Origin of the sequence: Mammaliicoccus lentus (assembly GCF_002902755.1) — a bacterium.
Taxonomy (GTDB): domain Bacteria; phylum Bacillota; class Bacilli; order Staphylococcales; family Staphylococcaceae; genus Mammaliicoccus; species Mammaliicoccus lentus.
The window spans coordinates 115344-161473 of record NZ_PPRS01000007.1; the positions used below are offsets into that span (position 1 = coordinate 115344).

Annotated in this window: 39 protein-coding genes, 1 riboswitch and 2 other annotated features (1 of these 42 only partly in view); all 39 genes read right to left on the reverse strand. The window is 32.2% G+C overall.

The window, feature by feature from the left end:
* On the reverse strand, positions 1-1933 hold the 5' portion of the coding sequence (locus CD135_RS04145; protein ID WP_103268875.1) for a cadmium-translocating P-type ATPase CadA. Its footprint begins 482 nt before the window's first position; the window shows 1933 of its 2415 coding nt (coding positions 1-1933); its start codon is at positions 1931-1933; its stop codon lies off the left edge, out of view.
* Positions 1926-2291 carry an ArsR/SmtB family transcription factor gene (locus tag CD135_RS04150; protein WP_000159127.1) on the reverse strand — a complete coding sequence of 122 codons (366 nt, stop codon included), beginning with the start codon at positions 2289-2291 and terminating at the stop codon, positions 1926-1928. The genes CD135_RS04145 and CD135_RS04150 overlap by 8 nt, the downstream gene beginning before the upstream one ends.
* A gap of 237 nt (positions 2292-2528) precedes the next feature.
* On the reverse strand, positions 2529-2906 hold the full coding sequence (locus CD135_RS04155) for a DUF6262 family protein (RefSeq protein WP_001041908.1): 378 nt from the start codon (positions 2904-2906) through the stop codon (positions 2529-2531).
* A gap of 6 nt (positions 2907-2912) precedes the next feature.
* Positions 2913-4805, reverse strand: coding sequence for a site-specific integrase (locus CD135_RS04160; protein ID WP_103268876.1), 1893 nt, complete (start codon positions 4803-4805; stop codon positions 2913-2915).
* On the reverse strand, positions 4802-5887 hold the full coding sequence (locus CD135_RS04165) for a tyrosine-type recombinase/integrase (protein WP_103268877.1): 1086 nt from the start codon (positions 5885-5887) through the stop codon (positions 4802-4804). The genes CD135_RS04160 and CD135_RS04165 overlap by 4 nt, the downstream gene beginning before the upstream one ends.
* 118 nt (positions 5888-6005) lie before the next feature.
* Positions 6006-6566 carry a RadC family protein gene (gene radC, locus CD135_RS04170; protein ID WP_103268878.1) on the reverse strand — a complete coding sequence of 187 codons (561 nt, stop codon included), beginning with the start codon at positions 6564-6566 and terminating at the stop codon, positions 6006-6008.
* 1 nt (position 6567) lies between these two features.
* Positions 6568-7281 (reverse strand): prepilin peptidase, encoded by a 714-nt coding sequence (locus tag CD135_RS04175; protein WP_064211072.1) that lies wholly within the window; start codon positions 7279-7281, stop codon positions 6568-6570.
* Positions 7282-7451: 170 nt separating this feature from the next.
* Entirely contained in the window at positions 7452-8849 is a 1398-nt protein-coding gene (locus CD135_RS04180; protein WP_064211073.1) for a YfcC family protein, read from the reverse strand.
* A 103-nt stretch (positions 8850-8952) separates the two neighbouring features.
* On the reverse strand, positions 8953-10212 hold the full coding sequence (locus tag CD135_RS04185) for a bifunctional folylpolyglutamate synthase/dihydrofolate synthase (protein WP_064204333.1): 1260 nt from the start codon (positions 10210-10212) through the stop codon (positions 8953-8955).
* An 8-nt stretch (positions 10213-10220) separates the two neighbouring features.
* A complete protein-coding gene (locus tag CD135_RS04190) occupies positions 10221-12851 on the reverse strand; it encodes a valine--tRNA ligase (protein WP_103268879.1) in 2631 nt (876 codons plus the stop codon).
* A 39-nt stretch (positions 12852-12890) separates the two neighbouring features.
* Positions 12891-13105, reverse strand: a binding site (T-box leader).
* A 48-nt stretch (positions 13106-13153) separates the two neighbouring features.
* On the reverse strand, positions 13154-14224 hold the full coding sequence (locus CD135_RS04195; protein ID WP_103268880.1) for an AbrB family transcriptional regulator: 1071 nt from the start codon (positions 14222-14224) through the stop codon (positions 13154-13156).
* A gap of 90 nt (positions 14225-14314) precedes the next feature.
* Positions 14315-15601 (reverse strand): glutamate-1-semialdehyde 2,1-aminomutase, encoded by a 1287-nt coding sequence (gene hemL, locus CD135_RS04200; protein ID WP_064204336.1) that lies wholly within the window; start codon positions 15599-15601, stop codon positions 14315-14317.
* A gap of 1 nt (position 15602) precedes the next feature.
* On the reverse strand, positions 15603-16586 hold the full coding sequence (gene hemB, locus CD135_RS04205; RefSeq protein WP_064211076.1) for a porphobilinogen synthase: 984 nt from the start codon (positions 16584-16586) through the stop codon (positions 15603-15605).
* Positions 16586-17263 (reverse strand): uroporphyrinogen-III synthase, encoded by a 678-nt coding sequence (locus CD135_RS04210; protein ID WP_103268881.1) that lies wholly within the window; start codon positions 17261-17263, stop codon positions 16586-16588. Before CD135_RS04210 ends, hemB begins: the two co-directional genes overlap by 1 nt.
* 15 nt (positions 17264-17278) lie before the next feature.
* Complete coding sequence (hemC, locus tag CD135_RS04215) at positions 17279-18205, reverse strand: hydroxymethylbilane synthase (protein WP_103268882.1); 927 nt, start codon at positions 18203-18205, stop codon at positions 17279-17281.
* Positions 18206-18223: 18 nt separating this feature from the next.
* The gene (locus CD135_RS04220) at positions 18224-19057 is read right to left on the reverse strand and encodes a cytochrome C assembly family protein (protein ID WP_016999292.1); all 834 of its coding nucleotides are present in this window, start codon (positions 19055-19057) and stop codon (positions 18224-18226) included.
* A 20-nt stretch (positions 19058-19077) separates the two neighbouring features.
* A complete protein-coding gene (gene hemA / locus CD135_RS04225) occupies positions 19078-20427 on the reverse strand; it encodes a glutamyl-tRNA reductase (protein ID WP_103268883.1) in 1350 nt (449 codons plus the stop codon).
* A 74-nt stretch (positions 20428-20501) separates the two neighbouring features.
* Positions 20502-21089 (reverse strand): ribosome biogenesis GTP-binding protein YihA/YsxC, encoded by a 588-nt coding sequence (gene yihA, locus CD135_RS04230; RefSeq protein ID WP_016999294.1) that lies wholly within the window; start codon positions 21087-21089, stop codon positions 20502-20504.
* Positions 21090-21262: 173 nt separating this feature from the next.
* On the reverse strand, positions 21263-22525 hold the full coding sequence (gene clpX / locus CD135_RS04235) for an ATP-dependent Clp protease ATP-binding subunit ClpX (RefSeq protein WP_016999295.1): 1263 nt from the start codon (positions 22523-22525) through the stop codon (positions 21263-21265).
* A gap of 126 nt (positions 22526-22651) precedes the next feature.
* Entirely contained in the window at positions 22652-23932 is a 1281-nt protein-coding gene (gene tig, locus CD135_RS04240; protein WP_016999296.1) for a trigger factor, read from the reverse strand.
* Positions 23933-24024: 92 nt separating this feature from the next.
* Entirely contained in the window at positions 24025-24954 is a 930-nt protein-coding gene (locus CD135_RS04245) for a hypothetical protein (protein ID WP_103268884.1), read from the reverse strand.
* Between the two features lie 2 nt (positions 24955-24956).
* The gene (locus CD135_RS04250) at positions 24957-25580 is read right to left on the reverse strand and encodes an NUDIX domain-containing protein (RefSeq protein ID WP_016999298.1); all 624 of its coding nucleotides are present in this window, start codon (positions 25578-25580) and stop codon (positions 24957-24959) included.
* Between the two features lie 144 nt (positions 25581-25724).
* Positions 25725-26084, reverse strand: a complete 360-nt coding sequence (rplT, locus tag CD135_RS04255) for a 50S ribosomal protein L20 (protein WP_016999299.1) — start codon at positions 26082-26084, stop codon at positions 25725-25727.
* A 42-nt stretch (positions 26085-26126) separates the two neighbouring features.
* Positions 26127-26327, reverse strand: a complete 201-nt coding sequence (gene rpmI, locus CD135_RS04260) for a 50S ribosomal protein L35 (protein WP_016999300.1) — start codon at positions 26325-26327, stop codon at positions 26127-26129.
* A 25-nt stretch (positions 26328-26352) separates the two neighbouring features.
* Complete coding sequence (gene infC, locus CD135_RS04265) at positions 26353-26883, reverse strand: translation initiation factor IF-3 (protein WP_064204340.1); 531 nt, start codon at positions 26881-26883, stop codon at positions 26353-26355.
* 23 nt (positions 26884-26906) lie between these two features.
* Positions 26907-27034: a sequence feature (ribosomal protein L20 leader region), on the reverse strand.
* Positions 27035-27086: 52 nt separating this feature from the next.
* Positions 27087-28580, reverse strand: a complete 1494-nt coding sequence (locus tag CD135_RS04270; protein ID WP_064204341.1) for an amino acid permease — start codon at positions 28578-28580, stop codon at positions 27087-27089.
* An 89-nt stretch (positions 28581-28669) separates the two neighbouring features.
* A riboswitch (Lysine riboswitch) is annotated at positions 28670-28842 on the reverse strand.
* 68 nt (positions 28843-28910) lie between these two features.
* Entirely contained in the window at positions 28911-30839 is a 1929-nt protein-coding gene (gene thrS / locus CD135_RS04275) for a threonine--tRNA ligase (protein WP_016999302.1), read from the reverse strand.
* Between the two features lie 316 nt (positions 30840-31155).
* A complete protein-coding gene (gene dnaI / locus CD135_RS04280) occupies positions 31156-32076 on the reverse strand; it encodes a primosomal protein DnaI (RefSeq protein WP_016999303.1) in 921 nt (306 codons plus the stop codon).
* The gene (locus tag CD135_RS04285; protein WP_016999304.1) at positions 32076-33473 is read right to left on the reverse strand and encodes a replication initiation and membrane attachment family protein; all 1398 of its coding nucleotides are present in this window, start codon (positions 33471-33473) and stop codon (positions 32076-32078) included. The genes dnaI and CD135_RS04285 overlap by 1 nt, the downstream gene beginning before the upstream one ends.
* Before the next feature lie 11 nt (positions 33474-33484).
* Complete coding sequence (gene nrdR, locus CD135_RS04290; protein ID WP_016999305.1) at positions 33485-33943, reverse strand: transcriptional regulator NrdR; 459 nt, start codon at positions 33941-33943, stop codon at positions 33485-33487.
* Between the two features lie 151 nt (positions 33944-34094).
* Positions 34095-35153: a glyceraldehyde-3-phosphate dehydrogenase gene (locus CD135_RS04295; protein WP_258027584.1), complete on the reverse strand. Its 1059-nt coding sequence runs from the start codon at positions 35151-35153 to the stop codon at positions 34095-34097.
* 249 nt (positions 35154-35402) lie between these two features.
* A complete protein-coding gene (coaE, locus tag CD135_RS04300; RefSeq protein ID WP_016999307.1) occupies positions 35403-36002 on the reverse strand; it encodes a dephospho-CoA kinase in 600 nt (199 codons plus the stop codon).
* 10 nt (positions 36003-36012) lie between these two features.
* The gene (mutM, locus tag CD135_RS04305; protein ID WP_016999308.1) at positions 36013-36885 is read right to left on the reverse strand and encodes a DNA-formamidopyrimidine glycosylase; all 873 of its coding nucleotides are present in this window, start codon (positions 36883-36885) and stop codon (positions 36013-36015) included.
* 21 nt (positions 36886-36906) lie between these two features.
* On the reverse strand, positions 36907-39531 hold the full coding sequence (gene polA / locus CD135_RS04310; RefSeq protein ID WP_103268886.1) for a DNA polymerase I: 2625 nt from the start codon (positions 39529-39531) through the stop codon (positions 36907-36909).
* A gap of 190 nt (positions 39532-39721) precedes the next feature.
* On the reverse strand, positions 39722-41428 hold the full coding sequence (gene pnpS, locus CD135_RS04315; RefSeq protein WP_064211082.1) for a two-component system histidine kinase PnpS: 1707 nt from the start codon (positions 41426-41428) through the stop codon (positions 39722-39724).
* Positions 41421-42131, reverse strand: coding sequence for a response regulator transcription factor (locus tag CD135_RS04320; protein ID WP_016999311.1), 711 nt, complete (start codon positions 42129-42131; stop codon positions 41421-41423). Before CD135_RS04320 ends, pnpS begins: the two co-directional genes overlap by 8 nt.
* Positions 42132-42426: 295 nt before the next feature.
* The gene (gene mdh / locus CD135_RS04325; protein WP_103268887.1) at positions 42427-43359 is read right to left on the reverse strand and encodes a malate dehydrogenase; all 933 of its coding nucleotides are present in this window, start codon (positions 43357-43359) and stop codon (positions 42427-42429) included.
* Positions 43360-43418: 59 nt separating this feature from the next.
* Positions 43419-44687 (reverse strand): NADP-dependent isocitrate dehydrogenase, encoded by a 1269-nt coding sequence (gene icd, locus CD135_RS04330; protein ID WP_016999313.1) that lies wholly within the window; start codon positions 44685-44687, stop codon positions 43419-43421.
* 49 nt (positions 44688-44736) lie between these two features.
* Positions 44737-45855, reverse strand: coding sequence for a citrate synthase (locus tag CD135_RS04335; RefSeq protein ID WP_016999314.1), 1119 nt, complete (start codon positions 45853-45855; stop codon positions 44737-44739).
* Positions 45856-46130 lie beyond the last annotated feature (275 nt).

Genomic DNA, 46130 nt, shown 5'->3' on the forward strand with positions numbered 1-46130 from the left:
GCTTGATTCCTAACTGATGAAGTTTTTGAATCACATTTTTACTTGTTTCGCGGACCTCATCTGCTACAGCAATCACGCCGAGGATTGTTTGGTCCGTTCCAATAATCATGGCCGTTTTCCCTTGGTTTTGTAAAACTTTCACTTTATTTTCAAACTCAAGGCTAAAATCGGAAACATTTAATTCTTTAAAAAGCCTTGGACTGCCAATGTAATAGGTTGTTCCATCTATATTCCCTTGAATGCCCCGACCTGTAATAGAAGTGAAGTCCTTCACTCTAACATCGGAATAAGTAATATTATCTTGCTCTGCTTTCTTCATTATTGCTGAAGCAAGTGGATGTTGTGATCGATATTCTAAAGCTGTAATAATGGAAAACAGCTCTTTTTCTTCCACTTGATCATTTAACACTTTAAAATCTGTTACCACTGGTACACCTTTTGTCAGTGTTCCTGTTTTATCAAATGCGATTGCCTTAATGGCTCCTAATTCCTCTAGATAGACACCGCCTTTAATCAACACACCTTTTTTAGCTGCATTTCCAATTGCCGAGACAATCGAGATTGGAGTAGAAATAACTAATGCACACGGACATCCAACTACAAGTACCGCTAATCCTTGATAAACCCAAGTATCCCAACTTCCACCAAAGAATAAAGGTGGAACGACTGCAACGAGCGCCGCAATAACCATAATGATCGGCGTATAATATTTCGCAAATTTATCTACGAATGCTTGCGCTGGAGCGTGCTCCCCTTGTGCTTCCTCAACCAGATGAATAATCTTGGAGATAGTTGTATCCTCTACGTATTTGGTGATTTTTACTTCAAGTAGTCCCTCTTCGTTAAGCGTGCCTGCAAATACTTCATCATCTACCGTTTTGGCAACAGGGACAGATTCTCCTGTTATAGCAGCCTGGTTGACAGCCGACACACCATTTATAATGATCCCATCCATGGCAATTTTCTCCCCTGGTTTGACGATCATAATATCACCCACGGCAATATCGTCCACATGGATCATTATTTCCTGACCATTCCGCCTAACAAGTGCTTCTTTTGGGGCAATATCCATCAATGAACGAATGGACTGTCTTGCTCTATCCATAGAAAAACGTTCAAGTGCTTCACTGATTGCAAAGAGAATGACAACAATGGATGCCTCTGCCCATTCACCAATGATGGCAGCTCCAATAACTGCAACGGTCATCAGGGTTTTCATGTCGAAATCAAAGCGTATCAAATTTTGAAAACCAACTTTAAATAGTGAATATCCGCCAATTACAATCGAACTTACAAATAACATGGACGTTACAAGGTTATCTTCTCCATTTACAAAGTGAGAAAGGTAACCAAAAGCAATCAGTAATGTGGCAAACAGTAATGTGCTGTGTTTTTTATAAAACGGTATTTTCTCTTCTTTAGGAGCCTTAGTGTCTTCTTTGACCGATTGTATCGATGGATTCGACAGTTTTTCAGGAATTACCTTAAGATTCTCGAAAGCACCTGCTTTTTCAAGCTCTTCAACCGATGCGTTTCCATATACATCAATTTTAGAAGCGCCAAAGTTCACTTTTGCATCCTGAACTCCAGCTAGTTGTTTTACATTTTTTTCAAACTTCCCAGCACAGTTTGCGCAAGAAAATCCCTCCACACGGTAAACATTTTTATCTTCTGTTACCACTGGTTCGACCCTTCTTCTAGCCTTCTCTGGTGCCACTTTAAGATTCTCGAAAGCACCAGCCTTTTCCAGATCTTCAACGGTTGCACTGCCAAAGACATCAATTTTGGAAGCTCCGAAATTGACTTTAGCATCATGCACCCCTGATAGTTCTTTTACATTTTTTTCAAACTTCCCAGCACAATTCGCACACGAGAAACCCTCCACACGGTAAACCTGTTTATCTTCTGTTAATGTTTTTGTTGAACTATCCAATACTAGCAACCTCCCTTTGATGCAAGAAAGCTTTTTCTACAAGCTGTTTAACATGCTCATCATCTAGTGAATAATAGACTAATTTTCCTTCTTTACGGTATTTTGCTATACCTAAATTTTTCAATAATCTTAAATGATGGGATGCCGTAGCCGTTGAAGATTCAATGATATTAGCTACATCACAAACACATAACTCTCCCTCTAAAGACAAAACATAAGCAATTTTAACTCTTGTATCATCTGATAGAGCCTTAAAAACTTTCGCTACATCCATAGGATTCTGTTTAGCAAGGTCTTTTTTAGCCCTGTTTACCTTATCTTCATGAATATAGGTAACTTCACACATATCTTTTGTCATAATTACCCTCCTTATTCAAATGACTGTTTGTTTGATGATTATAATATATCCCACTATAAACATATAGTCAAATGATTGTTTGAATGATATATAATTAATATTAAAAAGGATTGGTTTCTAATGTTAGAAACCAATCCTTTCGGAGATTTTAACCAAATTTTAAAGTATCTTAAACATAACTGCCCCGTTAGTTTAAGTGCATCCTTTCACAATCTGTCTACAGATTAATAATAAAAACTACTCTTTATTATACAGATCTCCATATAATTTTTGAATTTGGTTCTGTAATTTTTTATTTTCTTTTTCTAATTCCATAACTCTTCTTTTTAAGGTTTTTATAAGGATTTCCTCCGAACGAGAACTTTTCTTGGGTTTTGAGACTACATTTGATGTTATTTGACGCTCACGAAGGGATTCGATTCTTTGCCTAATATCGTGTTCCTTATAAAGCCATGATTTAGAAACATTAGCTTCCTTTGCTATTGAATTAAAATTAATAGCTTTACCTTCAATCGAAAATTTAGAAATCGCTTTGTCTACTTTTTCTCTTGTCTTTTGTGATTTCTGCTTCGCCAAACGTACAATTTCTGTTGTATTTCTAACTTGTTTATTCATTGATAATTACCCCGTTAAACTTCCAATGATTTGTTCTAAACGCTCTTTAACACGGCTATTAGTCTCTATTTGTCTTTGCCATTGTTTATCCTTTGCTATGGTTAATAACTCTTCTGTACGCTCTAACTGTTCTTCGTGCTGTGGTAAGAATTGCTTACTGGTACAGAAGTGAGTGCAATCTAAGCATGCATTCGCATGTGGACAACCACCTGCTATTACTGGCAATCTACAATAACCATTTGGAAGCACTTGTGCATTTATATTTTTCTTGAACCATTGAAGCTCTACATCATCGACTTCACTATCATCATCTAGATTGAGCACATCTCCATTATTGGTAACCAGTTTTTCTTGAAATTTAGTAAATTCATTTTTTAGAGTTTCATCAAAGATATGAGCGTATCTGCTTGTCATTTCTGGGCTTTCATGTCCCAAAAATTTCTGCACAATATGCTGGGGCACCCCGTTGTTAATCATTCTTGTTCCTACTGAATGGCGAAAGGCATGGGCATGGAATCTATAAATCTCGCCTAATTTATCCACTATATTTTGCTCATAAGCTAATTTATTTAATTCGCCTCTAAATGTTTCTTGTTTTAATGGCGATCCATCTTTTCTTGGAAAGAGGTATTCACTATCTGGAAATTCCTCTGAAACTTTATCTTCCCGAACTTTAATAAGTAAAACTACCTCTTTAGATATTGGAACTATATGCTCCTTTTTCATTTTCCATTGATAATACTTTAAAAAGTAATCTCCATCTTTGTCCTCTAATAAACAGCCTTTTTTCAAGGTGCACAATTCACTTATCCTCATTCCACATTCTTGAACAATCATAGTCATCGTAGCTATATATTCGGGTAATTTATCAAGATGACTGTTCAATTGCTCTAGAACGAATTCGTCTATAAAGCGAGGTTTTGCTCTTGGTATTTTCGGATAGTCCTCGGGATAAATTAATAATTTGGAAGGAACATCATCCCATTCTAGCCTATGAAGGGTACTAAATAGTCCTTCCAATATAGAGATCCTCCCAGTTATTGTACTAGGTTTTATCCCCATCATGTTTAGTTCACTTAAATATGCTTCAATTTCCACTCTCGTTAATTGGTGTACTCTCTGAACGTGTTTAAACTTTATGTCCAGAAAATTAAAGAACTCTTTAAGTTTTTGGGCAATATCACTTACATAGGAAAAGCTATCCATGTTCAATCTTAACTTACAATATCTTTTTACAAGCTGTTTAAAATATGTATTCCGAAACCCTTTAAAGTTAATTGTATATTCATATTGTGTTGGGTTAACCTTATCATCTGGCAAAGGTAAGTTTCGTCTATCCCAAACGTCTTTATCCCACTCCTCTCCATCAAAATAAAAATCCTCATAAAACTCAATAAATTGTTTAAGATTAGTAACATAGTAAGAATTAGCTTTTACAGGTGTTTTTTCTTGATTAGCAGTAATCTTATAATTAGTGGTGGTAATTCTAACACCCTGTTTTGTCAAATATGTTCTATACTCCGTCGTTGCTTTATCAATAGGAACTTCAGTAATTGAAGTAGTGCTGGGATACTTTAAATCTAAAAAATCCAACATTTTATTAATTACTGTTCCTTTTCTAATCCAGACAGTTTTTGCATTCCATATTCCATTGTTTAAATGGTAAAAATAAAAATATTTCAATTCTGTTCTTAACCACAGATTTTTAACACGTTCAAAACGAACCCAACGATTTCTTAAAGCAGGATTCTTACTTAATTCTATGGCAGAAGGATGTGGACATTTTCTCATATCCCAACTATTATTAGCCCAAAACCCTTGCATTTCTTCATTCATTACAGCTATTTTTTTGCTGATCTCACTCTGACTGATAATTTTCCTTTTACTAGAAGCATTCATTTCTTATGCTCCTTTCTCTCAAGGTATTTATTAAACTCATTTTTCATATCCTGATCTGAAAGATGAACGTAGGTATTTAACGTTGTCTGAACATGTGCGTGACCTAATCTCTTTTGAACGAACGCAACATCCCATCCTTCCCTAATTAGCTGCGTTGCGTGAGTGTGGCGAAGCATATGCGATGTAAATTCTATTCCAGTCCTTTTAACTATTCTTCTAACTAGATCAAGAACACTTTGGTACTTTAGTGGTTTCCCAAAATAGCCTTCTTTTAAGGAAATAAAAACATAGTCATGCTCCAATTCCTCACTATACTCATATACCAAGTAATCTGTATAAAGTGACATCAGTTCTTTACTCACATGTATTGTTCTTTCCTTCCTTAATTTAATATAAGCTTCATTAACATTAACATCTCTAGGTGTTAAATGGATTTGATTGTCCCAAGTGGCAATATCTTCAAGCCTAAGCGATAACACTTCACCGATTCTTAAACCACCTTCATACATAAGCATTAAAATTAACTTATCTCTTTTCGTATGACAAGCGTCAATAATTTGCTTAACTTCCTCTGCTGTCAATGTTCTTATCTGTTTCTTTTTAACCCTTAACTTTAAGACATTCTTTTGGTATCTACCCTTATTAACATGATGTAAAAATCCTTTGAAGTTTCTTCCCTTTGCTTGTTTAAATACATCAATTGATTTAAATTCTCCTAATCTACTTAAATAATCAAGAAAACTCATAACGGCATTTAAAATTGTATTCACTGTCGTTTCTTCTCTTATGGCTTCTTTTGGCTGAAGATCAATTACATTATTTGCTGTTGGATATCTCAACCAACCTACGAAGTCTGCTAACAACTCAAAGTTAATATCATTAAGAATAACGCCTCTCTGTTCCATGAACTCATACAGCAACTTTAAATGATAGCAGTATGCTTTAATGGTATTTGGAGACTTACCAGTGTTATCTAAGTATTTAATAAATTTCATTACTGGTTCAATTAGCTGGTATTCTTTATCTAGTAATAAATACAATGGATACGGCTTATTCTCCACTTCTATCCTTTGAACCCTCACACGCGCCCCCCTCTTTAAACACTTTAAGTACTACAAATTATAAACCTTGTTAATTTTTATTTAAAGTAAAACCTCCCTTTAACATCTCCTCCTGAACTACTTTAACTACTATTATTTATTATACTATGGTTAAAGGATCTCCACTAGGATGATTATGTGCTATTACAATAGACGCAGCTGAATGTTTAACCGCTTCTCTTAATAAATCACGTGGATGTACAATCGACATATTTAAAGAACCTATGAATATAGATTGCTCATGAATAATTTGATTTTTTGTATTTAATAAGAGTGCAACAAAATGCTCTTGCTTTAAATATCTTAATTTTTCCATAAGATAATCTGCAACATCTTGAGGTTCATTTATTTCTATTTTGTCCAATACAGTATTGCTATGCATTCTCTTTGCTAATTCTATCACTGCCAATATTGTCAAAGCTTTCTTCTCACCAATTCCATTTACACTTAATAACTCTGGTAATGTTAGGTGCCTTAAATCACGTAATTGATTTACAAGTTTTAACACTTGATTTGCACAATCTATACTAGAAAATTGTTTACTACCTGAATTGATTATAATTGCTAATAATTCTCTATTTGTTAATCTATCAGCACCATATGATTTTAATCTCTCTCTTGGCTTGTCTTCTTGTTGTAAGTCTTTGATTTTCAATGACATATTAACCTCCTAAAAAATAAAATAGTAATTGATTATTAAATATACATACACTTATTGATGAAATAGCTATATAAGGTACTAATGGAACTTTTGTTATAATAGATTTTTTAAATAAAATATAACTGATAGCAGAAATACCTGAAATGATAAAAGTAAACATAAATATAAGTAAAAATTGCTTCCAAGTTAAAATGAGACTTAATATACAAAACAATTTCACATCCCCATAACCTATTCCACCTTTAGATAAAAAGTATAAAGTATGGATGATAAAAACGATTTCTAATGAAATTAATATATTTTCTAAATCGGGTTTGAATATCAAAATACCAGTTATAAACATGAGAATTAAAATATGATTAGGAACAATGTAGTATTTCATATCATATATAGCTAAAGGAATTAAAAATATAATTAAAAAATAATACAAATGAGGATTATGTATTTGAGGTGAAATTAGTGGCATAATAAATAAAATACTTAATAATATTTCAACAGTGATTAAATCTTTAGGTATGGACGTATTACAATATCTACATTTACCTTTGAGATAAATATAACTAAAAATTGGAATTAAATCTTTATATTCTAGTTTATGATTGCAATATGTACACTTTGAACGACATGTTAATGTTTTAAAATTGACGATTGTTGTACTTGTTAATTGATACATATAACTTGCTAAAATAGATCCTAAAATAAAGTATAAAAGCATTATTTATATCTCCTTAGTTGATATAAAATAATATATCAATTAAGGCCATAATATTCCTAATTTCATAAATTCAAAATTTTTAACTAACAAAATGAATAAGTTTTAAAACAGACAAAAAAACTTGAAAAAACCGCTATTATTAAGCAATTTCTTTCAAGTTTTTCATATTATTAATTAACGAGTATTAAAGCGACAAATATTCCGACCATACAAACGATTACCCATAGTAATAATAACTTCCATATAAATTTAACCCACTGTGTATACGGGATACCTGCTACAGCTAGTCCACCCATAAGTGAAGCAGAAGTAGGAAAAATACTATTACTAATTGCATCACCATATTGGAAAGCTAGTACAGCCATTTGTCTATTAATATTTAGGATATCAGAAATTGGTACCATTAATGGCATCGTTGTCATGGCTTGTCCTGAACCTGATGGTATAAAGAAATTAAGAAATAATTGAATAATAAACATCGTTCCAACAGTTATACTAGCAGGTAAATCTTGAATTGAATTAGTTAAATAGAAGACTATAGTATCAATTATTTTACCATCTTCCAATACAACTACAATTGCTTTAGCAAATCCTACTATTAACGCTCCAAACAAAATGGATTTCATACCATCGATTAGCGCATCAAATGTTCCATTGAAACCTAAACCACCAATAAATCCTGCCAGCAAACCTGCTACTAAGAAGTTTGCACTCATTTCATTGAATGACCAACCGAACTTGAATATCCCAAAGACATTAAAACAAATTGTACTTACAAGCAAAATTAAACATATAATTTGTCTTTTTGTAAATCGTTCGACTTTTTGGTTATCTTCACTTTCCTCAACTTCCTTTACTTCTATATCATATACTAAACTTTTAGAAGGGTCTTTTTTCACTTTTCTAGCATAGAACATTACGTAAAGTATGCCTACAATCAGAATAGCAATATAAATCGGTGTTCTTATTTCCCATCCTGAAAATAATGGCAATTCTGCGATCTTCTGTGCAACACCGACTGTAAAAGGATTGAGCATACCTCCTAGAAATCCAGCAGCTGCTCCCATTATAATCATAGCGGCTCCAGTCATTGCATCATAACCTGCTGCTCTTGCTATAGCTATTCCAATTGGTACAAATATAATCGTTTCTTCTGCTAAACCTATTGAAAATCCTAATAACGAGAAGATAAGCATCGTTAAAGGTATCATAAACTTACTATTTTTACCTAGCTTATTCATCGCTGCGTTTACACCGTTTGTGATAGTGCCAGTCTTATGTATTACGCCAAACGCGCCACCAACTAAAAAGATATAAAATATAATATCAGCACCACTTATTAAACCTTCAGGAATAGATCTGAAAATATCTAAAAAGCCAGAAGGTTCACTTTTTACAAAATGGAACGTCCCAGAAATTACTTCTTCTCTATCATTAACAGTTTTTCTATCAAACTTTCCAGCCGGTATAATATAAGTCAAAATAACACTTATCACGATAATGAATAACAAAATAGCATAAGTATGTGGATTTTTAAATGTGATATTTCTTTTCTTTTTTAACCCCATTAAATTCTCTCCTTCTTCGTTTGATTTTCTTTTACCCTATTATTCAGAAAATAATGAAAATATAAAAAAAGTATTGGATTAAAAACCCAATACTTTTTATCCATTATACAAGTAATTTACGAACTTCACTGATGAAATATAAACTACCAGTTATTATAAGCAAATCACCTTGATATGATTCAATGAACTCTCGATAATTTTTAACTTTCTCTATATGCGAATGCTCAACACTTTCATAAATTGTATCAATTGGTAATGCTTTTGGAAAATCAAATGTTGTAACGAAAAATCGATTCGCTATGTCTTCAAGACTATTTAACATTTTCCCAATAGGCTTTCCATCAATAGCAGCAAATAACACGTCAATCTTCTTATCTGAGTAATAATGCTGTAATGTTTTTACTAAAGCATCAATACTTTCTTTATTATGAGCACCGTCTAAAAAGATTAAAGGATTATCATTTACCTTTTCAATTCTTCCATACCACGTTACATTTTCAATTGCGTCAATCATCTTATTGAAGTCTAACTGGATTAATCCTCTTTGATACATTTCAATCAACGTTGTAATTGCTAGCGCAGCGTTTTCATGTTGATGATTACCTATCATTTTTAGTTTGATATTTTCTAATTCATAGTTGTCATAACGATACGTGAATTCTTCGCCTTCTGACACAACATATATATCCCTATCTAATTCCAAACCTTTATTATGATGATGTTCTACAACTTCTCTAATAAAATTCAAAGCATCTTTAGGTTTGATTGAATATACAAGAGGCACACTAGGCTTGATTACACCTGCTTTTTCACGTGCAATATCCATGTAAGTCTCGCCTAATATATTAGTATGGTCTAATCCGATGCTTGTTAATACAGTCATAATAGGTTGGAATACATTTGTTGAGTCGTTTAAAGCACCTAATCCCGCTTCTACTACAACAAAGTTAACTGGTCGAATTGTACCAAAATAAACAAACATAATTAATGTAATAACCTCAAATTCAGTTGCAGGACCTAGGTCTGTTTCTGCTTCAAGTCTTTCAGTTATAGGTTTGACTATTTGAACTAATTCAACTAGTTCCTCATTTGTAATTGGTTTACCATTTAAACTTATTCTTTCATTAAAAGTAATGATATAAGGTGAAGTAAAAGTACCGACTTCATATCCATTTGCTATTAGTGCATCACGAATATAACTAACTGTCGAACCTTTACCATTTGTACCAACTACGTGAATACCTTGTATTTTATCTTCTGGATGATCAAGCTTACTTAACATCCATTTCATTCGTTTTACACCTGGTTTTATCCCGAATTTAGTGCGTTCATGTATCCAATGTAAACTATCTAAATAATTCATAAGCCTTCCTAGCCTCTCAATTGTTCAATTCTTGCTAAAACACCGTCATATTTTTCTTGATAAGTTAATTTCTTTTCTTTTTCTTCGTTGATGATTTTTTCAGGTGCTTTTGCAACGAATTTCTCATTGCTTAATTTTTTGTTCACACGATCAAGTTCTTTTTGCCATTTGTCTAATTCTTGTTGCAATCTTTCAATTTCTTTATCCATATCAATTAAACCTTCAAGCGGTAATATTACTGTAGCACCATACACTACTTCAGTCATCGCTTTTTCAGGAACTTCAATTTTAGTATCAATTATTAACTCACTAGGATTACAGAAACGTTCTAAATAATCCTTATTGTTTATTAATTGTTCTTGTACTTTTTCATCTTTAGCTTCAATATGAATTGGCACTTCTTTAGACATAGGCGTATTAACTTCTCTACGTGCTTGACGAACTGATTTTATAATTTCAACTAATAATTGCATTGAAATTTTACTATTTTCATTAGACAATTCTGGTCTTACTTCTGGCCATGAAGCTTGGATAATCGTTTCGCCCTCATGTGGTAGAGCTTGCCAAATATGTTCAGTAACGAAAGGCATAAATGGATGTAACATACGCATAGTTTGATCAAGTGTATATGATAAAACAGAACGCGTCATTTGTTTTTTAGACTCGTCGTCACTATTCATAGGAATTTTACTCATTTCAATATACCAATCACAGAATTCATCCCAAATAAAGTTATATAATACGCGTCCAACTTCGCCAAACTCATACTTATCACTTAACTCTGTAACATGAGCGATTGTTTCATTTAAACGTGTTAATATCCATTCATCAGCAACTGATTTTTCTCCTGATAAATCAATATCCTCAACTTTAAATGATTCACCTATATTCATTAAGCTAAAGCGGGAAGCGTTCCAAATTTTATTAATAAAGTTCCATACTGATTCAACTTTTTCAGTTGAATAACGTAAATCATGTCCTGGTGAAGAACCTGTAGCTAAGAAGTATCTCAAACTATCTGCACCGTACTCATCAATCACATCCATTGGGTCTACACCATTTCCTAGTGATTTACTCATCTTACGTCCATCTTCAGCTCTAACTAATCCGTGAAGTAAAACATCATTAAATGGTCTTTGATCAGTAAATTCTAAACCTTGGAAAATCATACGACTAACCCAGAAGAAAATAATATCATAACCAGTAACTAATGTATTAGTTGGATAGTAACGTTTGAAGTCTTCATCTTCTACATTTGGCCAACCTAAAGTTGAGAATGGCCATAAAGCAGAACTAAACCAAGTATCTAATACATCTTCGTCTTGAGTCCAATTTTCGATATCTGAAGGCGCTTCTTCGCCTACATATATTTCACCTGTTTCATTATGATACCACGCAGGAATTTGATGACCCCACCATAATTGACGTGAAATAGTCCAATCACGAATATTTTCCATCCATCTGTTAAATGTGCCTTCAAAACGGTCTGGTACAAAATTAATTCGTCCATCAGTCTCTTGATTATCTAAAGCTCGTTTAGCTAATGGTTCCATTTTTACAAACCATTGAGTTGATAAATATGGTTCTACAACTGCACCACTTCGCTCTGAATGACCAACAGAATGCTCATGCTCTTCAACTTTAATCAATTCACCAGAAGCTTTTAAATCTTCTACTAATTGCTTACGACATTCAAAACGATCTAAACCATTATATTTACCTGCTAATTCATTCATCGTGCCATCTTCGTTCATTACATTGATTTTTTCTAATTGATGACGTTCACCAATTTCAAAGTCATTTGGATCATGAGCAGGTGTAACTTTCATTGCACCACTACCAAATTCCATATCAACATAGTCATCAGCTATAATTGGTAGTTCTCTACCAATTATCGGTAAAATAACAGATTTCCCTATAGAATCTTTGTATCTATCGTCATTTGGGTTGACAACGATTGCAGTGTCACCAAGCATCGTTTCAGGACGTGTAGTTGCAATTTCAATAGAACCTTCTCCATCTTTAAATGGATAATTTATATGATAAAAATGACCAGTGATATCTTCGTGAATTACTTCGATATCTGAGATAGCTGTTTTTGTTTGTGGATCCCAGTTAATGATTCTTTCACCACGATATATAAGATCTTTTTTATACATCTCAACAAATACTTTCTTTACAGCTTGAGATAAACCTTCATCTAAAGTAAATCTTTCGCGACTATAGTCTAATCCAAGACCTAACTTTGCCCATTGAGCACGAATAAAATCTGCATACTCTTCTTTCCAAGACCAAGAATGCTCTAAAAATTTCTCTCTGCCTAAATCATGTCTCGTTAAACCTTGCTCATTTAATTTAGCTTCAACTTTAGCTTGAGTAGCAATACCAGCGTGATCCATACCAGGAAGATAAAGTGTATCGTAGCCTTGCATTCTTTTCATTCTTGTTAAAATATCTTGTAATGTTGTATCCCATGCATGGCCTAAATGTAGTTTCCCAGTAACATTTGGCGGCGGAATTACAATTGTATAAGTTTCTCTATCTTTATTCTCACTTGGTTTAAAATAATCATTTTCTAACCATTGTTCATAACGACCTTCTTCAACCTTTTTAGGGTTGTACTTAGGTTCCATTTCCATATAAATCACTCCTCATTAAAATAAAAAACCCGTCCTATAAACTAGGACGGGCTCAACCGTGGTACCACCTAAATTCAATATAAAATAAATTATATTGCACTCTTACGATTATCGCTCGCTCACGCGTTAACCTACTTAGTTTCAGATAACGTTCCAAACAAGGCTACCTTCAATCACCATTAATATGCATTTTCACCAACCATGCACTCTCTATCATTAATCAATGATTTACTCTTCCTCTTTAAATATTCGATTACTTTAATAATATAAGTACCGACTATATAAGTCAATATTGATTTATATTAATTCTTATAATTTTTAGATTGTTTTGTTAAAAATACTTTTATTAATGGCGCAACGATTAGCAAAATGAAAAATATTCTAAATATATGGTAACTGGATATCATTGCAACATCACCACCTGTTTCTAAAGCTACAACAATTATTTGTGCCATACCTCCAGGTGCAGCGCTTAAGAATAAATCATTTATATTTTCATTAATAAATAGTTGGAATAAAAAGACGAGTAAAAAAGCACCAATAATAAGCATAATATTTTGAAATGCAATCGCAAAAATTGTTTTTTTCGTAATATTATCTATTAAATCAGCGATTTGAACCCCTATTCTAATACCAAATAGTATTTGAGCTATGATAATATATTGATAATCTAAAGTGAAAAATTGGCCAGTTAATAAGTTCCAAGTTAACATGACTAAAATAGGAGATAATAAATAAGGAACTGGAAATCGGAATTTATAAAAAATGAGAAATGTTACCGCGATGCCAATTAAAATAATAAATAACTCTGGTATACTCAATACGTTAAATATAGAAGGTTCTTGTGCTACGTGATCACTTTGTTCACCATTACTACCATATATAGATGAAATAATAGGTACTAAAATAACTACGAACATAATTCTTGATGTTTGAGTTAAAGTAACTACTAATAAGTCGGCTTTTTTATTTTCTTCTGCCATAACAACCATTTGACTTAGCGCCCCAGGAATTGCACTTAACAAAGCAGTTTCAAATGTGACATTAGCAATTTTCTTAAAAACAATAGAAATTAATAATGCAATTAACAAAATGAATACTGACATTAGTACAATTTGTAACCATTCACCTTTAATATCATTTAATACAACAGGTGTAAAGGTTGATCCCATTTGTACACCTAATATTAAAAGACCTAAATTACCTAACCATGTTGGCCAAATAATTTTTCTTTTCATGAATTTGATTACAATTAAACTCGCAAATATTGGGCCAAACATCCATGGTAAAATCATATGGATTTTATCAAGGAAAAAACCTAGTACGATAGCAAGTACACTTACTAATAAAATATTCCATTTATTACTATTCATGAAATAACACCTCGAATAGATTATATCATTTTTACAATTAAAGACCCCGAAAAACGGATTATAATCCAATTTTCCGGGGATATATTAAACTTATTTTACAATTCTTGATAGAGCATTATCAAAGGCTTGGATTGTTTTTTCAATATCTTCTTTCGTATGTGAAGTAGATAAGAATGTACCTTCAAATTGTGAAGGTGGTAAAAATACACCTTCTTTAGCCATTTCTCTATACATATTACTAAATAATTCTAGATCAGATTTATTAGCTTCGTCAAAATTCGTAACTGGGCCTTCGTTTAAGAAGTAACCAATCATTGATCCAGCACGATTAACAGTTATTGGTACATTGTATTTACTGAATACATTTTTCAAACCTTCTTCTAATAAATCTCCCAATTCATTAAAGTATTCATAACTTTCTTCAGTCAATTGAGTTAATGTAGCATAACCACTCGTCATAGCAAGTGGATTACCAGATAATGTGCCCGCTTGATATACTGTACCTACTGGTGCTATTTGTTCCATAATGTCTCTTCTACCACCAAAGGCACCAACTGGTAAACCGCCACCAATCACTTTTCCAAGACAAGTTAAATCTGGTGTTACACCGAAATAGCCTTGTGCACAATTATAACCAACTCTAAATCCAGTCATTACTTCATCAAAAATTAATAAAGTATCATTTGATGTAGTTATTTCACGAAGTCCTTCTAAAAATCCGTCAACAGGTGGTACAACACCCATATTACCTGCAACTGGTTCTACTATTACAGCTGCAATATCATCACCATAATGTTCGAAAGCTACCTTAACTGATTCAATATCGTTATAAGGTACTGTAATTGTATTTTTAGCTGTACCTTCTGGAACACCTGGAGAATCTGGTAGACCTAGAGTGGCAACACCAGAACCTGCTTTAATAAGCAATGAATCACTGTGTCCATGGTAACAACCTTCAAATTTCAATATTTTATTTTTTCCTGTAAAACCTCTAGCTAAACGCAATGCTGCTAGCGTAGCTTCAGTACCTGAAGAAACCATTCTCACCATTTCTATAGATGGTACACGATCAATAACTAATTGAGCCATTTTATTTTCAAGAATCGTTGACGCACCAAAAGAAGTCCCTTTGTCCACCGCTTCATGTAATGAATTTCTCACTTTATCATCAGCATGACCAAGGATTAATGGTCCCCAACTTAATACATAATCTATATACTCATTACCATCAATATCATAAATCTTTGAACCTTTACCATATTCCATGAATATTGGATCAGTGTCTACTGATTTAAATGCACGAACTGGACTGTTAACACCACCAGGCATTAAATTTACGGCTTCGTTGTAAGCTTGTATTGATTTTTCATAACTCATATTAGTATTCTCCTTCATCTAGATATTTACAAATGTCTTTTGCAAAGTAAGTAATAATCATATCTGCACCTGCACGTTTCATAGAAATCATTTGTTCCATAACAATTTTTTCTTCATCTATCCAACCATTTAACGCTGCTGCTTTAGTCATGCTATATTCTCCGCTTACATTATAAGCAACTACAGGTACATCAGTATTATTACGTACATCACGAATAATATCTAAATAACTTAAAGCCGGTTTAACAATCATCATGTCACAACCTTCTTTTAAGTCACTTTCTAATTCTCTAAAAGCCTCTAATCTATTACTTGGATCCATTTGATAAGTCTTACGATCTCCGAATGAAGGCGCACCATCTGCTGCTTCTCTAAATGGACCATAGAAACTTGATGCATATTTTATACCGTAACTCATAATAGGTATGTTTTTGAATCCTGCTTCATCTAAACCTTGTCTAATCTCCGTTACAAAGCCATCCATCATATTACTTGGTGCAATAATGTCTGCTCCTGCTTTTGCTTGTGATACAGCTGTCTTAACGAGTAATTTTAATGATTCATCGTTATCTACATCATGAGTCGTTTCATCTATAACACCACAGTGACCGTGGTCAGTATATTCACATAAACACGTATCTGCTACAACTAATAAATCAGGGAATTTACTTTTTGCTAAACGAGTGGCTTTCTGTATGATGCCGTCATCTACAAAAGCACCAGTACCACATGCGTCTTTTTCATTTGGAATACCGAAGAACATAACACCTCTTACACCTAGGTCATAAGCTTCTTTAAGTTCTTCTTCTAATAAGTTTAAGCTTAATTGATATATACCTGGCATAGACGTTATTTCATTTTTAATGTTATCTTCTTCTATTACAAAAATAGGATAAATTAAATCTGCTTTATGAACATAAGTTTCTTTTACAAGATTTCTCATTGATTGTGAAGATCTTAATCTTCTATGTCTATCAAATTTCATTACTCTACCTCTTCCAATATTTTATTTAACATATCATTCAGTGTTGCACGTGGAGCAACTCTACATTCTTGATGGTATGTTTTTAATTTTTCTTCTGTTATTTCACCAATCGCATACACTTCAATATTATCAATCTTATTATACTTTTCAAAATAACTCGACACAGCAGATGAACTAGAAAATGTCACATGCGTTACTTCGTTATTTTCAATAAGTTCATGAACTTTATCTACATTTTCATAATTCGTTTTTGGTTCGTAAATATGAAGTCGTTGAACTTCATTGTCCCATTCTCTCAAATGGTCTGTTAATTTATTTCTTGCTAGTCTACTACAAGGGATTAATATTGATTGTTTATGCAATCGATTCTCTAAAGAATCCGATAAACCTTCTTGTGTAAATGTACTTGGCATAACTTCAATCGGTATTGAATAATCTTCAGCGAGTGCTTTAGTTTTTGTACCAATTGCTGCTATATGCTTTACATTTATTAAATTTAAATATGGCTGAAATAATTTAATGGCGTTTACAGACGTAAAAATAAGCCAATCATAGTATGGTTTTATACAAGATTCGTCAACTTCGATTGGAACAATATCTATAAAAGGATAATGTTTCAGTTCTATATCTTCGCGTTGAACAGTTCTTGTACTTGTAACCACTACAATTGGCTTCATTTTAACGACTCCTTATTACGCTTCTTCTTCATTTAGCTTTCTAATAATCTCATAAACACCTTGGGCTTTTAACTCGTCAGATACTTCTTTACCTATTTCTACTGGATCAGTTCCAACTTTAGTAGATTCATATCTTTCTTTACCATCTGGTGACATTATTAAACCTGTGAATGTAATTTCGTTGCCTTCTTTAGTTGCATAACCAGCAATAGGCACTTTACAACTACCATCCATTTCACTTAAGAAAGTTCTTTCACTTGTAACACATGTTTTAACTTCTTCATCATGAACAGCATTTAATATATCTAGTAATTCTTTATCATCACTTCTACATTCAATGCCGAGCGCGCCTTGACCGATTGCTGGCATCATCGTATCTTCACGTAAGTACTCTGTAACTATATCGTCACCCCAGCCCATACGTTTTAATCCAGCTGCTGCTAATATAATTGCATCAAAATCTTCAGTACGTAACTTTTCTAAACGTGTATCAATATTACCTCTTATCCATTTAATTTCTAGATGTGGGTATTTCGCTAAAATTTGAGCGCCTCTTCGTAATGAGCTTGTCCCAACAATACTGCCTGGTTTTAAATCAGATAGTTTGACGTGATTGTTAGCTACATATGCATCAAAAGGTATTTCACGTGGTGGTATGCAACCTAATGTAAGACCATCAGGTAACACACTTGGCACATCTTTCAATGAATGAATAGCAAAATCAATTTCACGGTCGAATAAAGCTTGTTGAATTTCTTTAACGAACAAACCTTTTCCACCTACTTTAGATAATTGAACATCAATTATTTTATCGCCTTTAGTGACAATTTCTTTAATTTCAATATCTAAATCTGGAAATTTTTCTTTCAATTTATCAATAAATTGCCGACTTTGTGTCATCGCTAATTTACTTCTTCTTGAGCCAACAATAATTTTACGCATATTTTCCTCCATGATCATTTAGTTAAACCATTGATGAAATCCTGAAAATTTCGAAACCACCAAATAATTTATCATACAAACTAAGAATATCATAATATTAGCAACTACTAATGTCTTAGTTTTAACAGTTTTTCTTACTCGTAGGAATAAATATATACCATATAGCAATAAGACAATTAATGATCCAATTACTTTTAAGTCCAACCAAATCTCACTACCAATAATGATTAGACCCCATTGTATTCCTAATATTAAACTTATTAACAAGACTAAGAAGCCTACTAAAGAAAATCTAAATACATTTTGCTCTAGCTGTTCAATGCTTCCCATTCTAAAAAACTTTTGGTTAAATGTCTTTTCTTTTAAATTTTTTCTTTGTAATAAGTATAAAATTGCATGTGATGTACTCAATGCAAAGATAACATAACTCAAAATCGCTAATGAAATATGAATGAGTAATAATTCATTCATCATGTTTGCGGCAGTATTTTCGGCATCATATTGTTCAGGTCTGAAAGTATGAATTGTTAAAAATACAAAACCAATTAAATTAATTATAAATACTGTTAAGTCAGTTGATTTAAAATAGTTTAAAACTAACGAAACTGTAATAATCATCCAGGTGTAAAAATAAAAACCTTCAAATAGGGTTAATATCGGAAATTGTTTAGTCGTAATGATATACATGCATAAAAAGATTGTTTGAAATATCCAAACAATCCCTAATGCATAGTAACCAAGTTTTCGTACTTTATTATTCTTTTGAATAAAATCATAAAAGTAACACCCTAAACATATCATATAGATGATTAAAACAACCTCATGCAAACGTACTGCAATTATATCTTGCATAGCATCACCATTTAATTAAATTAAGATTCAACTGTATTAGGCGTCAATTGAACTTGTTTAGATTCTTTCTTTGTTTCTGTTTTATTTTCATTTATTCTCTCAACTTCATTTGTAATGTTGAAGATTTCTTGGAATAATTCTAATTTTTCATCAGATTTTTTATCTGTTGATAATTCTTTAGCTTGTGTAATAGGATCTTTAAGTAACTGATTGACGATGCTCTTCATATGTTTAGAGATTACTTTACGTTCTCTTTCAGTCATGTCAGGTAATTTTCTCTCAATACTTGTCATTGTATCTTGTTGTATGTGAGAAGCTTTGTCTCTCAAAGCAGTTATTACTGGTACAACACCTAACATATTAACCCACTCTTCATGCTTATCAATTTCTTTAGCAATTAATAGTTCAATTTCACGCGCAGCTTTCTCACGTTCTGCTAAGTTTGCATCTACTAGACCATTTAAGTCGTCTACATCATAATTAAACATTAATTCTAAATCGTTAACTTCTGGATCAATGTCACGTGGAACAGCAATGTCGATAAGAACTAAAGGTTTATGCCTTCTAAATCTTTCAACATCTCTCATCATATCTTTTGTTAATACATATTGCTCAGCACTTGTTGAACTAATTACAATATCAGCTTCCATTAAAGAACATTGCAATTCGTTTATGCTTTTTGCTACACCTTTATATTGCATAGCTAAAGCCTCAGCTTTTGCAACAGTACGGTTTAAAACAGTTATATCTGTCACGCCACTACCGTTCAAATTCGCAACAGCTAATTCTGCCATCTCACCGGCACCTATGATTAACGCTTTTTTATTATCTAATCTGCCTAATACTTTTTTAGATAGTTCTACTGCAGCATAAGAAACTGAAACAGCATTAGATGCGATATCTGTTTCACTGTGAGCACGTTTAGCTAATGTAACTGCTTGTTTAAATAAACGATTAAACATCGTTCCAGTAGTTACTTCTGTTTGTGCAGTTTGGAAAGCGTCTTTCATTTGTCCTAAAATTTGAGTTTCACCTAATACCATAGAATCTAACCCAGATGTCACTCTGAATAGATGTTCTATTGCATCATTCTCAGTTAGAACATTTGTGTGCGTCTTAATTGTATCTAATGATTGATTAAACCAGTCAGCTAAAAATGATTGTATATAGTATCTGCCTGTGTGTATTTGATCTACTACGGCATATACTTCTGTCCTATTACATGTTGATAAGATTACACATTCTAATATAGATTTTTTGTTACTAAGAGTTACAAGCGCGTTTTCAATTTCTTGATCATTAAACGCTAATTTCTCGCGCATCGCAACGTCTGCAGTTTTATAGTTTACACTTACTACAACTACATGCACTTCTAACGCCCCCATTAATTTATGTCCAATGTCTTAATTATAACATTTCTAATCTAGGAATGTGAGGAATTTGTTTAAATAAATTGTGACAATAATGCCCAAATATTGTCCGTCTTGTCTTTATTTAATGAAGAATAACTAATTAATACGTCCTCAGATTCTATTTCCAGTGTTTCTCGAATAATTTTGAGATGTTTTTGAACTTTACCTTTTGGTATTTTGTCTTCCTTAGTAGCAACTATAATCGTAGGTATTTCAAAATGCTTTAAGTAATCGTACATCAATATATCATCTTGTGTAGGTTTGTGGCGTATATCTATAAGTTGTATTACACATTTAAGTTCTTTTCTCGTTGTTAAGTACTGTTCAATCATCTTGCCGAATTGTTCTCTTTGTTTTTTACTTACTTTAGCATAACCATATCCAGGCACATCTACAAATATTAATTGTTCATCAATGTTAAAAAAGTTTAAAGTTTGTGTTTTACCTGGTTTAGATGAAGTTCTCGCTACTTTTTTTCTAGAAATAAGTGTGTTAATAAATGTTGATTTACCTACATTTGATCTTCCACTTAATGCTATTTCAGGTAAGCCCGTTTCCGGATATTGCTTAGACTCTACTGCACTAATTATAATGTCTACATTATTTGGATTTATTTTCATTGTAATCTCCTACATCATTCGTTTCTTTTATTATAGCTTAAATCATTAAATAATTAAACATAGCAATGTAGTGAAACAACAAGCTCTTATTTTTAAAAAGTCTTTGTAATGTCAACACTGCTAAAGAAAGAGTCCGAGACAATTATCATGTCCCGGACTCTAGATTTTATAATTTAAGCTGATGTTTTTTCATCGTTTAATAAGTTACCTTCGCTATCATATAAGCTTGGGTTCTTATGATCTCTAATTGTCTCTTCAGTTATAACCACTTTCGTTACATCATCGCTTGATGGAATATCAAACATGATATCAATTAGAGCTTCTTCAATGATTGAACGAAGACCACGAGCACCAGTCTTGCGCTCTATAGCTAATTCACTGATAGCACCTAAAGCCTCATCAGAGAATTCAAGTTCTACATCGTCTAGCTCTAACATTTTAGTATATTGTTTAACTAAAGCATTTTTCGGTTTAGTTAAGATATTTTTAAGAGCTTCAACATCTAACGTATCTAAGTTAGCTACAATTGGAATACGACCAATAAATTCAGGAATTAAACCATATGACTGTAAGTCTTCAGGTCTAATTTGTGAAAGTAATGATTCTTCATCGCTGATTTCTTCTCCAGCACTACTAAAACCAATTACCTTTTCACCTAAACGACGTTTAATAACTTCATCGATACCATCAAAGGCACCACCAAGAATAAATAAGATATTTGTTGTATCAATTTGGATAAATTCTTGGTTAGGATGTTTTCTTCCTCCTTGAGGTGGTACGCTTGCTGTTGTACCTTCAAGAATTTTAAGAAGTGCTTGTTGAACACCTTCACCTGATACATCACGAGTTATTGAAGTATTTTCAGATTTACGTGCAATTTTGTCGATTTCATCCACATAGATGATTCCTTTTTCAGCACTTTCAACATCAAAGTCTGCAGCTTGAATTAATCTTAATAATATATTTTCAACGTCTTCACCAACGTAACCTGCTTCAGTTAAACTTGTAGCATCTGCAATTGCAAATGGAACATTTAATGATTTAGCTAATGTCTGAGCTAGTAATGTTTTACCACTACCAGTTGGACCTATTAGTGCAATATTACTTTTTTGTAATTCAATACCATCTTCACTTTCTGAAGGTTGTTGAACACGTTTGTAATGGTTATAAACAGCTACTGCTAATGATTTTTTAGCGCTTTCTTGACCAATTACATAGTCATTTAATTGCTCTAATATTTCTTTAGGTGTAGGAACTTCAGTAAATTGTTCTGGTTCTTGTGATTTTAACTCTTCTTCTACTATTTCTGAACAAAGTTCTATACATTCATTACAAATGTAAACACCACTACCAGCTACAAGTTTCTTAACTTGATCTTGTTCTTTACCACAGAAAGAACATTTTAAGTTTTCTTCACCATCGTTAAATTTAAACATTTTTACACCCCTATTCTTCTTCTAGACTATACTAAAAGTACTTTATTATTTCAAATTAAACGGGTTAAAAAAGAATAGTAGCAGAAATATTCTGCTACTATGATCTATTTTAATACCGAATAACGATTATGCTTCTTTAGATTCATTAACTAATAAGTCGATAACTTTTTGGATTTTTAGGTCATTAACTAAGATATCATTATTACCTAAAGTAGATTTAATATCTTCTACAGATAATCCGAATTGTTCACTCATTTTTGTTAACTCAGCTTCAACATCTTCGTCTGAAATTTCAATGTTCTCAGCATCCGCAATAGCTCTTAAAGTTAAATTAGTTTTAACACGTTTTTCAGCGTCTTCTTTCATTTGAGCTTTAAGTTCTTCTTCTGATTGTCCTGAGAATTGATAATATAAATCAAGGTTTAATCCTTGTTGAGAAATACGTTGTTCAAACTCTTGCATCATACGATCTAATTCAGTGTTAATCATAGCTTCTGGAATATCTACAGTAGCATTATCAGAAGCTTTTGTAATTGCTTCTTCTTTTTCAGTAGCGTCAGCTTGGTTAACTTTAGCTTCTTCTAAGTCTTTACGTAATTTTTCTTTATATTCATCAACTGTTTTTACAGATTCATCAAGTTCTTGAGCTAATTCATCATCTAATTCAGGAACTTCTTTACCTTTAACTTCGTTGATTTCTGTTTTGAAAGTAGCTTCTTTACCAGCTAATTCTTCAGCGTGGTATTCTTCAGGGAATGTGACAACAACATCTTTGCTATCATTAGCTTTAAGACCGATAAGTTGTTCTTCAAATCCTGGAATAAATGAACCTGAACCAATTTCAAGATCATAACCTTCAGCTTGTCCACCTTCAAAAGCTTCTCCATCAACATAGCCATCAAAGTTAATGTTAGCTACATCACCTTCAGCAATTTCACCATCTTTAACTGTTAATTCAGCTTGACGACTTACCGCATCATTTAAAGCTTCTTCGAATTCTTCGTCAGTTACTTCACGGTCTTGCTTTTCAATAGCTAAACCTTTGTATTCACCTAATTCTACTTCAGGTTCTACAGTTACAGTTGCTTCAAAGATAAGTTCTTTACCTTTTTCCATTTGTGTAACATCGATTTCTGGACGATCAACAGGGTTGATTTCTGCTTCCTCTACTGCATTACCATATGCTTCAGGTAAAATAAAATCTAAAGCATCTTGGTATAATGATTCAACACCAAATCTTTGTTCAAATAATGGTCTTGGCATTTTACCTTTACGGAAACCAGGCACATTAATTTGTTTAACAACTTTTTTGAATGCTTTGTCTAATCCTTTATCTACTTCTTCTTTTGGAACCGTAACAGTTAATAAACCTTGGTTGCCTTCTTTCTTTTCCCATGTTGCTGTCATGAATAAAAACCTCCGTGATTATCCTAATTTATTAATTTTCAACTCTTTAATTATAACATAGCTTTTCAATGTTTCAACTATAGTGTTTATATTCATTCAAATTTCTGAATAACGCCAATAAATTGTTCCCAATCATCTTGGCTCACACTTTCATAGTTAGCGTCTATATTAAGGCGTTCTGATAAAAGTTTCAAGTAACATGCTATTAAAACTTCATTTTTAATAGATTTAAATTCGATTGGATAAAGTAAAATGGCATGTTGATTTAATATAGAGTTACTTAATTCTATAGACGCTGGGCTATCTATTTCAAGTTGTTCAATAATTTTAGGTATAATATTTATTTTAAAATCTGTTCTTTCAATGCCACTAAGTTCTGTAGGAACAATAGCTATATTTGTATCTATTTTATTAAATTTAACTTCAGCTGACCATTCTCCCAAACGTAAATACTCTAATATTAAGCTTTGAACATTTGGATGTAACGGTTCATTCTCAATAATTTGAGCTAATGTTAAATTGAAAATACCTAGATGGTTATCTATTAAATCTATTAATAATTGCACTTGTTCCTCAAAGTTTGTATCTTTAAAAGTCTTTAAAATTTCTGAAGCTTTAAGTTTCCTTTGTTCTAGCTTATCTTTTGCTAAATCTTGCATTGGTATTAAAGTCATTCTTGTTGCATGGTCAATAGCTTCATCTTTAATTTGATTTATGATTTCCACTACAGTTTGATACTGTTCTAATTGAAATAGGCTTTCTACAAAATATATTACAACTTGTTCATATTGTTCGTGACCTTGGTTTAATAATATACTTGCTTCTTCTCTTAATTCTAGATAATGACCGCAAGACTTTAAAACTTCACATTTCATCAACGATAATTGTTCATCCATTTCAAAATGTTGTTCGTATGTTTCGAATGATTCATATGCTTTATCATATTCACCATCTTGCATTGAAGTTTTAATATTTGTAATTAATTGATTCTTTAATTTAGGAAATGGAATGATATCAGACAAGGTCACTCACCTCTTCTATATAAGCCGTCTATAATCAAGCTACTCCATGTTTCATAATTTTTATTATTCGCTAAATCTGATTGTTTAACCCAATTAATTTTCAAGGTATCAGTTTCTTTAGCTTCAACACTTGATTCATTTACTTTTAATTTGAAAACTAATCCGATGTGTACTTTACCAACTTCGTTTTGGTCGTCATTAATAAAGCCGATTAGTTCCATATTTTTAACATTTTCTTTATCAAGCCCTACTTCTTCTTCTAATTCTCTTTCTGCATTATCTCGAATCACTTCTTCTACATTTGTAGCATTTGGAACATCATTCATATGACCGCCTACACCAATAGAACTTAAGCCATGAAGTCTACCTTCTCCTCCACCTGTTAGTCGTTCATATACAAGTATTTCATCATTTTCATTTTCTAAAATACAATATGAAATAAGTTGTTTATATGAAGGATCTTCTTCCATGTCCCCACGTCTTTTAACTTCGTATTCATTAATTGTTTCATAAATGTATTTCGTTTCTTCATCTTGAATAGATTTAAAGCCATCAAATTGATAAGCTTCATCTTTAAAAATTGTCTTTCTAGGGACAACTGTAATCATTTCATCAAATTTAGACATAGTATTCTCCTTATAAGTTGTTCTTCTTTATTTTATCAAAGCGTATATAAGGCGTAAAGAAGATACCTTTATATTAAATTTAATCTTCTTTATAAAAAAAGAGTCCAGGACATGGTAAATGCCCCCGGACTCTATATATATTTATTATTTTGCTAAAGCATCTTTAGCTTTAGTAGCTAATTCAGCAAAAGCTTTTTCGTCTGAAATAGCGATTTCAGATAACATTTTACGGTTAACTTCGATACCAGCTAATTTAAGACCATTCATTAAACGGCTGTAACTGATGTCGTTTTGACGAGCCGCAGCGTTGATACGAGCAATCCATAATTTACGGAATTCACGTTTTTTCTGACGACGGTCACGGTAAGCATAGTTACCTGATTTCATAACTTGTTGCTTAGCAACTTTGTATAATGTATGTTTTGATCCAAAGTAACCTTTAGATAATTTTAAGACTTTTTTACGACGAGCTCTCGTCACTGTTCCACCTTTAACACGTGGCATGATAATTCCTCCTTGAACTGGACCATTAGTCCAATAAATTTATTATTTTACGTACGTTAACATTTGTTTAACTCGTTTTACATCTGATTTAGATACTAAAGTAGATTTACGTAATTGACGTTTAGCTTTAGTTGATTTGTTTGCGAATAAGTGTGAAGTAAACGCTCTAGAACGCTTTAATTGTCCTGAACCAGTTCTTTTAACACGTTTAGCTGCTCCGCGATGAGTTTTCATTTTAGGCATTGAGTTTTCCTCCTAGTATTTCGGTTTATTTTTCGTTTGTGATAGGCGCTAACATTAGGAACATTGAACGCCCTTCCATTTTAGGTCTTTGCTCAACTGTTGCTATATCTTTACAAGATTCTGCAAAGCGTTCAAGCACGCGTTGACCAATTTCTTTATGCGTAATCGCACGACCTCTAAATCTAATAGATACTTTAACTTTATCTTCTTTAGATAAGAATTTTTGAGCATGTTTTAGTTTAGTTTCAAAGTCGTGTTCTTCGATAGTTGGACTCAATCGAATTTCTTTAACATTAACAACTTTTTGCTTTTTACGAATTTCTTTTTCTTTTTTCTGTTGTTCGAATTTATATTTTCCGTAATCCATAATTCTTGCAACAGGTGGTTTAGCACCAGGTGCTACGATAACAACGTCTAAATCTACTCTTTCAGCCATTTCAATAGCTTCTTGTTTAGATTTAACACCTATCTGTTCACCATCTTGGCCAATTAGTCGAAGTTCTTTTGCGCGAATTCTGTCGTTAACTTGAGTCTGATCTTTAGCTATGGTTGACACCTCCTAGATTTTTACGAAGTCGTCCAAGAAAAAAAGAGCGAATGCATAAATGCACCCGCTCTTATCCATAAACATTAAAGGTTTATTTTTACCTGCTAACTGCTTAAAGCGTCACTACAGGTGAGAAGCGGGTATGCTTCTACTTGGTCCGTTTCGTATTCAACATGACCTATCATACCAACTATAAACCTTTATGTCAATATTTATTTAATATTCTTTTCGAATTCTTCCATATCAACATCTTGACTTAAGTCCACTTTTTCTAATGGAATTAATTTCGTTTTATATTTTAACTTATGGAAAATGTAAAATACTAAGAATACAGGAATACCCATATAAGTAATAAAAAATCTTCTAGGATCAAATTCACCCGTTTGTATAAAGTCTACATCTTGGCCTACTATGACAATCGCACATAATATAAATGCAAACAATGGACCAAATGGGAATAATTTAGCTTTATATTTTAGTTTTGTTTTATCATAATCTTGTAAATCAAAAGCTCTTCTAAATCTATAATGACTGATCGCAATACCTAACCAAGCAATGAAGCCTGTCATACCTGAAGCTGCGATAATATATTCATAAGCGCCACCACTTAAATGTTCTATTATAAATATTAATACAACTACAAATGCAGTAGCTATTAACGCTGTATAAGGTACACCAGCTTTATTTGTTTTTGAAAATACTGGTGAAGCCAATTTATCTTTACTCATTGAAAACAGCATTCTTACAGAAGCATACATACCTGAGTTGCCTGCTGATAATACTGAAGTTAAGATTACTGCATTCATAAATGAAGCTGCAAATGCTAATCCTGCATTTTCAAATACAAGCGTGAATGGCGATTTAGCAATTTCATCCCCACCCATTAGGTTCGGATTTGTGTACGGAATAATCATTCCTATTACAAATATAGCTAAAATGTAAAATAGTAATATTCTCCAAAACACTTGTTTAATTGCTTTCGGCACTGCTCTTTCAGGATTTTCAGATTCTCCTGCCGTAATACCAATAAGTTCTGTACCTTGGAATGAGAACCCTGCAACTAAGAATACTCCTAATGTTAATAAGAATGTATTCACATTTGAATCTCCTAGGAACGGTGCATCTCCTACAACAAAATTATCAAATCCTAAGTATTGACCACCTATAATACCAAATATCGTTAATAAACCGATACCGATAAAGATAATAACTGTTGCAACTTTAATAAATGCAAACCAGTACTCACTTTCACCATAAACTCTAACAGATAGTGCGTTAAGACCAAATATAATCAACATGAATATGATACTCCATAGCCATGAAGGTAATATTTCTAATGGTTCCCAATAGCTAATAACTTGAGAAGCAATTGTAATATCAGCTGCTACTGTAATAACCCAGTTAAACCAATAGTTCCAACCTAAAGCGAAACCTAATGATGGATCAACAAATCTTGTAGCATATGTACTAAATGATCCCGAAACTGGTAAATATGTTGCCATTTCTCCTAACGATGTCATAAGGAAGAAGACCATAATACCAACTACTGCATATGCTAATAATGCACCACCTGGTCCCGCGTCTCTTATAGCACCACCCGAAGTCATAAATAAACCTGTACCGATACAACCACCGATAGCAATCATAGAGATGTGTCTATCTTTTAACTTCCTTTGAATATTATTAGTTGTTTTTTCTTGCGACATTGATCTTTCCCTTTCTACAATTCCACAATAGAGCCACTAAAAAAGTCGCATACCCTATTCGATATGCGACCATATATGAACATTCCATACAAATTGGTAGCACATCACTTAGTGTGACAGTCCAGTATTTATTTAACACTGGCCCAATAAATAGCATTATGGTCACTATTTATTTCGGCAATATCCCCTTTCTACATTTCAACATATGTGCCATAACACTTCTGAATGTATAATCTTGAACATCGCAACCTCTAACTCATTACTGAGGAATATTAAATTAATTTTTACTATTAAACTATAACTGAAGAATCCGATTTTTTCAATAGCCTCTTATTTTTTCAAGCGAATTTCATCAACAAGATTCCAAATAAACTCGTCTTTTTCGACTGTTTTTGAATCTTTTGATCCATACTGTCTAACATTAACTTCTTGATTTTCTACTTCTTTGTCACCTACAACAAGCTGATAAGGTATTTTTTTCATTTGAGCTTCTCTTATTTTGTAGCCCATTTTTTCATTACGATCATCGATATGAACACGAACACCTTGTGATTTCAATTCATCTTGTAATAATCTAGCATAATCATAATGTAAATCTACGTTAACAGGTATAATTTCAACTTGATTTGGTGCTAACCACGTTGGGAATACACCTTTAGTTTCTTCTATTAAGAAAGCAGTGAAACGTTCCATAGTTGAAATAACACCTCTATGGATAACAACTGGACGGTGTTCATCTCCATCTTTACCAATATATGTTAAGTCAAAGCGTTCCGGTAATAGGAAATCAAGTTGCGCAGTTGATAAAGTTTCTTCTTTACCCATTGCAGTTTTCACTTGAACATCTAATTTAGGGCCGTAGAATGCCGCTTCACCAATCGCTTCTTCATATGGTAGTTCCATTTCATCTATTACTTCTTTCAATACTGCTTGAGCTCTATTCCACATTTCATCATCATCGAAGTATTTCTCTTTATCTTCAGGATCACGATAACTCAATCTGAAAGTATAGTCTTTGAATCCAAAGTCTTCGTAAACATCTAAAATCATGTTTACTACACGCTTAAATTCTTCTTTAATTTGATCTGGTCTAACAAAGATGTGCGCATCGTTTAAAGTCATACCACGAACACGTTGTAAACCTGATACTGCACCACTTGCTTCATATCTATGCATCATGCCTAATTCAGCAATACGTATAGGTAATTCACGATAAGAATGACGACTATTTTTATAAATCATCATGTGGTGTGGACAGTTCATAGGTCGTAAAACTAACGATTCATTACCTACATCCATAGGTGGGAACATGTCTTCTTGATAATGATCCCAATGACCTGATTTTTTATAGAAATCAACGTTAGCCATGATTGGTGTATAAACATGGTCATAACCCATACTTACTTCTTTATCTACAATATATCGCTCTAATTCACGTCTAATTACAGCACCATTTGGCAACCATAAAGGTAGTCCAGCGCCTACATCTTGGTTAGTTGTAAATAGTTCTAATTCTTTACCGATCTTCCTATGGTCACGTTCTTTTCTCTCTTCTAAAATTTTCAAGTGAGCTTTCAAATCTTTTTTATCGAAGAATGCAGTACCGTAAATACGTTGCAACATTTTGTTATTAGAATCGCCTCTCCAATAAGCCCCTGCAGTTGATAAAAGTTTAAATTCTTTAATTTTCGAAGTTGAAGGTACGTGTACACCTCTACATAAATCAGTAAATTCACCTTGTGAATATAGCGTTACATTTTCGTCTTCAGGTATAGCATCAATTAACTCTAATTTATATTCATCGTTTTTGAAAAATTCTTTAGCTTCATCTCTAGATACAACTTTACGTTCAATTTTGAAGTTTTCATTTACGATTTGTTTCATTTCCTTTTCGATCGTTTCGAAGTCGTCACTAGAAATTTTGTGTTCTGTATCTATATCATAGTAGAAGCCACCTTCAATGACTGGACCAACACCAAATTTCACATCTCCATATAATCTTTGCAATGCCTGTGCCATTAAATGTGCAGTCGAGTGTCTTAACACTTCTAAAGCTTCGTCACTACCAGGTGTTACAATTTCAATATCCCCATCTTCCTCTAAAGGTCTAGTTAAATCGACTAGTTGTCCATTGAATTTACCTGCTACTGCTTTTTTTCTTAACCCAGGGCTAATAGATTGAGCAATATCTTCAGTTGTTGTGCCTTGTTCAAATCCTTTCACATTGCCATCTGGAAATTTGATATTTATTTCGCTCATAACGACTTCCTCCTCATTAAAATTATTAAAGAACATAAAAAAGAGACCTCATCCAAAGGGACGAAATCTCTCGCGGTACCACCCTCATTAACGCAAACTTATTGTGTTTACGATAACTCTACATAAGATAACGGTCTTGAGCCGAATGTGGATTAACACATCATGTATGAGGGAGTAACCGAATATATCGCATTATCTCAATTTCAGCTAGATGAGACTCTCTGTGAATGCTAAATAGACGTCATGTCCTCTAAATTTAAATATTCATTTAAGATAATTCAATTATACAACTCTATTATAAAATATCAAGCTAAAATTACGCTCTATAGTTTTTGCCTTCAAGTTCATAGTCTTCAGTAATTGTCTTAATTCGTTCCATAATTCTACTTGCTTTCGTTATTTCAGCACCTTGTCTCGTTTTGCTCAAATGAAATTCTAATTCTTCAAAATTAAAGTTCGAGCTAAAGAAAGTCGGTAGTTTATGGACCATTCTATAATGTAATAACGGACCTAACACTTCATCCCTTACCCAAGGGGTTATTTCTTCCGCACCAATATCATCAAGCATTAATACTTTTGCTTCTCGAGCAGATTCAAATCTTTGGCTAAATGAACCATCATTAAAACCATTTTTTAATACTCTAATAAATTCTGGTAAATATATAATTGTTGAAGCTTGGTTTTTCAATTTCAATTGATTAGATATTGCACCAAGTATATATGATTTACCTGTTCCAAATGGACCGTGTATATAAAGTCCTTTAGTATCTTCACCATTCACTATTTTATTACAAATTTCCATAGCTTTTTTAATAATAGTCATTCTCGCTTCATTATCTACGTATATATCTTTAATTGTTGCCTGTAATGTTTCTTCAGGCATTTGAAAAGATGTTACTAAGTTAGATTGGAAGCGTTGTTCATCATGTTCTATTTTATTCGGGCACGGTAAATATCTAATTTTAATGTGATCATTTTGAATGTATAATTCTGGAACATGTCCTTTAACAAAGTTAATGCATTTATTGTAACAATCACATTTTTCACAACTTTTCGACTGGTCTTTAAATGCTTGCAGTTGATCTAAATCTCTATCTATCATAGCATTTGTCAATTCAGATTGATGTGCTTCTATAAATGCTTTCACTTCTTTATTGGCAAGTGTATCCCTTTTTATTTTATCTAGTCTTTTTTGAAAATCTTTATTTTGTTGCAAATGCTGCCCTAGCGGTTCCATCAATGATCACCTTCTTTCCAAAATGCTTCCATTTCTCTTTGTAGAGCTTTTTTTCTTTTTTCAAATTCTTCATCAGTTTCATCTTGTTGTTTATCATTATTGGCGCCGTCTTCTTTTTCTTCACTCGATTTTTGTTTTAATAGCCAATCCGGTGTTTTTTCAATCGATTTCAATTTATATGAATTATAATTACCTTTTTCTTGACGTTGCTTTTTCTTTTCTTTAGTTTTCTTTTCAAATTCTTTAATGTAATTATAAGCTTCCTCTGCTGAACTTAGCTTTAACTTCTTCCAGTTAGAAGCGATTTCCTCAATATAAGCTTTCGGTAATTGCATGTTGTTTTTGAACATAACATATTGTAATAATATGTTCATAACCCCGTAAGGTAATTTTTCTCTAGTAATGATTTCTTCTACAAGTCTTTTCTGTGCAACGGTTGGCTCAGATTCTGTAAACGAAGATAACATTTCAATAGGGCTTGTAGTATCTAATAATTCATACCAAGATAATAATGAGTTTACTTCTTCACTTGGTTGTTCATTTTGACTTGATGTTATACTACCTTGCTTTACTTCTAATGCTGGTAAAGCACCTTCATGCTCTATTTGATAAATTGACCGTGCGTGTTTCCTTAAATCCTCTAAAGAGATTGTTTGGTTCTCTGTTATAGATTTTAAAATGATAGATTTCATATCTACAGGTGTTATACCATATAATGTAGCAATTTGTATAATTACTTCTTTTGTCTTTTTATTTAAAATCTCTTTAGAAATTAAATGATTATTCAGTAATAACTCAAGCATTTCAAAATCGAATTTTACATCGGATAAATCCAAACCTTTGTTTTTAGCATCTTGTTGTATTTCTATTGAATCTGTAGGTGCTACTTGTGACATATTAGGCACTTTAAAAACATCTGTGAAAGTTTTGGTAACATCGTTATAATCTGAAGTAGAAACACTTTTATCTTTATATCTATTTTTCAAGGCAACAAATCTTGCCTTACCTATTTGTTGGTATAAAAAAACTGATAATAAAGGATCATTAAAGAATTGTTCAGTTGTAGCAGGTTGTTGTAACGAGTATATAAATGTTTGCTCTTGTTGGTTTACTTTCATAAAAGTTTTAATTAATCCAATACCTTCTAATAAATCTAACGAATCTCTAAAATTTGATAAATTAATTTTTAAATCATTCATAATTGTATAATGACTATAAGCGTCATGTTCATTATGAAAATTAAATTGTGATAAATATAAATAAACACCTATTGCATCAGTACCAATTAACGGCGTATATAAGCTAGTTAATATGTCTTGATGGACATGTGTGTAATTATAATTTGATTTCACGTAAAAGCCATCTCCAGGCTTTATACCACTAAAATATTCCGCCATTAATAATCACCTTACTTTCGGTCTTTCAAAATACCTTGCATTGATTGTAGCAATTGATCGACATCTTTGAACTCTCTGTATACAGACGCGAACCTTACATATGATACTTGATCAACATCCATTAAATGTTCCATTACTTTTTCTCCAATATCATTAGAAGATACTTCAGTAACTCCTTCAGCTCTTAAGTCTTTTTCAACTTGGTTTGTAATATCTTCTAGTTTTTGAAAAGCAACTGGTCTTTTTTCACATGAACGAACGAGACCATTTAATATTTTATCTCTATTAAAAGTTTGTCGAGCTCCATCTTTTTTAACTACTATTAAAGGTGATAGTTCAACTCTTTCGAATGTCGTGAAACGAAATCCACATGATTCACACTCTCTTCTTCTTCTTATAGCAGTCAGATCATCAGCGTGTCTTGAATCCACTACTTTAGAATTATCATATTTACAATTTGGACATCTCATTCGTTTCACCTCTCAGAACTTATATTTTCATACATAGATTATACAGTAGTTTCGGATATTTTTAAACGCTCACTACTTTACATTTGTAAATCATCAAATAAAAACACAATGCAAATTTCAAAATTCGCATTGTGTTTATTAAGTATATCAATTATGAAATTTTTTGTTCTTGTGTTTCAGTTAAAATGTTTGCCACTTGCTCAGCTAATTCAACAACTCTCATTGAATATCCCCATTCATTGTCATACCAAGCCAATACTTTAACTTTATTATCTCCAATGACCATCGTAGATTGTTCATCAACAATAGCTGAATGTGGATCAGTATTGAAATCAATTGAAACTAATGGTTCATCGCTTACAGCCATAATCCCTGCCAATTCTCCATTACTTGCTTCTCTTAATGCATCATTCACTTTTTCTATCGTTACATCAGTTTTCAAATCAACAACTAAATCAACTAAGGAAACGTTTGAAGTTGGTACTCTTAATGCCATACCATGCATTTTACCTTCTAATTCTGGTAATACGAGTGATAAAGCTTTTGCAGCTCCAGTCGAAGTTGGTATTATGCTGTCAGTACAAGAACGTGCTCTTCTTAAATCTTTATGCGGATTATCTAAGTTCTTTTGATCATTTGTAAAAGCATGAACGGTTGTCATTAAGCCATTTTCAATACCAAACTTATCATTTAAGGCTTTAGCTACAGGGCTTAAGCAATTTGTTGTACAAGAAGCATTTGAAATAATATCAAATTCTTTTAAATTAAGTTGATTATCATTTACACCTTTAACAATCGTTTGAACTTTTCCACCTTTAGCAGGACCAGTCAATATTACTTTTTTAGCACCTGCATCTATGTGTGAAACTGCTTTATCTCCATCGTTGAATTTGCCTGTTGCTTCAATAACAATATCAATATTTAATGTTCCCCATGGTAATAATTTAGGGTCTCTCTCTGACACTAATAAAATTTTATGATCATTTATTACAATTCCATCTTCAACTACTTTTATTTCTTCATCTAATTTGCCATGTGTTGAATCATACTTAATTAAATGTGCAATTGTTTCTGGCGGATAAGACGCATTTATCGCAACAATATTTAAATCATCAGATTTAAGTGCACCTCTTAATACCATTCTACCTATTCTTCCTAATCCGTTAATCGCAATATTTTTTTCATAATCGAGAACCCCTTTTAATGTGATATACTATTTGTTGCAATTAGTATATCACATTAAAATCGTATTGAAAACGTTTACTATTATGTTTTTGAAAATTTTATTTTTATTAATAAAACTATGTTATTAAGTATTTTTACTCATATATTATATTTAGTATGTAACATTGAATTTTCTAGTAAAACAAAAATGCGCTCTTCAATTTAAACACTTAAAGTGTCTATCTTAAAGAACGCATCAAAATATCAGTAATTCAAACTTGAAATTATTATAAAATCATGTGGTTTTATAGTTTTTAGCAGTTAAAAATTGAATAATAGTCGATTCTAAATCTTCTTTTGTGCCATTGTTTTCAATAGTTTCATCTGCTAAATGTCGTTTTTCTTCAATTGGAATTTGTGAACGTATACGTGATAGTGCTTCGTCATCAGTCAATTGATTTCTTTCTTTCAATCTATTAATTTGGTTTGTTTCATTTGTATATACTAACCATGTTTCATCAACTGTATCTTGTAATTGGTTTTCAAATAATAAAGGGATATCCATTATAACGTTTTTTCCCTCGTTCAATGCTTGTTGTTTCTCATCTTCCATTATTTCACGAACTTTAGGATGTATAATGTTATTTAATTTATTTCTCATATTTTCATCATTGAAAACAATCTGGCCAATATACTGACGATTCATTTCACCATCAATTATTGCTTCGTCACCAAATACTTCTCGCACTTCATCTAATCCTTTACTGCCTTTTTCGACAGCTTTACGACTAGCTATATCAGCGTCCACAATATAAAACCCATGTTCTTTTAACAGGTTTGATACTGTTGATTTCCCCGTAGCTATTCCACCGGTTAAACCTATTACACGACTCATCTTTACACACCTACTTTTGACAGTTTGGACAATAATGAGTATTTCTTGTAGCTATGATTTCTTGTTCAATAGTACCACCACATTGTCCGCAAATATTTTTACCATATACAAGATGTCTTTCTTGCATCGTTCCTTTTTCTCCGTCGGCATTGTAATAATCAGAAATACTTGATCCACCATTATCAATACCTTCTTGAAGAACTTCCACTACTTCACGAAATACTTTTTCTTGTTCTTCTTCACTTAATTCTTTAACGCTACGACTAGGCAAAATTCCTGCACGTAATAAAGCTTCGCATGCATATATATTTCCACACCCTGAAATCACTGTATGGTCGAGTATTGCCACTTTTATAGGTTTATTAATAAACTTTTTTGTCTTAATTTGTTCTTTATAATGATGAAAGGCTTCTTCAAAAAATGGCTCTGGCGCTATTTTTAATACTGAAGGATATTCTGTTAAATCTTTCAAAGCTCTTATTTCACCAAATCTTCGAATATCAGTATAAATAAGTTTAATTCCATTATCTAACTCAAAAATAACGTGCCAATGCTTTTTATGATTTGGTATCGTAATATCTTCTAATTGTGGAACTGTAAAGAAAGCACCTGTCATACCAAAATGACACATCATAATATGGTGATTTTGATCTTTTTCTAATTCTATAAATATATATTTACTTCGTCTGTATACGTTCGTAATCGTATAATTTTCAATACGCGCTTTAAATTCTTCTAAAGAGGTACCTTTAACAATCGTTTCTTTACCTGTATCTTTACCTATTTTCACTTTATCTGAAAATTTAATATGTTGAATCGTTCTTCCAATTAATTTAGGTTCGATACCTCTCTTAACATGTTCTACTTCTGGTAATTCTGGCATTTTCAGTCTTCTTTCTCTTCATTATTTTGCATCATACCATGTGTCTCCATAACTTGATTCAACACTTAATGGTACGCTCAGTTCAAGCGCATTATCCATGATTTCCTCTACAAATGGACTGAATTCATCTATTTCATCATTTGGCACTTCAAATATTAATTCATCGTGTACTTGTAATAATAATTTTGCATTAAAGTTTGTATCTTTAATTTTATGAGCAAACTGAACCATTGCAAGTTTGATGATATCAGCTGCACTACCTTGTATAGGTGTATTCATAGCTGTTCTTTCTGCAAAGCTTCTTAAATTAAAGTTTCTATTTGTAATATCAGGCGTATATCGTCTTCTATGAAGAAGTGTTTCTACGTATCCTTTTTGTTTTGCATCTTGCACTATTGTATCCATATATTCTTTTACTTTAGGGAAACTATCTAAATAGTCATCGATAAATTTCTTAGCTTCTTTTCTCGTAATACCTAAACTTTGACTCAACCCATAATCACTGATTCCATAAACGATACCAAAGTTAACAGCTTTAGCTTGTCTTCTCATATTTCCAGTAATTTCGTCTTTACTATCTATGTTGAAAACACGCATTGCAGTTTTCGTATGAATATCTTCATTAGATGTAAATGCTTCTTTCATATGTTCGTCCCCTGTAATATGTGCCAATACCCGTAACTCAATTTGAGAATAGTCAGCTGCAAAAATAACATGGTCTTTCTTACTTGGTCTAAATGCTTTTCTAATTTTACGACCTTCTTCTAATCGAATCGGTATGTTTTGCAAGTTAGGTTCAACAGAACTTAAGCGACCAGTTTGTGCCAATGTTTGGTTAAATCGCGTATGAATCTTCCCTTCAGGTGTAATCATTTTTTGTAGGCCTTCAATGTAAGTAGATTGCAATTTAGATAATTGTCTATAAACTAAAATATCTTCAATTATAGGATGTTCATTTCGTAATTGTTCTAACACATCTACTGCTGTTGAATAGCCAGTCTTAGTCTTTTTAATGATTGGTAATTTTAAATCTTCAAATAATACTACACCAAGTTGCTTAGGTGAATTAATATTGAATTCAGAACCCGCATAATTATGAATTTGTTCAATTAATTTCTCAAGTCTTGAATTTAAATCTTCTTGCATATTTACTAAAGTATCCTTATCAACTGTTATACCAAACCTCTCCATATCAGCTAAAACTGTCGCTAGTGGCAACTCTAAATCATCGTGTAATGAAAGTTGTTCTCTTTCTTTTAATAGGTCAATCATTTTTTCTTTTGATTCTGAAATCGCAGTCACTTTTTTTGCGATACATTCAAATAAAACGTCTCTTTCTGGCACGTGTAACTTTTTGCCTTTTCCATAGATGCTTTCGTCATTAGGCACGTAATAAATTCCAAATTCAGACACGACTGAATATACATCATCTATTGTTCTAGAAGGATCTAATATATAACTCGCTAACATTGTATCAAATGTAACACCTTTAATTTTTACACCTAATCTATGTGATAATACAATAGTCTTTTTAACGTCATAAGCAGACAACGATACCTCTTCTCGTTCTAACCATTCATGTAAATCTTTATTTTGTTTAAATTCTTCTTCTGTTATCACAAATACCTGATTTTCCGTTTGAATAGCGAAACCTAGAACGTCTGCTTTTAGATAATTGTTTTCATTCGTCTCAAAATGTATGGACGCTTCTTTTGTATTTTTAAAATCAAAATCATCCATACTATCTATATATTCAATAACACGATCATCTGAAGCTTCTGTACTTGCATCCATTTGATCTAACAATTGTTTAAATTCTAAAGTTTTGAATAGTTTAATTTTCTCTTCATCGCTATAGTCTGTTAATTTTAAATCATCTATCGTTACTTCTATAGGGCTATCTCTATTAATCGTCGCTAAATCTTTACTTAATTTTGCATTTTCTTCATTTTCAATTAGCTTTTCTTTCATTTTAGATTTTTTTAATTCATCTATATTTTCGTAAACGCCCTCAACTGTTTCAAATTGTTTCAATAACTTGATAGCAGTCTTTTCACCAATACCAGGGACACCTGGTATATTATCTGATTTATCTCCCATAAGACCTTTCATATCAATAATTTGATTTGGTACTATTCCATCATACTTTTCAGCGATGAATTCAGGTGTATAGTGATCAATATCTGTCACACCTTTTTTAGTGTAATAAATTGTTACGTTTTCGCTAGCTAATTGTGTTAAATCACGATCGCCAGTTATAATTATAGTTTTTAAATTTTGATTATCAGCTTGTTTTGATAGCGTACCGATAATATCGTCCGCTTCATAATTTTCAAGTTCATAGTGTTTAATATTATAACTTTCAACTAATTGACGAATATATGGCAATTGGCTACGTAATTCATCCGGCGTTTTTTCACGTCCACCTTTGTATTCACTATACATGTTATTTCTAAATGTTGTTTTTCCAGCATCAAATGCAACCATAAAATGAGTCGGTTGTTCTTCTTTTATTATTTTATCTAAAATCATTGTGAAACCATAAATTGCATTTGTGTATACGCCCGCTTTATTAGTTAAAAGAGGCAATGCAAAAAAAGCTCTAAATGATAAACTATTTCCGTCTATAAGTACCAATTTTTCCAATGTGAGATACCTCCATCATTATATTGATTTCATTTTATCATATATAAGTCCATATTTAGATTGTTTCGCATAAAATAAAAAAGCAAGATACCGAAGTATCTTGCTCAATCATCAAAATGAAGGGGTCTAGATTCATTCTATCTATAAACCATGAAACTAGTGTGAATTTATTGTAAAGATTATATGAAGATTATTCATTAAATAATTTAACTATAAAATTAGAGCCCTCGCCTACTTTAGATTCTACTTTAATTACACCATTATGTGCTTCTATAATATGTTTTGTAATAGACAGTCCTAAGCCAGTACCTCCAGAATCTCTACTTCTTGCTTTATCAACTCTATAAAAGCGTTCAAATATACGAGCATGCTCTTCTTCAGAAATACCTATACCATTGTCTTTAACAGAAATAATTTGTCCGTCTGTTTCATTTTTAATTGTTAAAACAACTTCACTAGATGGCGAAGAGTAACTAATGGCATTCGTTAACAAATTAATAAGAACTTGAGTGATTTTATCTTTATCTCCAAGTGCATATACATCATTATCGATATTACCTATCAATTCAATATCTTTTTTATGTGCTGCATTACTTACAGTTTGTATACAATGCTCTCCTATTTCAGTTAAAGAAATACGTTCTTTTGGAATTTTATTACTTTGTTCAATTTTAGATAAATCTAACAAGTCTTGTACTAATGATTGTATCCTGTTTGATTCTTCAAGAATGATATTTAAAAACATATCTAAAGATTCTGGATCATCTTTAGCACCATCTAATAAAGTTTCAGCAAATCCTTTAATAGAAGTTATAGGTGTCCTCAGTTCGTGAGATACATTTGCAACAAAGTCTTTGCGCATATGTTCTAATTTTTTCAATTTTGTAATATCATGCATTACTACTACGAGACCTAAAAGATTTTTCTTACGTCTTGATAGGACTGGTATAGTAGATACTTCGAAAAATTTATTATGAACATTGTTAATATACAATTCAATTTGCTCAAATAAAGGTTGTTCTAACTTCAAAGCTTCGTTCATCATTTGGCTGATTTCTTGATTAGGCATAACATCTTTAAACAATTGCCCTTCTGCATTCCCAACTCTATCAAATAAATCATGATAAGTTTTATTAGCTATAACAATATAACCATCTCTATCGATCATCAACGTTGCACTTGGAATGTTTTCTAATGTCGTTTCTAATCTATTTCTTTGGAGTTTCTGCTCATTATTTAAATCGTCTAGCGTTCTAGCGAGCTCATTAGTGTTAATGAATAAGTCTTTCGTTTCTTTAACATTACTTTCTGGAACTCTTACTCTATACTTACCAGAAGCTAATAGTTTAGTAGCATATGTTACTTCTTTTATAGGATAGATGTAAGAAGTATTGATGTATCTAACTACGAAATAAATAAGTGGTAAAGTAAATAATAAGACGATTAACAAGTATTGCCAAATATCTTTTTGAATAATTGCTATAGTTTCAGATTCTTTTGCTAAAACAATCGTATATTCACCATATTTTTTAGCAGAAATTAATTCACTTTTTTCTTTATTAAGTTTAAATGATTCATCGAATTTTCTAGCTTCTTTAATGGCATCATCTTTTTCATCATCAAAAATTTTAGTCCCTTGATTTTGAGAACTATATAATTCTTTATTATTCTTCATGACTAAAACATCTTGTACAAATACATTTAATATATTATCCAAATCTTCTGGATGTTGTTTGGCAATATCGTAAATCTTTCTAGAATCGTTTTTCATTTGTTTATCTTCTTGCTTAGATATTAGATCATAACTTGAATTATGTAGGAAAAACCCTAATATAAGAAAACTTACAACGGTAACTGTTGTAAGTATAATTAAAAGCTTATTATAAAACTTAATCATTATTTTTTGGTCTTTCTAACTTATAACCTAAGCCTCTCACCGTTTTTATAAACTGAGGCTGTTTAGGGTTTTCTTCAAGCTTATCTCTTAAATGACTTATATGTACATCTACAATACGTGAATCTCCTGCAAATTCATAATTCCATACTGAATTCAGCATATGTTCTCTAGTAATCACACGGCCTTGTCTTTCGATTAAATATAGTAATAATTCGAATTCTTTCGGTGTTAATTCTAAAAGCTCGTCATTTCGATAAACTTCAAAATAATCTGGACGTATTCGAATTGAACCTAATATAATATCTTCATCTTCATCTAATTGACTAGATTCGATTTGGCTAACTCGTCTTAAAATTGCTTTAACTCTTGCTACCACTTCTCTTGGAGAAAATGGCTTTGTCATGTAATCATCTGCACCTAGTTCTAAACCTAATACTCTATCAAATTCATCATCTTTTGCTGTTAACATTAAAATAGGAACTTGATTTTTATCTGAACGTATTGTTTTACATACTTCAATACCATCCATTTCAGGTAACATGACATCTAAAACCACTAAATCCGGTTTTTCTTCGTTGACTTTCTCTAATGCTTGGACACCATCATAGGCTACAATAACTTGGTAACCCGCTTGTTCTATATTATATTTAAGCAAAGTGACGATTGATTGTTCATCGTCTACTACCAATACTTTTTGTGACATGCAAGAACCTCCTTAAGCGATTTAACATAATTATAACGTAAATTATTAAAAAAATAATACGTATTTAGAGAACTTTACAAAAAGTTAACACTGTATTAACAATTAAGCTAATAAAATAGGGAGTAGGACAAAAATCTCATTTTCAAAAATTTCGTAGTCCCACCCCCATTAAAAATGACTAAGTATGAAAAAGCTTGATTTAAGCACGTTTTAATACCTAATCAGATACTGTCTTGCAATGAATGAAGCTGAGACATTTATTTATGTCCCAGCCAGTACTTTAACTATATTATTCCTATTGTAACACTTCTTTAACTGATTTAACTGCTTCTGCAGATTCATCTAATAATTCTTTTTCTTCATTTGTTAAATCTAATTCAATAATTTTTTCTATACCATTACTACCTAGCACAGTTGGTACACCTAAATAGATATCCTCATACCCATATTCGCCTTCTAAATAAGCAATAGAAGGTAATACGCGTTTTTGATCTTTCAAAATAGATTCCGTCATTTCAATTAATGCAGCTCCAGGAGCGTAATAAGCAGATCCATTTCCTAGAAGGTTAACAATTTCAGCCCCACCTTTTCTTGTACGATCTACAATTGCATTAATTTTTTCTTCTGAAAGCAATTTTTCTAATGGAACTCCACCAGCTGCTGAGTATCTAATTAAGGGAACCATAGTATCCCCATGACCACCAAGTACAAAACCTGTTACATCTTTAACAGACAAGTCTAATTCTTCTGCAACGAATGTTCTGAACCTAGCTGTATCTAATACACCCGATTGACCAATAACTCTCTCTTTAGGAAATCCTGATGTTTTATATACAGTGTACGTCATAGCGTCAACAGGATTTGTTAAAACTAAAATAATTGCATTAGGTGAATATTTAACTATTTGTTCAGTAACTGATTTCATGACTTTTTGGTTTGTTTGTACTAAATCATCTCTCGACATACCAGGTTTTCTAGCTATACCCGCTGTAATAATTACAACGTCAGAGTCTTTTGTATCTTCATAGTTTGATGTCCCAATAACTTTAGAATCAAACCCAAGTACTGGTGCGCTTTCAGCTATGTCTAATGCTTTACCTTTAGTAGGGTCTTCAGATTGAGGTATATCAACTAATACAATATCCCCTAATTCTTTTTGTGCTGCTACAAAAGCTGCTGTAGCACCTGTAAAGCCGGCGCCAATAATTGATACTTTTTTTCTTGTCATAAATTACATCTCCTTAAAATAAAAGGGAGGTTATATATAACCCCCCTCAATTAATCACATTATGGTAAATTTTTAACTAATTCATCAGCGAATTCTGAAGATTTAACTTCAGTTGCGCCTTCCATTAAACGAGCAAAGTCATATGTTACTACTTTAGATGCAATAGTCGCTTCTACAGATTGTGTAATTTTATCTGCAGCTTCTTGCCAACCAATATGTTCTAATAATAGAACACCACTTAATAATACTGATGAAGGATTCACTTTATCTAAACCAGCATATTTTGGTGCAGTACCATGTGTAGCTTCAAAGATTGCATGACCAGTTTCATAGTTGATGTTAGCTCCTGGTGCAATACCAATTCCGCCAACTTGTGCTGCTAAAGCATCTGAAACATAGTCACCATTTAAGTTCATTGTAGCTACAACATCAAATTCAGCAGGGCGCGTTAAAATTTGTTGTAAGAAAATATCTGCGATTGAATCTTTAATGATTAATTTACCTTCAGCTTCTGCATCAGATTGTGCTTTGTTCGCAGCATCTTTACCTTCTTCTTCAACGATTTTATCGTATTGTTGCCAAGTGAATACACGGTCACCAAATTCACGTTCAGCTAAATCATATCCCCATTGTTTGAACGCACCTTCAGTAAACTTCATAATGTTACCTTTGTGAACTAATGTAACGTTGCGACGATTGTTATCAAACGCGTAGTTAATCGCTGCTCTAACTAATCTTTCAGTACCTTCTTTAGAAACAGGTTTAATACCAATTCCTGAAGTTTCAGGGAATCTAATATTTTTAGCACCCATTTCATTTTGTAAGAAATCAATAACCTTTTTAGCATCATCAGAACCCTCTTGGAATTCGATACCAGCATAAATGTCTTCTGTATTTTCACGGAAAATAACCATATCTGTATCTTCAGGACGTTTTACCGGTGAAGGAACACCTTTAAACCAACGTACAGGTCTTAGGCAAGTAAATAAATCTAATTCTTGACGTAAAGCAACGTTTAATGAGCGAATACCTCCACCAATTGGTGTAGTTAAAGGACCTTTAATGGCAATTAAATATTCTCTAATTGTATCTAAAGTCTCAGCAGGTAACCACTCGCCTGTTTCATCGTAAGCCTTTTGACCAGCTAATACTTCTTTCCATTCAATTTTCTTTTCGCCATTATAAGCTTTTTCTACAGCTGCATCTAATACTTTACTTGCTGCATTCCAGATATCTGGACCAATACCGTCTCCGATAATATACGGAACAATAGGATTATTCGGAACATTTAAAACGCCTTGATTTGTTGTAATTTTTTCTGCTGTCATTATATGATTCCTCCATTTAAATATGTTTATTTATATTATATTTATAAAACTATCTATTTTCAATTGGTTCATACTTACGATTACGTTCACCTGTATATTCAGCTCTTGGTCTCATAATTCTATTTTCTCTATATTGTTCTAGAATATGAGCGGTCCAACCTGCCATACGGCTTACTGCAAATATCGGTGTGAATAAATCATGGTCTATACCCATGCTATGGTAAACAGTTGCACTAAAGAAATCAACATTAGGTAATAAACCTTTTTCTTCTTTCATTATTTCTGCAATACGTAATGAAATTTCGAATAACTCTTTTTGACCAGTTTCATCAGTGATACGACGACTCATTTCTTTTAAGTACTTAGCTCTTGGGTCACCATTTTTATATACTCTGTGACCGAATCCCATAATTTTTTCTTTATTTTCGATTTTTTCTTTAATATAACTATCTGTCTTATCAACAGTTCCAATTTCAGTCAACATTTTCATAACTTGCTCATTAGCGCCACCATGCAATGGACCTTTTAAAGCTCCAGCTGCTGCTGTTACACCTGAATACATATCTGATAATGTTGAAACTGCTACCCTAGCTGTAAATGTTGATGCATTAAATTCATGATCTGCATGTAAAATTAATGCTTTATTAAATCCTTCAATTTCTACGTCGCTAGGAACTTCCCCTCTTAACATGTACAAGAAGTTACCTGCATAGCTTAATTCCTTTTTAGGTTTAACAACTTCTTTACCATTTCTAACTCTTGAGAAAGAAGTTACTAATGAAGCTACTTTTGCTTGAATTCTTATCGCACGTTCATAATTTGTTTCATCATCAAACACTTCAGCTTGTGGATCAAAATGAGCTAAGTATGATAATGACGTACGTAAACCTGTCATCGGATGTACTTTATCCGTTGCATAATCTTCAAAATGTGAGTACATTCTCGGGTTTAAAGTCATATAATGCAATAATTTTTCTTTTAAGTCTTCTAGTTCTTCTTTATTTGGTAATCTTAGATTCCACAGTAAAAACATTACCTCTTCAAATAATGCATTTTCTGTTAAGTCATCTATATCATAACCAGCATAAGTTAGTTGATTATCTATAATAGAACTAATTTTTGTTTCAGAAGCAATAATACCTTCTAGTCCTTTTGCTACTTGTGCCATATTGTTTATCCCCCTTACTAAATAATTGCCCATGTATGTAATGGTTTTCATATACATTATATATAATTTAAGCCATTTTGTGAATGCGAACACCTTTTAAACTTTTAAAAAGTTAATTAATATCGTTAAATAAATTAGGGTAAGTGTAAAATTATTGAAAATACAATTTTCATATAACTTTTAGACGATAAGCTTTGAACCAAGTGTTATAAAGGTTTTGAACACTTTTAATTCTTATAAAAGTTATCAGATATATACGTTACTCCTCTTTAATC

Bases quoted from the DNA above. Each gene is read 5' to 3' on its own strand.
- hemC (WP_103268882.1), bottom strand. From the start codon at position 18,205: ATGCGTAAAATTATTGTTGGCTCAAGAAGAAGTAAATTAGCGATGACA.
- coaE (WP_016999307.1), bottom strand. From the start codon at position 36,002: ATGAGTCGTGTAATAGGTTTAACCGGTGGAATAGCTACGGGGAAATCA.
- rplT (WP_016999299.1), bottom strand. From the start codon at position 26,084: ATGCCACGTGTTAAAGGTGGAACAGTGACGAGAGCTCGTCGTAAAAAA.
- dnaI (WP_016999303.1), bottom strand. From the start codon at position 32,076: ATGGAACCGCTAGGGCAGCATTTGCAACAAAATAAAGATTTTCAAAAA.
- hemB (WP_064211076.1), bottom strand. From the start codon at position 16,586: ATGAAATTTGATAGACATAGAAGATTAAGATCTTCACAATCAATGAGA.
- CD135_RS04270 (WP_064204341.1), bottom strand. From the start codon at position 28,580: ATGTCGCAAGAAAAAACAACTAATAATATTCAAAGGAAGTTAAAAGAT.
- icd (WP_016999313.1), bottom strand. From the start codon at position 44,687: ATGACAGCAGAAAAAATTACAACAAATCAAGGCGTTTTAAATGTTCCG.
- CD135_RS04320 (WP_016999311.1), bottom strand. From the start codon at position 42,131: ATGTCACAAAAAGTATTGGTAGTAGACGATGAACAATCAATCGTCACT.
- nrdR (WP_016999305.1), bottom strand. From the start codon at position 33,943: ATGAGATGTCCAAATTGTAAATATGATAATTCTAAAGTAGTGGATTCA.
- thrS (WP_016999302.1), bottom strand. From the start codon at position 30,839: ATGAGCGAAATAAATATCAAATTTCCAGATGGCAATGTGAAAGGATTT.
- CD135_RS04220 (WP_016999292.1), bottom strand. From the start codon at position 19,057: ATGCAAGATATAATTGCAGTACGTTTGCATGAGGTTGTTTTAATCATC.
- tig (WP_016999296.1), bottom strand. From the start codon at position 23,932: ATGACAGCAACATGGGAAAAGAAAGAAGGCAACCAAGGTTTATTAACT.
- CD135_RS04335 (WP_016999314.1), bottom strand. From the start codon at position 45,855: ATGGCACAAGTAGCAAAAGGACTAGAAGGTATTATTGCTTCTGAAACA.
- rpmI (WP_016999300.1), bottom strand. From the start codon at position 26,327: ATGCCTAAAATGAAAACTCATCGCGGAGCAGCTAAACGTGTTAAAAGA.
- CD135_RS04190 (WP_103268879.1), bottom strand. From the start codon at position 12,851: ATGGAAATGGAACCTAAGTACAACCCTAAAAAGGTTGAAGAAGGTCGT.
- CD135_RS04195 (WP_103268880.1), bottom strand. From the start codon at position 14,224: ATGAATAGTAATAAATGGAATATTTTATTAGTAAGTGTACTTGCTATC.
- yihA (WP_016999294.1), bottom strand. From the start codon at position 21,089: ATGAAAATAAATCCAAATAATGTAGACATTATAATTAGTGCAGTAGAG.
- CD135_RS04180 (WP_064211073.1), bottom strand. From the start codon at position 8,849: ATGGGGTTAAAAAAGAAAAGAAATATCACATTTAAAAATCCACATACT.
- CD135_RS04185 (WP_064204333.1), bottom strand. From the start codon at position 10,212: ATGAATTATTTAGATAGTTTACATTGGATACATGAACGCACTAAATTC.
- CD135_RS04210 (WP_103268881.1), bottom strand. From the start codon at position 17,263: ATGAAGCCAATTGTAGTGGTTACAAGTACAAGAACTGTTCAACGCGAA.
- clpX (WP_016999295.1), bottom strand. From the start codon at position 22,525: ATGTTTAAATTTAACGATGGTGAAGAAAACTTAAAATGTTCTTTCTGT.
- CD135_RS04150 (WP_000159127.1), bottom strand. From the start codon at position 2,291: ATGACAAAAGATATGTGTGAAGTTACCTATATTCATGAAGATAAGGTA.
- hemL (WP_064204336.1), bottom strand. From the start codon at position 15,601: ATGAGTTATGAAAAATCAATACAAGCTTACAACGAAGCCGTAAATTTA.
- mutM (WP_016999308.1), bottom strand. From the start codon at position 36,885: ATGCCAGAATTACCAGAAGTAGAACATGTTAAGAGAGGTATCGAACCT.
- CD135_RS04160 (WP_103268876.1), bottom strand. From the start codon at position 4,805: ATGAATGCTTCTAGTAAAAGGAAAATTATCAGTCAGAGTGAGATCAGC.
- pnpS (WP_064211082.1), bottom strand. From the start codon at position 41,428: ATGATTAAGTTTTATAATAAGCTTTTAATTATACTTACAACAGTTACC.
- CD135_RS04175 (WP_064211072.1), bottom strand. From the start codon at position 7,281: ATGCTTTTATACTTTATTTTAGGATCTATTTTAGCAAGTTATATGTAT.
- CD135_RS04155 (WP_001041908.1), bottom strand. From the start codon at position 2,906: ATGAATAAACAAGTTAGAAATACAACAGAAATTGTACGTTTGGCGAAG.
- CD135_RS04250 (WP_016999298.1), bottom strand. From the start codon at position 25,580: ATGTCTAAATTTGATGAAATGATTACAGTTGTCCCTAGAAAGACAATT.
- radC (WP_103268878.1), bottom strand. From the start codon at position 6,566: ATGTCATTGAAAATCAAAGACTTACAACAAGAAGACAAGCCAAGAGAG.
- mdh (WP_103268887.1), bottom strand. From the start codon at position 43,359: ATGACAAGAAAAAAAGTATCAATTATTGGCGCCGGCTTTACAGGTGCT.
- CD135_RS04285 (WP_016999304.1), bottom strand. From the start codon at position 33,473: ATGGCGGAATATTTTAGTGGTATAAAGCCTGGAGATGGCTTTTACGTG.